Annotated in this window: 48 protein-coding genes (2 of these 48 cut by a window edge); 33 read left to right on the top strand and 15 right to left on the bottom strand. The window is 74.8% G+C overall.

Annotated elements, in window-relative coordinates:
- A protein-coding gene (gene leuS / locus B9L22_RS15920; RefSeq protein ID WP_369824857.1) for a leucine--tRNA ligase crosses the window boundary here: on the top strand, positions 1-2,537 show its 3' portion. The gene continues 463 nt to the left of window position 1, outside the view; 2,537 of the gene's 3,000 nt are visible here — the last part of the coding sequence; the start codon falls outside the window, past its left edge; its stop codon occupies positions 2,535-2,537.
- 133 nt (positions 2,538-2,670) lie between these two features.
- Here leuS and B9L22_RS15915 read toward each other — a convergent pair whose 3' ends face one another.
- A complete protein-coding gene (locus B9L22_RS15915; RefSeq protein WP_086151111.1) occupies positions 2,671-4,551 on the bottom strand; it encodes a helicase HerA-like domain-containing protein in 1,881 nt (626 codons plus the stop codon).
- Between the two features lie 84 nt (positions 4,552-4,635).
- On the opposite strand from B9L22_RS15915, the gene B9L22_RS15910 reads away from it, so the two are divergent.
- From B9L22_RS15910 to holA, 4 genes are all read left to right on the top strand, one after another.
- On the top strand, positions 4,636-5,517 hold the full coding sequence (locus B9L22_RS15910) for a DegV family protein (protein ID WP_086151110.1): 882 nt from the start codon (positions 4,636-4,638) through the stop codon (positions 5,515-5,517).
- A 643-nt stretch (positions 5,518-6,160) separates the two neighbouring features.
- The gene (locus B9L22_RS15905; RefSeq protein WP_233140188.1) at positions 6,161-6,979 is read left to right on the top strand and encodes a helix-hairpin-helix domain-containing protein; all 819 of its coding nucleotides are present in this window, start codon (positions 6,161-6,163) and stop codon (positions 6,977-6,979) included.
- Positions 6,976-9,666, top strand: coding sequence for a ComEC/Rec2 family competence protein (locus tag B9L22_RS15900; protein ID WP_198947318.1), 2,691 nt, complete (start codon positions 6,976-6,978; stop codon positions 9,664-9,666). Before B9L22_RS15905 ends, B9L22_RS15900 begins: the two co-directional genes overlap by 4 nt.
- 211 nt (positions 9,667-9,877) lie before the next feature.
- On the top strand, positions 9,878-10,888 hold the full coding sequence (holA, locus tag B9L22_RS15895) for a DNA polymerase III subunit delta (RefSeq protein WP_086151109.1): 1,011 nt from the start codon (positions 9,878-9,880) through the stop codon (positions 10,886-10,888).
- 233 nt (positions 10,889-11,121) lie between these two features.
- On the opposite strand, the gene rpsT is transcribed toward holA, so the two are convergent.
- From rpsT to B9L22_RS15880, 3 genes are all read right to left on the bottom strand, one after another.
- Entirely contained in the window at positions 11,122-11,382 is a 261-nt protein-coding gene (rpsT, locus tag B9L22_RS15890) for a 30S ribosomal protein S20 (protein WP_043659362.1), read from the bottom strand.
- A gap of 238 nt (positions 11,383-11,620) precedes the next feature.
- Complete coding sequence (locus B9L22_RS15885) at positions 11,621-12,307, bottom strand: type II toxin-antitoxin system PemK/MazF family toxin (protein WP_086151108.1); 687 nt, start codon at positions 12,305-12,307, stop codon at positions 11,621-11,623.
- A 54-nt stretch (positions 12,308-12,361) separates the two neighbouring features.
- A complete protein-coding gene (locus B9L22_RS15880) occupies positions 12,362-12,940 on the bottom strand; it encodes a type 1 glutamine amidotransferase domain-containing protein (RefSeq protein ID WP_085387698.1) in 579 nt (192 codons plus the stop codon).
- Positions 12,941-13,145: 205 nt separating this feature from the next.
- On the opposite strand from B9L22_RS15880, the gene lepA reads away from it, so the two are divergent.
- The 3 genes from lepA (at position 13,146) to B9L22_RS20085 (ending at position 17,626) form a co-directional block, all read left to right on the top strand.
- Positions 13,146-15,038, top strand: a complete 1,893-nt coding sequence (gene lepA / locus B9L22_RS15875) for a translation elongation factor 4 (protein ID WP_021479819.1) — start codon at positions 13,146-13,148, stop codon at positions 15,036-15,038.
- Positions 15,035-16,327 (top strand): radical SAM family heme chaperone HemW, encoded by a 1,293-nt coding sequence (gene hemW / locus B9L22_RS15870; RefSeq protein WP_086151107.1) that lies wholly within the window; start codon positions 15,035-15,037, stop codon positions 16,325-16,327. The genes lepA and hemW overlap by 4 nt, the downstream gene beginning before the upstream one ends.
- A gap of 192 nt (positions 16,328-16,519) precedes the next feature.
- Positions 16,520-17,626 (top strand): hypothetical protein, encoded by a 1,107-nt coding sequence (locus B9L22_RS20085; protein ID WP_086151106.1) that lies wholly within the window; start codon positions 16,520-16,522, stop codon positions 17,624-17,626.
- A 112-nt stretch (positions 17,627-17,738) separates the two neighbouring features.
- Here B9L22_RS20085 and B9L22_RS15860 read toward each other — a convergent pair whose 3' ends face one another.
- Positions 17,739-18,602, bottom strand: coding sequence for a DUF3097 domain-containing protein (locus tag B9L22_RS15860; RefSeq protein ID WP_076405563.1), 864 nt, complete (start codon positions 18,600-18,602; stop codon positions 17,739-17,741).
- Positions 18,603-18,757: 155 nt separating this feature from the next.
- Between B9L22_RS15860 and B9L22_RS15855 the strand changes: the two genes are divergently transcribed.
- From B9L22_RS15855 to B9L22_RS15765, 19 genes are all read left to right on the top strand, one after another.
- Positions 18,758-20,221 (top strand): MFS transporter, encoded by a 1,464-nt coding sequence (locus B9L22_RS15855; RefSeq protein WP_076405561.1) that lies wholly within the window; start codon positions 18,758-18,760, stop codon positions 20,219-20,221.
- Positions 20,222-20,300: 79 nt separating this feature from the next.
- Positions 20,301-21,317 (top strand): heat-inducible transcriptional repressor HrcA, encoded by a 1,017-nt coding sequence (gene hrcA / locus B9L22_RS15850; RefSeq protein ID WP_021482687.1) that lies wholly within the window; start codon positions 20,301-20,303, stop codon positions 21,315-21,317.
- Positions 21,318-21,423: 106 nt separating this feature from the next.
- Complete coding sequence (dnaJ, locus tag B9L22_RS15845) at positions 21,424-22,548, top strand: molecular chaperone DnaJ (protein WP_043651775.1); 1,125 nt, start codon at positions 21,424-21,426, stop codon at positions 22,546-22,548.
- A gap of 13 nt (positions 22,549-22,561) precedes the next feature.
- On the top strand, positions 22,562-23,374 hold the full coding sequence (locus B9L22_RS15840) for a 16S rRNA (uracil(1498)-N(3))-methyltransferase (protein WP_086151105.1): 813 nt from the start codon (positions 22,562-22,564) through the stop codon (positions 23,372-23,374).
- On the top strand, positions 23,371-23,733 hold the full coding sequence (locus B9L22_RS15835; RefSeq protein ID WP_021482946.1) for an HIT domain-containing protein: 363 nt from the start codon (positions 23,371-23,373) through the stop codon (positions 23,731-23,733). The genes B9L22_RS15840 and B9L22_RS15835 overlap by 4 nt, the downstream gene beginning before the upstream one ends.
- A 121-nt stretch (positions 23,734-23,854) precedes the next feature.
- On the top strand, positions 23,855-24,943 hold the full coding sequence (locus B9L22_RS15830; RefSeq protein ID WP_086151104.1) for a PhoH family protein: 1,089 nt from the start codon (positions 23,855-23,857) through the stop codon (positions 24,941-24,943).
- On the top strand, positions 24,940-25,392 hold the full coding sequence (gene ybeY / locus B9L22_RS15825) for an rRNA maturation RNase YbeY (RefSeq protein WP_021482948.1): 453 nt from the start codon (positions 24,940-24,942) through the stop codon (positions 25,390-25,392). Before B9L22_RS15830 ends, ybeY begins: the two co-directional genes overlap by 4 nt.
- Complete coding sequence (locus tag B9L22_RS15820) at positions 25,389-26,723, top strand: hemolysin family protein (protein ID WP_086151103.1); 1,335 nt, start codon at positions 25,389-25,391, stop codon at positions 26,721-26,723. Before ybeY ends, B9L22_RS15820 begins: the two co-directional genes overlap by 4 nt.
- Positions 26,720-27,670, top strand: a complete 951-nt coding sequence (era, locus tag B9L22_RS15815) for a GTPase Era (RefSeq protein WP_043651768.1) — start codon at positions 26,720-26,722, stop codon at positions 27,668-27,670. The genes B9L22_RS15820 and era overlap by 4 nt, the downstream gene beginning before the upstream one ends.
- 77 nt (positions 27,671-27,747) lie before the next feature.
- Entirely contained in the window at positions 27,748-29,346 is a 1,599-nt protein-coding gene (locus B9L22_RS15810; RefSeq protein ID WP_086151102.1) for an acyl-CoA thioester hydrolase/BAAT C-terminal domain-containing protein, read from the top strand.
- An 82-nt stretch (positions 29,347-29,428) separates the two neighbouring features.
- Complete coding sequence (locus tag B9L22_RS15805) at positions 29,429-31,081, top strand: PQQ-binding-like beta-propeller repeat protein (protein ID WP_086151101.1); 1,653 nt, start codon at positions 29,429-29,431, stop codon at positions 31,079-31,081.
- 170 nt (positions 31,082-31,251) lie between these two features.
- Positions 31,252-33,474, top strand: a complete 2,223-nt coding sequence (locus B9L22_RS20275) for a hypothetical protein (RefSeq protein ID WP_086151100.1) — start codon at positions 31,252-31,254, stop codon at positions 33,472-33,474.
- Positions 33,475-33,705: 231 nt separating this feature from the next.
- Complete coding sequence (gene leuA, locus B9L22_RS15795; RefSeq protein ID WP_043651760.1) at positions 33,706-35,487, top strand: 2-isopropylmalate synthase; 1,782 nt, start codon at positions 33,706-33,708, stop codon at positions 35,485-35,487.
- Positions 35,488-35,607: 120 nt separating this feature from the next.
- Positions 35,608-36,729, top strand: coding sequence for an ABC transporter permease (locus tag B9L22_RS15790; protein ID WP_086151099.1), 1,122 nt, complete (start codon positions 35,608-35,610; stop codon positions 36,727-36,729).
- Positions 36,726-37,436 (top strand): ABC transporter ATP-binding protein, encoded by a 711-nt coding sequence (locus B9L22_RS15785; RefSeq protein ID WP_086151098.1) that lies wholly within the window; start codon positions 36,726-36,728, stop codon positions 37,434-37,436. Before B9L22_RS15790 ends, B9L22_RS15785 begins: the two co-directional genes overlap by 4 nt.
- Positions 37,437-37,556: 120 nt before the next feature.
- Entirely contained in the window at positions 37,557-38,129 is a 573-nt protein-coding gene (locus B9L22_RS15780; RefSeq protein WP_086151097.1) for a TetR/AcrR family transcriptional regulator, read from the top strand.
- A 54-nt stretch (positions 38,130-38,183) separates the two neighbouring features.
- Positions 38,184-39,002: a DNA repair protein RecO gene (gene recO, locus B9L22_RS15775; protein WP_086151096.1), complete on the top strand. Its 819-nt coding sequence runs from the start codon at positions 38,184-38,186 to the stop codon at positions 39,000-39,002.
- Positions 39,002-39,805, top strand: a complete 804-nt coding sequence (locus B9L22_RS15770) for an isoprenyl transferase (RefSeq protein WP_086151095.1) — start codon at positions 39,002-39,004, stop codon at positions 39,803-39,805. Before recO ends, B9L22_RS15770 begins: the two co-directional genes overlap by 1 nt.
- Positions 39,806-39,874: 69 nt before the next feature.
- Entirely contained in the window at positions 39,875-40,249 is a 375-nt protein-coding gene (locus B9L22_RS15765) for a VOC family protein (protein ID WP_043651741.1), read from the top strand.
- Between the two features lie 29 nt (positions 40,250-40,278).
- Here B9L22_RS15765 and B9L22_RS15760 read toward each other — a convergent pair whose 3' ends face one another.
- From B9L22_RS15760 to B9L22_RS15735, 6 genes are read right to left on the bottom strand one after another with little or no spacing between them, the layout of a single operon-like run.
- The gene (locus tag B9L22_RS15760; protein WP_086151094.1) at positions 40,279-40,956 is read right to left on the bottom strand and encodes an alpha/beta fold hydrolase; all 678 of its coding nucleotides are present in this window, start codon (positions 40,954-40,956) and stop codon (positions 40,279-40,281) included.
- A 30-nt stretch (positions 40,957-40,986) separates the two neighbouring features.
- Positions 40,987-41,595 (bottom strand): DedA family protein, encoded by a 609-nt coding sequence (locus B9L22_RS15755; RefSeq protein ID WP_198947317.1) that lies wholly within the window; start codon positions 41,593-41,595, stop codon positions 40,987-40,989.
- Positions 41,596-41,598: 3 nt separating this feature from the next.
- Entirely contained in the window at positions 41,599-41,991 is a 393-nt protein-coding gene (locus tag B9L22_RS15750; protein WP_009864106.1) for a Fur family transcriptional regulator, read from the bottom strand.
- Entirely contained in the window at positions 41,988-42,956 is a 969-nt protein-coding gene (locus B9L22_RS15745) for a metal ABC transporter permease (RefSeq protein ID WP_086151093.1), read from the bottom strand. The genes B9L22_RS15750 and B9L22_RS15745 overlap by 4 nt, the downstream gene beginning before the upstream one ends.
- Complete coding sequence (locus B9L22_RS15740) at positions 42,953-43,783, bottom strand: metal ABC transporter ATP-binding protein (RefSeq protein WP_082774215.1); 831 nt, start codon at positions 43,781-43,783, stop codon at positions 42,953-42,955. The genes B9L22_RS15745 and B9L22_RS15740 overlap by 4 nt, the downstream gene beginning before the upstream one ends.
- Positions 43,780-44,784: a metal ABC transporter substrate-binding protein gene (locus B9L22_RS15735; RefSeq protein ID WP_086151239.1), complete on the bottom strand. Its 1,005-nt coding sequence runs from the start codon at positions 44,782-44,784 to the stop codon at positions 43,780-43,782. The genes B9L22_RS15740 and B9L22_RS15735 overlap by 4 nt, the downstream gene beginning before the upstream one ends.
- A gap of 161 nt (positions 44,785-44,945) precedes the next feature.
- Here B9L22_RS15735 and B9L22_RS15730 point away from each other — a divergent pair, with 161 nt between their 5' ends.
- Positions 44,946-46,343 (top strand): glycine--tRNA ligase, encoded by a 1,398-nt coding sequence (locus tag B9L22_RS15730; protein ID WP_233140187.1) that lies wholly within the window; start codon positions 44,946-44,948, stop codon positions 46,341-46,343.
- A 111-nt stretch (positions 46,344-46,454) separates the two neighbouring features.
- Here B9L22_RS15730 and B9L22_RS20270 read toward each other — a convergent pair whose 3' ends face one another.
- Positions 46,455-46,613: a hypothetical protein gene (locus B9L22_RS20270; RefSeq protein WP_021483859.1), complete on the bottom strand. Its 159-nt coding sequence runs from the start codon at positions 46,611-46,613 to the stop codon at positions 46,455-46,457.
- 117 nt (positions 46,614-46,730) lie between these two features.
- On the opposite strand from B9L22_RS20270, the gene dusB reads away from it, so the two are divergent.
- Positions 46,731-47,966 carry a tRNA dihydrouridine synthase DusB gene (gene dusB / locus B9L22_RS15725; protein ID WP_086151092.1) on the top strand — a complete coding sequence of 412 codons (1,236 nt, stop codon included), beginning with the start codon at positions 46,731-46,733 and terminating at the stop codon, positions 47,964-47,966.
- 114 nt (positions 47,967-48,080) lie between these two features.
- Here the strand turns inward: dusB and B9L22_RS15720 are convergent, their stop codons facing one another.
- Together B9L22_RS15720 and B9L22_RS15715 are read right to left on the bottom strand one after the other, a co-directional pair.
- Positions 48,081-49,934 (bottom strand): glycoside hydrolase family 13 protein, encoded by a 1,854-nt coding sequence (locus B9L22_RS15720; RefSeq protein WP_031316511.1) that lies wholly within the window; start codon positions 49,932-49,934, stop codon positions 48,081-48,083.
- A gap of 181 nt (positions 49,935-50,115) precedes the next feature.
- A complete protein-coding gene (locus tag B9L22_RS15715; protein ID WP_233140186.1) occupies positions 50,116-51,192 on the bottom strand; it encodes a LacI family DNA-binding transcriptional regulator in 1,077 nt (358 codons plus the stop codon).
- 264 nt (positions 51,193-51,456) lie between these two features.
- Between B9L22_RS15715 and B9L22_RS15710 the strand changes: the two genes are divergently transcribed.
- The 4 genes from B9L22_RS15710 (at position 51,457) to B9L22_RS15695 (ending at position 57,246) form a co-directional block, all read left to right on the top strand.
- Positions 51,457-52,689, top strand: coding sequence for an extracellular solute-binding protein (locus B9L22_RS15710; RefSeq protein ID WP_021482604.1), 1,233 nt, complete (start codon positions 51,457-51,459; stop codon positions 52,687-52,689).
- A 151-nt stretch (positions 52,690-52,840) separates the two neighbouring features.
- On the top strand, positions 52,841-54,487 hold the full coding sequence (locus B9L22_RS15705; protein ID WP_086151090.1) for an ABC transporter permease subunit: 1,647 nt from the start codon (positions 52,841-52,843) through the stop codon (positions 54,485-54,487).
- Position 54,488: 1 nt separating this feature from the next.
- Positions 54,489-55,400, top strand: coding sequence for a sugar ABC transporter permease (locus tag B9L22_RS15700; RefSeq protein ID WP_086151089.1), 912 nt, complete (start codon positions 54,489-54,491; stop codon positions 55,398-55,400).
- 4 nt (positions 55,401-55,404) lie between these two features.
- Positions 55,405-57,246, top strand: a complete 1,842-nt coding sequence (locus B9L22_RS15695; RefSeq protein ID WP_086151088.1) for a glycoside hydrolase family 13 protein — start codon at positions 55,405-55,407, stop codon at positions 57,244-57,246.
- Here the strand turns inward: B9L22_RS15695 and B9L22_RS15690 are convergent.
- Positions 57,243-57,671 carry the 3' portion of a hypothetical protein gene (locus B9L22_RS15690; RefSeq protein WP_086151087.1) on the bottom strand. The gene runs 3 nt beyond the window's last position, so the window shows 429 of its 432 coding nt (coding positions 4-432); its start codon lies beyond the right edge, outside the window; the stop codon is at positions 57,243-57,245. The two genes, B9L22_RS15695 and B9L22_RS15690, sit on opposite strands and share 4 nt — an antisense overlap.

Here is a 57,671-nt window from a genome sequence, read left to right as displayed (position 1 = left end):
ACGACTCGCGCCGCACGTTCGCGACGATCGACCCCGAGTACGTGCGCTGGACGCAGTGGATCTTCCTGCAGATCTTCGACTCCTGGTACGACCCCGAGGCCCTGCGCCCCGACGGCGGTCGTGGCCGCGCGCGCCGCATCGCCGAGCTCGAGGCCGAGCTCGCGTCGGGCGCGCGCCCCGTGCCGGGCGGCGTCGAGGGCGTCGAGGAGGGGGCCGACTGGGCGCGCCTCACGCCCCAGCAGCGCCGGGCCGTCGTCGACTCGCAGCGCCTCGCGTACGTGGACGAGTCGCCCGTGAACTGGGCCCCCGGCCTGGGCACGGTCCTGGCGAACGAGGAGGTCACCGCCGACGGCCGCTCGGAGCGCGGGAACTTCCCCGTGTTCCAGCGCAGCCTGCGCCAGTGGAAGATGCGCATCACCGCGTACGCCGACCGCCTCGCGGACGACCTGGACCTCATCGACTGGCCCGAGAAGGTCACGGCGATGCAGCGCAACTGGATCGGTCGCAGCGAGGGCGCGCTCGTGCGGTTCGCCGTGCTCGGCACGCCTGACGGGGCGAACGACGCCGCGGCGGAGTCCGGCGCGGAGGTCGAGGTCTTCACGACGCGCCCCGACACGCTGTTCGGCGCGACGTTCATGGTCGTCTCGCCCGAGCACCCGCTGCTCGACGAGGTCCCGGCGCACTGGCCGGACGGCACGTCGAGCGCGTGGACGGGCGGGCACCGCTCGCCGGTCGAGGCCGTCGCGGCGTACCGCCGCGAGGCCGCCGCGAAGACCGCCGTCGAGCGCCAGGCCGACGCCGGCAAGAAGACCGGCGTGTTCACGGGGCACCTCGCCGTGAACCCCGTGAATGGCCAGGCGATCCCGGTCTTCACCGCCGACTACGTGCTCATGGGCTACGGCACGGGCGCGATCATGGCCGTCCCGGGCGGCGACGAGCGCGACTTCGCGTTCGCCGAGGCGTTCGGGCTGCCGGTCGTGCGCACGGTCGAGCCCGCGGACGGGCTGCCGGAGGACTTCACGGGCCCGTACACGGGCGACGGCGTGGTCGTCGGCTCGGCCAACGACGAGATCTCGCTCGACGGGCTCGACGTGCCGGAGGCGAAGCGCCGCATCACCGAGTGGCTCGTGGGCAAGGGCATCGGCGAGGGCACGACGACGTACCGCCTGCGCGACTGGCTGTTCAGCCGTCAGCGCTACTGGGGCGAGCCGTTCCCCATCGTGTGGGACGAGAACGACCAGCCCGTCGCGATCCCGGACGCGCTCCTGCCCGTCGACCTGCCGGACGTCCCCGACTACGCGCCGCGCACGTTCGACGCGGACGACGCCGACTCGTCGCCCGAGGCGCCGCTGGGCCGCAACGACGAGTGGGTCAACGTCACGCTCGACCTCGGCGACGGGCCGAAGCAGTACCGCCGCGACACGAACACGATGCCCAACTGGGCCGGGTCGTGCTGGTACTACCTGCGCTACCTCGACCCGCAGTGGGACGGCGGCGACCAGGACACGGTCGTCGACCCCGAGCTCGAGCGCTACTGGATGGGCCCGGAGCACAACCCGAGCGCGGGCCGCGCCGGGGGCGTGGACCTGTACGTCGGGGGTGTCGAGCACGCCGTCCTGCACCTGCTCTACGCGCGGTTCTGGCACAAGGTCCTCTACGACCTGGGCCACGTGTCGAGCGTCGAGCCGTTCCACAAGCTGTTCAACCAGGGCTACGTCCAGGCGTACGCCTTCACCGACGCGCGCGGCCAGTACGTGCCCGCCACCGAGGTCACGGAGGAGCCCGCGCCCGACGGCTCGGGCGAGGTCGTGTACCGCTGGAACGGCGAGGTCGTGCAGCGCGAGTACGGGAAGATGGGCAAGTCGCTCAAGAACGTCGTCACGCCCGACGAGATGTACGCCGAGTACGGCGCCGACACGTTCCGCGTGTACGAGATGTCGATGGGCCCGCTGGACCTGTCGCGCCCGTGGGAGACGCGCGCCGTCGTCGGGTCGCAGCGGTTCCTGCAGCGTCTGTGGCGCAACGTCGTCTCCGAGGAGACGGGCGAGGTGACGGTCGTCGACGAGCCGGCGTCGCCCGAGACGCTGCGCGCCGTGCACCGGGCGATCGCGGACGTCCGCGTCGAGATGGAGCACATGCGCCCCAACACGGCCATCGCGAAGCTCATCATGCTGAACAACCACCTCACGTCGCTCGACCGCGTGCCGCGCGAGGCCGTCGAGCCGCTCGTGCTCATGACCGCGCCCGTCGCGCCGCACATCGCGGAGGAGCTGTGGGAGCGCCTGGGACACGAGCGCTCGCTCGCGCACGAGCCCTTCCCGACGGCGGACGAGCGCTACCTCGTCGAGGACACCGTGACGTGCATCGTGCAGGTCAAGGGCAAGGTCCGCGGGCGGATCGAGGTGCCGCCGTCGATCTCGGAGGAGGACCTCACGGCGGCCGCGCTCGCCGAGCCGAACGTCGTGCGCGCGATCGACGGCGCCGAGGTCCGTAAGGTGATCGTCCGCGCCCCGAAGCTGGTCAACATCGTCGTCTGACCTCGTTCGCTGAGTGCAGGAGATCGTCGCGTCCCAGGCAGCCGGACGCGACGATCTCCGGCACTCACGGGTCGAGACAGCCGCGCTGGACCGGTTCCGGCGCGACGGTCTCCCGCACCCACCGGGTGGGGGGTCAGCGGCGGCGGGTGCCGAAGATGGTGCGGGTGAGCTCGCGGCCGAGCTGGGTGCCCGCCGAGCGGAGGAACGAGTCGAGCGGGCTCGACGACCGCGACCGGGAGGACCCGGACGAGCGCGAGCGCCCCGTCGCGGCCTCGCGCTCGAGCTTTGCCCGCATCTTCTCCAGCTCGGCCTGCTCCTTCTTCGCCGCGCGCTCCGCCTCCTGGGCGGCCTCTTTCGCCGCCTTCTCCTGTGCGGCCGCCTCGGCCTCGGCCGCGTCGGCGGCGGCGCGTGCCGCCGCCTGCTCCTGGACGCGCACCTGGAGGAGCTCGAACGCGGACTCGGCGTCGACGGCGGTGCCGTACCGGGCCGTCGCGGGCGACGCCGCGACGATGCCGTCGAGCACGGACGCCGGCGCGGGATCCATCGACGACTGCGGCGCACGGACCCGTGTCCACGCCACCGGGGCGGGCGCGCCCTTCTCGGTGAGCACCGTGACGACGGCCTCGCCCGTCCCGAGCGACTGCAGCAGCCGTTCGAGGTCGTACGGCGACGTGGGGTAGGTGCGCACCGCGGCGCGCAGGGCCGCGGCGTCGTCGGGCGTGAAGGCGCGCAGCGCGTGCTGGACGCGGTTCCCGAGCTGCGCGAGCACGTCGGCGGGGACGTCCTTCGGGCTCTGCGTCACGAAGAACACGCCGACGCCCTTGGACCGCACGAGGCGCACCGTCTGCACCACCTGCTGGAGGAACTCCTTCGACGCGCCCGTGAACAGCAGGTGCGCCTCGTCGAAGAAGAACACGAGCCGCGGCTTCTCGACGTCGCCCACCTCGGGCAGCTCCTGGAACAGGTCGGCGAGCAGCCACATGAGGAAGGTGGAGAACAGCGCCGGACGGTCCTGCACCGCGGGGAGCTCGAGCGCGGAGACGACGCCCCGCCCGTCGGGCGTCGTGCGCAGCAGCTCCGACGTCGCGAACGCCGGCTCGCCGAAGAACACGTCGGCGCCCTGCGCCTGGAGCGCGACGATCTCGCGCAGGATCACGCCGGCCGTCGCGCCCGAGACGCCGCCGATGCCCCGGAGCTCGGCCTTGCCCTCGTCGGACGTCAGGTAGGCGATGGTGGCCTGGAGGTCCTTGAGGTCCAGCAGCGCGAGGCCCTGCGCGTCGGCCCAGTGGAAGATGAGCCCGAGGCTCGACTCCTGCGTCTCGTTGAGGCCGAGCACCTTGGCGAGCAGGAGCGGGCCGAAGTCCGCGACCGTCGTCCGGATCGGCACCCCGGCGCCGAGGCCGCCGAGCGAGTACACCTCGACGGGGTACGCCGTCGGGCTCCAGTCCTGGCCGATCGACGCCGCGCGCTCCACGATCTTCGCGGACGACGTGCCCGGCACGGCGAGCCCCGACAGGTCGCCCTTGACGTCGGCGAGGAACACGGGGACGCCCGCCGCCGACAGGCCCTCCGCCATGCCCTGGAGCGTCTTCGTCTTGCCGGTGCCCGTCGCGCCCGCCACGAGCCCGTGCCGGTTGAGCATCGAGAGCGCGAACCCGACCTGGACGTCGGCGCGGGGGGACGGGTCGCCGCCCTCCGTACCCTCCAGCAGCGCGCCGAGCGGGAGCGTGCCGCCCGCGTACGCGTAGCCCGTCGCCACCTGCGCGGCGTACTCGCCCGCGGGGGACGACGCGTCCGGGGCGGGGTCGGTCGGCTCCGGCAGGGGCGGTGCGTCCGTCGCCGCCGTGCCGGCCGGGGAGGTCTCGCCCGAGGGAGCCGCGGCGGCCGCCTCGGCGGCTTCGAGCGCCGCCCGGGCTGCTGCGGCGCGCGCCTCGGCCGCCTCTGCGGCGGCATGCGCGGCGGCGGCGCGCAGGGCGGCGAGCTCGGACGGGGACGGTGGGGCGTCGTCGGCCATGCTCGGATCGTAGGGTCGGGGCCGCGGGGGCGCAGCCGGGCCGGGATGCGCAGGGCGGCGAGCACGCCGTAAGGTGGCGCGGCCATGACCGACCACCGCGTCCACGTCGTCACCGACTCCACGGCCTCCCTGCCCGCCGGGCCCGACGAGCGGCTGCGAGCCGTCCCCCTGCACGTGATCGTCGACGACGAGTCGCACCTGGAGGGCGTCGGCCTCACCGCCGAGGACGTCGCGGCGCACCTCCAGGCCGGCCACCGGGTGACCACCTCGCAGCCGACGCCGCGTGCGTTCGGCGAGGCGTACGCCGCGGCGGCCGCGGCCGGCGCGCGCGAGATCGTCTCCGTCCACCTCTCGGGGCAGCTGTCGGGGACGGTGCACGCGGCGGCGCTCGCGGCCGCCGACGCCCCGGTCCCCGTGCGGGTCGTGGACTCGCGGACCGTCGCGATGGGGCTCGGCTTCGCCGCGCGCGAGGCGGCGGCGGCCGCGGCAGCCGGGGCGGGGTCAGACGTCGTCGCGCGGCGGGCGATCGAGGTCGCCGACGCGAGCCGTGCCGTCTTCCTCGTCGACTCGCTCGACCACCTGCGCCGCGGCGGCCGTCTCAGCGCGGCCTCGGCCGCGCTCGGGACGGTGCTCGGCGTCCGCCCGCTGCTGGCGGTGCGTGACGGCAGGATCGACGTCGTGCAGAAGGTCCGGACCCGGTCCGCCGCCGTCGAGCGGCTCACGACGGTCGCCGTGGAGTCCGCGGACCGACGCGTGCGGCCCGCGCTCGCGGTCCACCACGTCGGGGACGACGACGGTGCCGACCGGCTCGCGGTGACGCTCACCGAGCGCACCGGCCTGGACGTCGTCGTGACGCCGGTGAGCGCGGTGCTCGGGGCGCACGTCGGCCCGGGCGTGCTCGCCGTCGTGGTCGCGGACCTCGCCGACCGCGGCTCCGGGGCAGGGGACCTCTCGACGACGACCTGAGGTGCCGACCGCGCGGCCCCTAAGTGCGTGGCCGTGCACAAGCCGGGCGCCTCGTCGCCTCCTCCACAACCCGGCCCGAGGCGCCCGCAGGGCGCGGCACCCTCGCCCTAGCGTCCACGGCGTGAGCACACCTCGGCACGAGCCCCGTCAGCACGCCCGCCCCGGCCGCGACCCCGGGAGGGACGGCGCCGTCGTCCGGCAACGCCTGCGGGCGGTCGCCGGGTCCGGGCGCCCTGCCCTCGCGTGGCACCCGGCGACCGCCGCGCTGCCCCGGGTCGACCCGCCGGAGACGAGCCCGGTGCGAGGCGAGCGGTGGTCGTGGGAGCCGCACGAGGCGGTGGACGTCCCTGCGTCGGACATCCCTGCGCCGGACGTCCCTGCGTCGGACGCCGTCCCGTCCTGGCACCGGCGTCCTGGAGCGCCGGGCGACCCCGGGTCGTCCGGCGCCGACGGGTGGCTGCCGTCGCGGCCGGAGCCGGAGGAGCGTGCGCCGTCCGTGCCGTCTCTGCCGTCCCCGCCGTCCGAGGTGCCGGAGGCTGACGAGGCCGTCGGTCCCCCCGCCCCCCGGGAGACGGCGCGGTCCGACGACGAGGCGCCCGCCGCCACCGTGGACGGAGAGGCGGACGGAGAGGCGGACGGAGAGGTGGATCGCCTCCGACGGCGCGCGGCGCAGACGGCCGCGAGCGCGTACACGGCCGCGCACGGGCACCCGACGGCGCACTCCGGGTTCGGCGACCTCGCAGAGGAGGGCGGCAGGCGGTGGGCGCTGCGGCCGCGGACCGCAATCACCGCTCTGGTCGTGGTGCTGCTCGTCGCGGTCGGTGTCGCCGTGCTGCGGGCGCCGGCCGGGGGTGTCGAGCCCATGGCGCGCGTGGATGCCCCCGCCGCGGCAGCGGCAGCCGGTGACGGCGCCCAGGCCGGTTCGGACGCGTCGCCCGCCGCGGCGGGTGGTGCCGCCGCCGACGGCGAGGGGGAGGCCGCTCCCGGTCCTGGCACAGCAGCGGCGGGGACGCCGGACGGGGTGGTCGTGCACGTCGTCGGGCAGGTGGCAGCGCCGGGCCTGGTGACCGTCGCGACAGACGCCCGCGTCGCCGACGCGCTCGACGCGGCCGGGGGAGCGACCCCCGACGCCGACCTCGCCGCGCTCAACCTCGCGCGCGCGGTGACCGACGGCGAGCAGATCCACGTCCCCCGCCCCGGGGAGGTGTTCGCCGCACCGCCGCCCGCCTCCCCGGGGGCGCCCTCCACCGGTGGCGGGGGTGCGGGTGGCGCGGTCGTCGACCTCAACGCCGCCGACGCCGCCGCCCTCGACACGCTGCCCGGCATCGGTCCCGTGCTCGCCGAGCGCATCGTCGCGTGGCGCGACGAGAACGGACCGTTCACCGCCGTCGACGAACTCGGGGAGGTCAGCGGCATCGGCCCCGCCGTGCTCGAGGACGTGCGCGACCTCGTCCGCGTGTGACGGACCTCCGGCTCGTCCCCGCGGCGCTCGCGGCGTGGGCCACGGCGTTCGTCGCCGTCGGTGCGTCGGCAGCGGACGCGCTGCACGGGGCGCGTGCCACGACCGTCGCGCTGTGCTGCGTGCTCGTCGCCGGCCTCGTCGCGCTGCGTCGCGGCGCGACCTTCCCCGGGGTGTCCGACGCGGGTCTCGGCGGGGGCGTCGTCACCGTGCCCTCCGGCCCGGCGACCGGTGCGGGCCCCCGCCGGTCGGGCGGACCGCGGCTCGGCGCACCCGTCCGGCCACGGGCCGGGCGGCCGGTCGGGCCGCGGACCGGGTCATCGGTCGGCGTGCGCATGCTCGGGCAGGTGGCGCTCGTCCTCGCGTGCGTGGCCGCCGTCCTCCTCTCGGGCGGGGCCCAGCTCGCCGCGCGGGTCCCGCTCGACGCGCTGGCCGACGAGCGCGCGACGGCGACCCTCACCGGGACGGTGCGCTCCGCCGTCGAGCCGCGGACCGACCCGTGGTCGGGGTCGGCCGACCGGCACGAGGTGCGGGTGGCGGTCGACCAGGTCACCGCACGCGGCGCGACCGTCCCGGCGGCGGGGCCCGTCGTCGTGTCGGGGAGCGGCGACGGGTGGACCGACCTCGCCTACGGGGCGGCCGTCGTGGTCACCGGCCGGCTCGACGTGCAGGGGGACCGGACGTTCCTGCGCACGGACGGCGTGCCACGCATCGTCGACGACCCTGGGCGTTTCCTGCAGGGTGTGCACGCCATGCGGCAGAGCCTGCTCGACGCGACGGACGGGCTCAGCCCGCAGGCGCGCGGGCTCGTGCCGGGGGTGGCCGTGGGGGACACCTCGCGGCTGGACCCGGAGCTCGACGAGGCGATGCGCACCACGTCGCTGACGCACGTCACGGCCGTGTCCGGCGGCCACTTCGTCATCGTCGTCGCGTGCGTCGCGGCGCTGTGCGTCCTGCTGCGGGCGCCGCGAGCCGTCCGCGTCGTCGTCACGGGTGCGGCGATGGTGGGTTTCGTCGCGCTGGTCCACCCGGAACCGAGCGTGCTGAGAGCGGCGGCGATGGGGGTGGTCGGCGTCCTCGGCATCGCGCTCGGGCGCCCGTCGCGCGCGGTGGCGGCGCTCGGGGCCGCCGTGGTCGTGCTCCTGGTCGTCGACCCGTGGCTGGCGCGGTCGTACGGCTTCGTCCTCTCCGTCGCCGCGACCGCCGGGCTGGCCCTGCTCACGGCACCGATCGCCCGCCGGCTGGCACCGTGGTGCGGACGGACCGCCGCGCACGTCCTCGCCGTCCCGGTGGCAGCGCAGGCGGCGTGCGCCCCGATCGTCGTCCTGCTCGACCCGAGCGTGAGCACGTGGTCCGTCCCGGCGAACCTCCTGGCCGCACCGGCGCTCGGTCCGGCGACGGTGCTCGGCGTCCTCGCGACGCTCGTCGCGCCGTGGTGGTCCGGTGCCGCGACCGCGCTCGCCTGGACGGCGGGGCTCTTCACGGGCTGGATCGCGGGCGTCGCCCAGGTCTTCGCCGCCGCGCCCGGCGCGCGGGCGCCCTGGCCCGGAGGCCTCGGAGGAGCCGCGCTGCTCGCCGCGCTGACTGCCGTCGGGCTCGCCGTGGTCCTCCGCTCGCGCGCCCTGCAGGACGCGGGGGAGCGCCGCACGCTGCGTCGCGCGACGTCGCCGTCCCTGCGGGCGCGCCTCGCCGGGGAGCGGCGTCGCGCCACCCGGTCGTCACGCCCCGGCGCCGGGCCGTTCGGACGGGTCGACGGCGCGCGCCCCGCCCTCGCTCCTTCGGCGACGGCCCGGCCCCGTGCGCGTGTCGCGGCCGTGGTCGTCGCGCTCGTCGCGGTGCCCGTCCTGCTCGTCGTGGTGCTCCGGCCGCTCGGTGTGACCGCGGGACCGGTCCCCGCGGACTGGGCGGTCGTGGCGTGCGACGTCGGGCAGGGCGACGCGCTCGTCGTGCGCTCGGGCCCGCGCGCCGCGGTGGTCGTGGACGTCGGGCCCGCAGGCGCCGCAGCGGGGTCGTGCCTGGACGACCTCGGGGTCGAGCGGGTCGACCTGCTCGTCCTCAGCCACTTCCACGCGGACCACGTCGGCGGCCTGGAGGCGGTGCTCAGCGGCCGGGAGGTCGAGCGCGCGCTCGTGAGCCCCACGGCGGAGCCCGCGGGGCAGGCCGAGCGCGTGCTCGGTGACCTCGCGGACGCAGGCGTCCCGGTACAGGTCGCGCGGCCCGGGGAGACGGGCGCGACGGGCACGGCGGGCGCTGCGGGTGCCGGCGGATCCGGCGAGAGCGTCGACGACGGCGCCTCGTGGGAGGTGCTGCAGGCCGGACCGGGTGACGCGAACGACGCGAGCGTGGCGCTCCTCGTCCGGGTGGCGGGACTGGACGTCGTCGCGCTGGGCGATCTGGAGGACGCGGGGCAGGCGTCGCTCGCCCGGACCGTGGGCGAGCGGGGCACGGGACCGGTCGACGTCGTCAAGGTCGCGCACCACGGCTCGGCCACGCAGTCGGACCGGCTCGCGCAGGTCCTGGCACCGACGGTGGCGCTCGTCAGCTCGGGCGAGAACACCTACGGCCACCCCACCGACCGGGCGCTCGACCTCTACCGCGGGGTGGGCGCGACGGTGCTCCGGACCGACGCGTGCGGCACCGTGGCGCTCGTCGTGCGCGACGACGTCCTCTCCGCCGCGGGGTGCGGGTAGCCGCGCCCGGGCGCGCCCCCGCACGGGCACCCGGGCACCCGAGCGGCCGAGCATCCGGTGCCCCGGTGCCCCGGTGCCCGGTGGCAGGGCGCCCCCGACGCCCGGGCGCCGTCGGTGCGGCGCCGCCGGAATCCCTGCGAGAGTCGCAGACCGAGGCCCCGGGGTGCGTCGGCCGGCGCTGTCGGTGGGCGGCTCGTGGCAGGCTTGGGCCATGCCCGCGCCGACCCGCACCACCCGTCCGTCCGCCGGCCCGTCCCTCGCGTGGGACGACGTCCGGCTCGCGCCCGTGGTGCTCGTCCAGGGGCCCGAGTCGCTCCTCGCAGAGCGTGCCGTCGACGCGATCGTCGACCTGGCGCGCGAGCGCGACCCCGAGGTCGAGAAGGTGACGATCGAGGCCGCGACGTACCAGGCCGGGATGCTCACGGTGGCGGCGAGCCCGTCGCTGTTCGGCGAGGCGAAGGTGGTCGTCGTCGAGGGTGCCGAGTCCGCGACGGACGCGCTCGTCGCGGACGTCGTGGACTACGTGCCGGTCGCCGACCCGGCGACGACGGTCGTCGTCGTGCACGGGGGCGGCGTGCGCGGCAAGCGCATGCTCGACGCGATCAAGGGGAGCGGCGCCCCCGTCGTCGCGGTCGAGGCAATCAAGAAGGACTCCGACAAGGTGGCGTTCGTCAACGCCGAGTTCCGCAGGGCCCGTCGACGCATCGACGCGTCGGGCGTGCGGGCTCTCGTCGAGGCCCTCGGCAACGACCTGCGGGAGCTGGCGGCAGCCTGCAGCCAGCTCGTCACGGACACCGACGGCACCGTGAGCGAGGCCGTGGTGGACCGGTACTACGGCGGCCGGGTCGAGGCGACCGGGTTCCGGGTCGCGGACGCCGCGGTCGCCGGGAACGCGGGGGAGGCCGTGGCGCTCCTGCGGCACGCGCTCGCGACGGGCGCGGACCCGGTGCCGCTCGTCGCGGCCCTGGCGATGAAGCTCCGCGCCCTCGCGAAGGTCGGCGCGATGCGCGGCCGCGGCGGCGTGGCGGCCAAGGACCTGGGGCTCGCGCCCTGGCAGGTCGACCGCGCGCGCCGCGAGCTCGCGGGCTGGACCCCGGAAGGGCTCGCGACCGCGATCAGCGCCGTCGCGCAGGCCGACGCCGAGGTCAAGGGCGCGGGGCGTGACCCGGTGTTCGCCGTCGAGCGGGCCGTGCTGACGATCGCGCGGGCCCACGGCCGCTGACCGAGCAGCGAGCCCGCCCGGCTCCGGGCTCGGGGTCCCCGGCTCCGCACGGCGGCTCCGGCGGCGGGCTCCGACCGGGCACCCGGTCCCGCGCGGCGCCGACGGCCAGGACGAGGCGCCCGTCACCGGACGCACGAGGGGCGCCGACCCGTGCGGGTCGGCGCCCCTCGTGGGAAACCTGTGCGAGCGTCGCGACGATCAGCGTGTCACGACACCGCGGGCGAACCGTGCGCTCAGAGAGCGTTGACGGACTTCGCGATGGCCGACTTGCGGTTCGCGGCCTGGTTCGCGTGGATGACGCCCTTCGAGACGGCCTTGTCGAGCTTGCGGGACGCCGCCTGGAGCGCGGTGGTCGCCGCGTCCTTGTCGCCCGCGGCGACGGCCTCGCGCACGCGGCGCACGTACGTCTTGAGCTCGGACTTGACTGCCTTGTTGCGCAGACGAGCCTTCTCGTTCGTGCGGATGCGCTTGATCTGGGACTTGATGTTGGCCACGTGTGGACTTTCTGGTTCTGTTCGCCGGAGCGAGCGGATAGGTCGTAGAGGGCGACTCCAGCTCCGGGACTGGGGTGGGGAACCCGTGGAGAGGTGCTGGAGCTGTGCCCGCCGACCTGGGCGGACACGCAGCCATCAAGACTACCAGCGGTCCGGCCGTGACCCTAATCGCTCGTGCGGCCGCCGGAGCGGCGCCTCGCGCGGCCCCGAGGGTCGGGCGAGAGCCGGGACCACCGCCTCAGCGGTGCCGCGAGATCCCCTCGACCACGCGGTCGAAGACGTCGCGCCCGACGACGGCACCCTCGCGGCGCACCGCGGCCGGGTCGACGCGCACCACGCGGTCCAGCCGGACCTCGCTGTCGCGCCCCTTCGCGTCCCACGGGCCCGACCCGATGTCGAGCCAGTACCGGCCCCAGCGCGCCTCGTCCCGGACGTCGCGCGAGTGGTCCTTGCTCGTGAGCATCACGCCGAGGAGCCACGCGCCGTCCGACCCGACGAGCAGCACGGGCCGGTCCTTGCCCTGCGAGTGGTCCTCCTCGAACGGGACCCACGTCCAGACGATCTCGCCGGGGTCCGGGTCGCCGTCGGGCCGCGGCGCGTACCGCGCACGCACCGCGCCCTCGAAGTCGCCCGGGTACGCGCCCGTGGCAGCACCTCGACCGCCGGTCGTCCCGGCCGGGCCCGGCCGTCCGCCCGCCGCGGGGCGGGGTCGAGGACCTGCAGCACCGGGACGCGGGCCGGGCCGCGGCGACGGCGTGCGGTCGGCGGGGCCGCGGCCCGACGGCGTCCGCTCCCGCCCCGGCGCCCGCGTCGCCGCGGTGCCCTGGCTCGCGCCGCCCTGCCCCGCGCCCTGCGAGCGCGTGAGCCCGGAGACCACGGCGCGCGCCGCGTCGGTCAGAAGTCCCAGCCATCGGTTGCGTGCCACGCGCGCACCCTACCGGGCGGACGTGCGTCCGCCCGGCTGCCAGAACGGTGGACGTCACCCGGCCAGGACGGCGTCCACCTCGCGCAGGAAGTCGTCGAGGTCGCCGGGGTCGCGCGACGTGACGAGCGTGTACCCCTCGTCGTCGCGCACGACGGACCGGTCGACCCAGGCGCCGCCCGCGTTGAGCACGTCCGTCTCGAGCGACGCGTAGCTCGTGAGGGTCTTGCCCTCGACGGCGGCCGCCTCGACGAGCGCCCACGGGCCGTGGCAGATCGCCGCGACCGGCTTTCCGGCGGCCGTGAACGCGCGCACGAGGCTCACGGCGTCGTCCTGGAGGCGCAGCGCGTCGGCGTTGATCGTCCCGCCCGGCACGAGCAGCAGGTCGTACTCGGCGGGGTCGGCGTCGGAGTGCGTGAGGTTCGGGGTGACGGTGCGGCCGGGGTCCTTGTCGCCCACGAGGGTCTGCACGTCGTCGGCGGACGTGGCCGCGACGTCGACCTGCACCCCCTCGCCGCGCAGGTGCTCGAGCGGGACCACGAGCTCGTCCTGCTCGACGCCGTAGTTGGTCACGATCGCCAGCACGCGGCGCCCCTCGGGGCCGCCGGAGGTGCGGTGCTCGGTGTCCTGGGCCATGAGCGCTCCTCTCGTCGCCGGTCGGCCCGGTGCGGCCGGCCGGTCCTCCACGCTAGGTCGGCTCGCGGTGCCCCGCAGGGCGGGCGGGTGCCCGACGCCGGACGTGGGACAATGGTCGTTCCCGCCCGCCCGAGAGCGACCGTCGGCGCGCCGCCCCCGAGCGCGCGGCCCCGACCCGCACGCCACTCCCAGGAGCGCACCCGCGTTGTCCCCGATCCCCAGTGCCCAGCTGAGCACCCGCATCCAGCCCGCGGCCACGCCGCCCGAGCTGATCCGGAACTTCTGCATCATCGCGCACATCGACCACGGCAAGTCGACCCTGGCCGACCGCATGCTGCAGCTCACCGGTGTCGTCGAGCCGCGTGCCATGCGCGCGCAGTACCTCGACCGCATGGACATCGAGCGCGAGCGCGGCATCACGATCAAGTCGCAGGCGGTCCGCATGCCGTGGGCCGTCGTGGCGGACGGCGTTGAGACGCCGCACGCGCTCAACATGATCGACACCCCGGGGCACGTCGACTTCACGTACGAGGTCTCGCGGTCGCTCGCGGCGTGCGAGGGAGCGGTGCTGCTCGTCGACGCGGCGCAGGGCATCGAGGCGCAGACTCTCGCGAACCTGTACCTCGCGATGGAGAACGAGCTCGAGATCATCCCCGTGCTCAACAAGATCGACCTCCCGGCGGCCCAGCCCGAGAAGTACGCGGAGGAGCTCGCGAACCTCGTGGGCGGCGACCCGGACGACGTGCTCAAGGTCTCCGGCAAGACGGGCGCCGGCGTCGAGGCGCTGCTCGACCGCATCGTCGAGCGCGTGCCCGCGCCGGTCGGCGACGCCGACGCCCCGGCGCGCGCCATGATCTTCGACTCGGTCTACGACACCTACCGCGGCGTCGTGACGTACGTGCGCGTCGTCGACGGCAACCTCAACCCGCGCGAGCGCATCGTCATGATGTCGACCCGAGCGACGCACGAGCTGCTCGAGATCGGCGTCATCTCGCCGGAGCCGATCGTCACGAAGGGCCTCGGCGTCGGCGAGGTCGGCTACCTCATCACGGGCGTGAAGGACGTGCGCCAGTCGAAGGTCGGCGACACGGTGACGAACGCGGCGAAGCCCGCCGCCGACGCGCTCGGCGGCTACTCGGACCCGAAGCCCATGGTCTTCTCGGGCCTGTACCCGATCGACGGGACCGACTACCCGGTCCTGCGCGACGCGCTCGACAAGCTCAAGCTCAACGACGCCGCGCTCAACTACGAACCGGAGACGTCGGTCGCGCTCGGCTTCGGCTTCCGCGTCGGGTTCCTCGGCCTGCTGCACCTGGAGATCGTGCGCGAGCGCCTCGAGCGCGAGTTCGACCTCGACCTCATCTCGACCGCGCCGAACGTCGTCTACGACGTGACGCTCGAGGACGGGACGCTCGTCAACGTGACGAACCCGTCGGAGTTCCCCGGCGGCAAGATCAAGCAGGTCAGCGAGCCGGTCGTGCGCGCGACGATCCTCGCGCCGAGCGAGTTCGTGGGCACCGTGATGGGGCTGTGCAACGACCGTCGCGGCCAGATGCTCGGCATGGACTACCTGTCCGAGGACCGGGTCGAGCTGCGCTTCACGCTCCCGCTCGCCGAGATCGTGTTCGACTTCTTCGACCAGCTCAAGTCCCGCACGCGCGGCTACGCGTCGCTCGACTACGAGCCGTCGGGCGACCAGGTCGCCGACCTCGTCAAGGTCGACATCCTGCTCCAGGGCGAGCAGGTGGACGCGTTCAGCGCGATCGTGCACAAGGACAAGGCGTACGACTACGGCGTCATGATGACGGCGAAGCTCAAGGAGATCATCCCGCGCCAGCAGTTCGAGGTGCCGATCCAGGCGGCCGTCGGCGCGCGCGTCATCGCGCGCGAGACGGTGCGCGCCATGCGCAAGGACGTCCTCGCGAAGTGCTACGGCGGTGACATCAGCCGCAAGCGCAAGCTCCTCGAGAAGCAGAAGGAGGGCAAGAAGCGCATGAAGAACATCGGGTCCGTCGAGGTCCCGAAGGACGCCTTCATCGCCGCGCTCTCCTCCGACGCCGCGGGCGGCAAGGACGCCAAGGACAAGTCGAAGAAGTGAGCCCGGCGCTGCCCGAGGGCGAGCCGGTCCCGCCCGACGGCTCGCTGCCCTCCTGGGTCGCGGGAGGCGCGGGCGGCACCGCGCCCGCGACCCACGGGTTCGGGGTCTACCTGCACGTCCCGTTCTGCTCGGTGCGGTGCGGGTACTGCGACTTCAACACCTACACGGCGTCCGAGCTCGGCGGGGGCGCGAGCCAGGCGTCGTACGCGAGCACGGCGCTGCGCGAGATCGACCTCGCCGCGCGCGTGCTGCGCGACGCCGGGCTGCCCGAGCGGCCCGTCTCGACCGTCTTCGTCGGCGGGGGCACGCCCACGCTCCTGCCGGCCGGGGACCTCGTCCGCCTGCTCGGCGGCGTGCGCGACGCGTGGGGGCTCGCCCCGGACGCCGAGGTGACGACGGAGGCGAACCCGGACTCGGTGACGCCCGAGTCGCTCGCCGAGCTCGCGGCCGCCGGGTTCACGCGCGTGTCGTTCGGCATGCAGTCCGCCGTGCCGCACGTGCTCGCGACGCTCGAGCGCACGCACGACCCGCGCCGCATCCCGGACGTCGTGCGCTGGGCGCGCGACGCCGGCCTCCAGGTCTCGCTCGACCTCATCTACGGCACGCCGGGGGAGAGCCTCGACGACTGGCGGGCGAGCCTCGAGGCCGCGCTCGCGACCGGCGTCGACCACGTGTCCGCGTACGCGCTCGTCGTGGAGGCGGGGACGAAGATGGCCGCCCAGGTGCGGCGCGGGGAGGTCGCGCTCCCGAGCGAGGACGACCAGGCGACGAAGTACGAGCTCGCCGACGAGCTGCTCACGGCGGCGGGCCTCACCTGGTACGAGGTGAGCAACTGGGCCCGTACCGACGCGGACCGCTGCCGCCACAACCTCGCGTACTGGCGCGGCGACGACTGGTGGGGGATCGGGCCCGGCGCGCACTCCTACGTCGCGGCGGCTGGTGCCGAGCCCGCGGGGGCGTCGCCCGAGGACGCCCGCGTCGGCGTGCGGTGGTGGAACGTCAAGCACCCCCGCCGGTACGCGGCGCTGCTCGAGGCGGGCACGAGCCCCGCGGCGGGGCGCGAGCTCCTCACGCGCACGGAGGGCCGGCTCGAGCAGGCGATGCTCGGCGTGCGGCTGCGCGAGGGACTCGACCTCGCGGTCCTCTCCCCGGCGGGACGCCACGCCGTCGCCGGGCTCGTCGCGAACGGGCTGCTCGACGGCCGCGCAGCGGTCGCCGGTCGTGCCGTGCTCACCCTGCGGGGGCGGCTGCTCGCGGACACGGTCGTCCGGACGATCACGGACGAGTGACGTCGGCCCGGGTCCACCGCGACCCGGGCGCGCCCCGCGGGGACGAGGCCCGCGACGGCACCACCCTGCCCGCCGCCGTGCGACGGCCGCGGTGCTCGCCGCGCGGTCCGGGCCGTGAACCGCCAAGGTGGACCCAGCACGTCGACGGAGCGTGCAGCCCGCAGCACGTGACGACGAGGAACGAGGTGCACGATGACGGACCCCACCAACCCGGGCGGCGAGCCGCCCCGCGACGACGAGCACACCCCCGCCGACGGCGCGGGCGGCCCGCGACCGGACGCCACGCCACCGTCCGGTCCCGGACCCGACCGGCCCGACGCCGCCCCGTCCGGGGACGACGTCCCGCCCGCCTCGCCGTACGGCCCGGGCGGGGGAGCCCCGCACGACCCGGCCGCCCCGCCGTCGGGCACGCCCGCGTACGGGGCGCCGGGTGCCTACGGCGCCCCGGCCGGTGCGCCGGACGGCGCGGCCGGGGGACCGGGTACGCCCCCGCCGGGCGCGTACCCGCCCCCGTCCGGTGCGTACCCGCCGCCCGCCGGCGGATACCCGCCCCCCGCCGGGGGGTACCCGCCGCCGCCCGGGTCGTATCCGGGCTCCGCCGGAGGGTACGGGGGCCAGCCCGGCTACGCGGGCCCGGCGTTCGGCGTCGGCGACGCGATCTCCTACGGGTGGCGCCGCGTCACGTCGAACCTGGGGCCGTGGATCCTCGTCGCGCTGATCTTCCTCGCCGTCAACATCGCGTGGAGCTGGATCACGGGCGGGTTCGACCAGTTCCAGGACCAGTTCGACTACTCCGACACGAACTTCGCGGCCCTCGGCGGCCTCACCTTCACGAGCGTGCTGCTCGGGATCGTCGGCACCGCCATCGGCTACCTCATCACCGCGTTCTTCACGCGCGGCGCGCTCGACGAGGTGGACGGGCGTCGACCCGACGTCGCCGCGTTCTTCCGCATCGGCAACGTGCTCAACGTGCTGCTCGCGGCGCTCATCGTCGGCATCCTGTCCGGCATCGGGCTCGTCCTGTGCGTCCTGCCCGGGCTCGCGATGCTGCTGTTCTCGGCGTTCGTGTACTACGTCGCGCTCGACCAGGGCGTCGACGCGATCACGGCGATCCGCACGAGCTTCTCTCTCGTCGCGAAGAACTTCGGGCAGGTGTTCCTGCTCCTGCTCGCCCTCGTCGGGATCAACATCCTCGGCGCGATCCCGTGCGGGCTCGGGCTCTTCGTGACGATCCCGCTGAGCTACGTCGCCGTCGGCTACGCCTACCGCCGTCTCACGGGCGGCGTGCCCGCCGCCTGACATCCGGCTGCAGCCCTCGCCGCGCCCCGGTACCGCCCGTCGGTACCGGGGCGCGGTGCGTCACGAGCGCGGTGCGTCTCGAGCGCGGTGCGTCCCGGGCGCCCGCGACCGGTCAGGGCGCGGTGACGAAGTCGATGAGCTCCTCGACGCGCCCGAGCAGCGACGGCTCCAGGTCGGCGTAGGTGCGGACCGTGCCGAGGATGCGCTGCCACGCGCGGCCGACGTCCTCCGCGCTCTCCGCCGGCCAGCCGAGCTCGCGCAGGATCCCGCGCTTCCACTCCGTGCCGCGCTCGATCACGGGCCACCGTTCGAGGCCGATCCGGGCCGGCTTCACCGCCTGCCAGACGTCGACGTACGGGTGCCCGAGCACGAGCACCGTGCCCGCGGGCGAGCGCCGCAGCGCCTCGTCGGCGATCCGCCGCTCCTTGCTGCCGGGCACGAGGTGGTCCACGAGCACGCCCACGCGCCGCTGCGGCGTCGGGCCGAAGTCCGCGAGCGCCGCCGCGAGGTCGTCGACGCCGTGCAGCGGCTCGACGACGACCCCCTCCACGCGCAGGTCGTCGCCCCACACCTTCTCGACGAGCTCGGCGTCGTGCTTGCCCTCGACCCAGATGCGGCTCCCGCGCGCGACGCGCGCCCGCTGCCCGACGACGGCCCGCGAGCCCGAGGCCGTGCGCGTCGGCGCGGCGGGGGCGCGGGAGGTGACGGGCGGGGTGAGCTCGACGGGCGCGCCGTCGACCCAGAAGCCCGGCCCGAGCGGGAACGTGCGGGTCCGGCCCGCGCGGTCCTCGAGCACGACGACGTGCATCCCGCCCGACTTCTCGACCCGGACGACGGCCCCGACCCACCCGGTCTGCACCTCCTCGACGACGAGGCCGCGCTCCGCGGGCTGCGGGCGCGACACGGGCCGCGCGCGGTGGTGGGTGGGGGCGGGCGTGCCGCCGAGGACGTCGGAGCCGTAGCGGTCGAAGGACACGGCGTCACCCTAGGCCAGCGCCCGCCGCTCACCACCGAGATCGCCCCGTGCGTCGCGGGATCGGTCTCCCGCGGGAAGGTCCCGGGCGCCCGACCCGGCCGCGCACGGCGGCTCCCGGCGCGCGCGCCCCCGGGGCGGGGTGGTACCACGGACCGATGAGCCAGCAGCGCGCGGAGCCGGACCCGAACCGCTGGCGCGTGCTGCCGGTCTGCCTCGCGGTGGGCTTCATCACGACGCTCGACGTGTCGATCGTCAACGTGGCCCTGCCGTCGATCGAGTCGTCGCTCGACGCGGGACCGACCCAGCTCCAGCTCGTCGTCGCCGGCTACACGCTCGCGTTCGGGCTCGCGCTGGTGCCCGCCGGGCGGCTGGGCGACGCGGGTGCACGACGCCCGCTCTTCATCGCGGGCCTCCTGGGCTTCGCGCTCATGAGCCTCGCGTCCGGGCTCGCGCCGACCGACACGTGGCTCGGCGTCGCGCGCCTGCTCCAGGGCGTGAGCGCGGGCGTCCTCAACCCGCAGGTCGTCGGTCTCATCCAGCAGCAGTTCCGCGGGTACGAGCGCGGGCGCGCGTTCGGCATGTTCGGCGCGACCATCGGCGTCTCGACGGCGCTCGGGCCCCTGCTGGGCGGGCTCATCATCGCCGCGGCGGGCCCGGAGACGGGGTGGCGGTGGGTGTTCCTCGTGAACATCCCCGTCGTCGCCGTGCTCCTGCCCTTCGCGTGGCGCCTCGTGCCCGGGCCGCCGCGCACCGGGTCGGGCGCGGCGCGCGGGCCGCGCCGGCTCGACCTCGTCGGGCTGGGCCTGCTCGGCGCCGCGACCCTCGGCGTGATGATGCCGTTCGTCACGACGACCGGCCGCGGTGACGACGCGTCGCGCTGGTGGTGGCTCGTGCCGGCCGCGGCCGCCGTGGTGGCCGCCGTCGGGTGGGAGCGGCGCTACCAGCGGCGCACGGGCGAGGCCGTGCTCGACCCGCAGGTCGTGGGGCTCGGGTCCTTCCGCAACGGCGCGCTGCTCGGCCTCGCGTACTTCGCCGGGTTCACGGGCATCTTCCTCGTCGTCACGCTCTACCTCCAGGACGAGCTGGGGTACACGCCGCTCCAGGCGGGGCTCGTCGGCACGCCGTTCGCGGTCGCGTCGGGCGTGTCGGCGTGGTTCTCGGGCCGCTGGGTCGCGCGCTGGGGCCGCGAGCTCGTCGTCGGCGGCGTCGTCCTCGTGCTCGTCGGCGTGGTCGCGGCGGAGGTCGTCGTGCGCACGCTCGGGGACGACCCGGGCGCCGTCGGCCCGGCGCTCGCGGTCGCTCTGCTCGTCGCGGGCGCGGGCAGCGGGACGGTCATCGCGCCGAACCAGACGCTCACGCTGTCCGAGGTGCCGGTGAGCCGGGCCGGGGTGGCGGGCAGCATGCTGCAGCTCGGCCAGCGCATCGGGTCGGCCGTCGGGATCTCCGTGGTCCTGTCCGTCTACTACGGCGGGCTCGCGAGCGGCGACTCGGCCGCGGACGCGACCGGGCGCGCGCTCCTGGTGACGATCGGCCTCGTCGCGGTCGCGCTCGTCGTCGGCCTCCTCGACCTGCGTTCGCGACGAGCGGAGGACCGCCGGACGGGCCGCGCGGACGCGTAGGATTGGCACTCGGAGGTCGAGAGTGCCGACGCCCGCACGCCCGCCCGGGCGGCGACGGTGCGGCACGCGGGAGGTGGACGTGAGCGAGGAGCGCCGGCTCGAGGTGCTGCGGGCCATCGTCGAGGACTACGTCCTGACGCGCGAGCCCGTGGGGTCGCGCGTGCTCACCGAGCGCCACAGCCTCGGCGTCTCGCCCGCCACGATCCGCAACGACATGGCGGCCCTCGAGGACGCCGGGTACATCGCGCAGCCGCACACGTCCGCGGGCCGGATCCCGACGGACAAGGGCTACCGGCTCTTCGTGGACCGCCTCTCGGGCGTCAAGCCGCTGTCCGCGCCGGAGAAGCGCGCCATCGAGACCTTCCTGTCCGAAGGCGTGGACCTCGACGACGTCATCGCGCGCGCCGGGCGCCTGCTCGCCCAGCTCACCGGCCAGGTCGCCGTCGTGCAGTACCCGTCGCTGAGCCGGTCGGGGCTGCGCCACCTCGAGCTGGTGCCCGTCGGCGAGTCGCGGCTCCTGGTCGTCATCATCACGGACACCGGTCGCGTGGAGCAGCGCACTCTCGAGGTCGCGAGCCTGCCGGACGAGGGCACGCTCGTCGAGGTGCGCGCGCGGCTCAACGCCGCGGCCGCGGGCAAGCGCCTCACGGACCTCGCGCCCGGTCTCGCCGCCGTGACCGAGAGCTTCCACCCCGACGACGCCCCGCTCGTCCGCGCGGTGGGCGACCTCGTCGCCCAGACGCTCGCGGAGGAGAGCGAGGAGCGCCTCGTCCTCGCGGGCACGGCGAACCTCGCGCGCGCGGGCATGCGGTTCGAGCACGCGCTGCGCCCCGTCCTCGAGGCGCTCGAGGAGCAGGTCGTCCTGCTCGGGCTGCTCACCGAGATGGCCGCCGAGTCGGGCGTGAGCGTCCGGATCGGTCGCGAGACCCAGCTCGAGGGCCTCGCGGAGACCTCCGTCGTGACGACCGGTTACGGTAACGACGGTGACACGGTCGCGCTCGTCGGCTCGATCGGGCCGACCCGCATGGACTACCCCGGCACCATCGCGGCGGTGCGCGCGGTCGCGCGCTACCTGTCACGGGTGCTCGGCACGTGAGCCCCGCGGTCTCCCCGCCCGCGGCGGGCCCGCTCGACGACCACCCCCGACCCCTCCCGACCGGCCCCGCGCCGGCCTCACGACCCGCACCAGCAGAGAGTGACGTGTGAGCGACTACTACGAGATCCTCGGCGTGGCCCGTGACGCCAGCCAGGACCAGATCAAGAAGGCGTACCGCAAGCTCGCGCGCGAGCTGCACCCGGACGTCGCGGGCGAGGAGGCGGGCGACCGCTTCAAGGACGTCGCGCGCGCCTACGAGGTGCTGTCCAACCCGGAGAAGCGCCAGCAGTACGACCTCGGCGTCGACCCCAGCGCCCCCGGCGGCGGGGGCGGCGGCCCGATGGGCGGCGGGTTCGGCTTCCAGGACATCTTCGAGACGTTCTTCGGCGGCGCCCAGGCGCAGCAGGGCCCGATCCCGCGCGCCCGCCGCGGCCAGGACGCGCTCGTGCGGCTCGACATCGACCTCTCCGAGGCGACGTTCGGCGCGCAGCGCGAGCTCCAGGTCGACACTGCGGTCGTGTGCGGCACGTGCGGCGGCACCTGCTGCCGCCCGGGCACCTCGCCCCGCACGTGCGAGGTGTGCCACGGCCGCGGCACGGTCCAGCGCGTCGCGCGCTCGTTCCTCGGCCAGGTCATGACGAGCGCGCCGTGCGCCGCGTGCCAGGGCTTCGGCACCGTCATCCCCGAGCCGTGCGCGGAGTGCTCGGGCGAGGGCCGCGTGCGCAGCCGCCGCAGCATCACGGTCAACGTCCCGGCGGGCGTCGACACGGGCACGCGCATCAAGCTCACCGCGCAGGGCGAGGTCGGCCCGGCCGGCGGCCCCGCGGGCGACCTGTACGTCGAGATCCGCGAGCGCAACCACGACACGTTCGTGCGCCGCGGCGACGACCTGCACTGCACCCTCCAGGTGCCCATGACGGCGGCCGCCCTCGGCACCGTGCTCGAGCTGGAGACGCTCGACGGGCTCCAGGAGATCGACCTGCGCCCCGGCACGCAGCCGAACCAGATCGTCACGCTGAAGAACCTCGGCGTCGGGCACCTGCACGGCAGCGGGCGTGGCGACCTCAACGTCCACATCGAGGTCCAGGTGCCCACGGCCCTCGACCCCGAGCAGGAGCAGCTCCTGCGCTCGCTCGCCGCCCTGCGCGGCGAGGAGCGGCCCGAGCCCCGGCTCGCCGCCGCGCACCCGGGCGTGTTCTCGCGCCTGCGCGACAAGCTCTCCGGCCGCTGAGCGGGGCGCGCGCATGAGTGCTCCGGTGTTCCTCGCCGAGACGGGGACCGACGGCGTCGCGCCCGGCGACCGGTACGTGCTCGACGGCGCGGAGGGCCGGCACGCGGGCGTCGTGCAGCGGCGCGGCGCGGGGGAGCGCGTCGACGTCGTCGACGGTGACGGGCTCCGGCTGCGGTGCGTCGTCGAGCACGCCGAGTCGGGCCGCGTGACGCTCCTCGTGCAGGAGGTGGACCGCGAGCCGGCGCCGGACGTCGTCGTGACGCTCGTCCAGGCGCTCGCCAAGGGCGACCGCGACGAGATGGCGATCGAGGCCGCGACCGAGATCGGCGTCGACGCGGTCGTGCCGTGGCAGGCGGAGCGGTCCGTCGTCGTGTGGCGCGGCGAGCGCGCGGCGAAGTCCCGCGCGCGGTGGCTCGCGACCGTCCGCACGGCGACCAAGCAGGCCCGGCGCGCGCGCCTGCCCCGCGTCGAGGTCGCGCTCGACTCGCGCGGCCTCGCGGCGCGGGTCGTCGACGTCGTCGCGGCGGGCGGTCGGGCGATCGTCCTGCACGAGGAGGCGACGACCCCGCTCGCCGACGTCCGGCTGCCCGCCGGCCCGGCCACGGACGGCGCGCCCGCGCCCGAGGTGCTCGTCGTCGTCGGGCCGGAGGGCGGGATCTCCGACCGCGAGCTCGCCGACCTCACGGCGGCCGGCGCGGTCGCGGCGCGGCTCGGCCCCCACGTGCTGCGCACGTCGACCGCCGGCCCGGTGGCGGTGGCGCTGCTCGCGGAGCGGCTCGGCCGCTGGGGCGTGGCCGGGACGCGTGGTCTAGCCTCGGGGTCATGACGAGCACCGACCTGCGCACCGACCCGGACTGCCTCTTCTGCCGCATCGTCGCGGGGGAGGTGCCGGCCGACGTCGTGGCGACCAGCGAGCGCTCGATCGCGTTCCGCGACATCGACCCGCAGGCGCCCGTGCACGTGCTCGTGGTGCCGCGCGACCACCACGGCGACATCGCCCAGCTCGCGGCGGCGGACCCGGAGCTGCTCGGCGACGTCGTCGCGCTGGCGGACGAGGTGGCGGGCGACCTGGCCGACGGCCAGTTCCGGCTCATCTTCAACTCGGGGCCGCGCGCCGGCCAGAGCGTGTTCCACGTGCACGGCCACGTCATCGCGGGCGCGGAGCTCGGCTGGTCGCCCGCCTGAGCCCTGCGCGAAAGCGCGTGTGACGCCCGGCCGCGCTCGGTACGATGGAAGCGATCTGCGGGGCGGTGGCCGTCCCGGACCCACTGCCCGACCGAAGGAGCGCAGCGGCGCAAGCCGGCTCATGACCTCTCTGTCCCGAGAACCCGACCCCTCGTCGCACCGGGTCGAGCACCGCATCGTCATCCCGAACCACGTGCCGATGGTGGCGCTCCTCGGTAGCCGCGACTCCGTGCTCCGGGCCGTCGAGGAGGGGTTCCCCGCCGTCGACGTGCACGTGCGGGGCAACGAGATCGCGGTCTCCGGCCCTCCGGGGGAGGTCGCGCTCGCCGCGCGCCTGCTCGACGAGCTCGTCGAGGTCGTCGAGGCCGGCACCCAGCTCACGGCCGACGTCGTGACGCGGTCCATCGCGATGCTCACCGCCGCGACGGCGTCGCGCCCGGCCGAGGTGCTGACGCTCAACATCCTGTCGAGCCGCGGCCGCACGATCCGGCCCAAGACCGTGGGGCAGAAGCGCTACGTCGAGGCGATCGACGCGAACACCATCACGTTCGGGATCGGCCCCGCGGGCACCGGCAAGACGTACGTCGCGATGGCGAAGGCCGTGCAGGCGCTGCAGTCGAAGCAGGTCAACCGCATCATCCTCACGCGGCCGGCCGTCGAGGCGGGGGAGCGGCTCGGGTTCCTGCCCGGCTCGCTAACGGAGAAGATCGACCCGTATCTGCGCCCGCTGTACGACGCGCTGCACGACATGATCGACCCGGACTCGATCCCCAAGCTCATCGAGGCCGGGACGATCGAGGTCGCGCCGCTCGCGTTCATGCGCGGGCGCAGCCTCAACGACTCGTTCATCATCCTCGACGAGGCGCAGAACACGACCACCGAGCAGATGAAGATGTTCCTCACGCGCCTGGGCTTCGGGTCGCGCATGGTCATCACGGGCGACGCGACGCAGGTCGACCTGCCGGGCGGCACCCAGTCCGGCCTGCGCGTCATCGAGGACGTCCTCACCGGCGTGGACGACGTCGAGTTCTGCCGGCTCACGTCGTCCGACGTGGTGCGGCACCGGCTGGTGAGCGACATCATCGACGCGTACGCGCGGTGGGACCTGGCGAGCGGCGGGGGCTCGGGGAGCTCCGGGTCGCGCCGCCGCGACGACGACCGCCGCGGGCGCCCCGCGGCACGAGAACGACGGACGAGGGACGACGCGTGAGCATCGAGGTCAACAACGAGACCGAGGCCGAGGTCGACGAGGCCGAGTTCGCGGCGCTGGCACGGTACGTGCTCGACGCGATGCGCGTGCACCCGCAGAGCGAGCTGTCGATCCTCTTCGTCGACACGGACGTGATGAGCGAGCTGCACGTGCGCTGGATGGACGAGCCCGGCCCGACGGACGTGCTGTCGTTCCCCATGGACGAGCTGCGGCCCGGGCGCGACGGCGAGGTCGCCGGCCCCGGCCAGCTCGGCGACGTCGTGCTGTGCCCGGAGGTCGCCGCCCAGCAGGCGGTGACGGCGGGCCACTCGACGGCGGAGGAGATGCTGCTGCTCACGACGCACGGCATCCTGCACCTGCTCGGCTACGACCACGCCGAGCCGGAGGAGGAGAAGGAGATGTTCGCGCTGCAGCGCAAGCTGCTCCTGACCTTCCTCGCAGGCCGGTGAGCGGCGAACCCGTCGCGCTCCTGGCGGCCCTGACCGTCCTGACGGTCGTGCTCGCGGCCGCGCTGAGCGCGGGCGAGGCCGCGGTGCTGCGCGTGACGCGGGCGGCCGTCACGGAGGCCGCCCTGGGCGACGACCCGGCCGTGCCCGCCCGCCCGGAGGGGCGCCGGGCGCTGGCGCTGCTCGCGGACCCGGCGGCGACCGTGCGCTCCGTCGGCTTCGTGCGCGTCGTCGCGGAGGTCGCGGCGGTCGCCTGCCTCACGCTGCTCGTCGCGGCGTGGCTGGAGCCGTGGTGGCAGGTCCTGCTCGTCGCGCTCGCGGTGAGCGTCGTCGTCGGGCTCCTCGTGGTGCGCGTGAGCCCGCGGTCCCTCGGCCGTCGCCACGCGGTGCGCGTCCTGCTGAGCCTGTCGCGCCTGCTCACGATCGTCGTCGGGGCCACGCGCTGGCTCACGCGCCTCGCCCCGGCGCCCGACGAGGGGGCCCACCAGCGCGAGCTCCAGGACATGGTGGACCGCGTCAACGAGTCCGAGGTCATCGAGGAGGAGGAGCGCGAGCTCATCCGCTCCGTGTTCGAGCTCGGCAGCACCCTCACGCGCGAGGTCATGGTGCCCCGCACGGACATGGTGACGACGTCGCGCGACACGCCCCTGCGCAAGACCCTCTCGCTCTTCCTGCGCTCCGGCTTCTCCCGCATCCCGGTCACGGGCACGTCCGCGGACGACCTCGTGGGCGTCGCCTACTTCAAGGACGTCGTGCGCGTCCTGCAGGGCGGTCCCGGGACCGACGCGCGGCCCGTGGGCGAGGTCGCGCGCCCCGCGATCTTCGTGCCCGAGTCCAAGCCCGTGGACGACCTGCTGCGCGAGATGCAGGCGTCGTCCTCGCACATCGCGATGGTCGTCGACGAGTACGGCGGCGTCGCGGGACTGGTGACGATCGAGGACGCGCTCGAGGAGATCGTGGGCGAGCTCACGGACGAGCACGACCGGCCGGAGCCCGAGGTCGAGGACCTGGGCGAGGGCGTCCTGCGCGTGCCCGCCCGCCTCGGCGTCGACGAGCTCGGCGAGCTCTTCGGCCTCGGCCTGGACGACGACGACGTGGACACCGTGGGCGGCCTGCTCGCCAAGGCGCTCGGCAAGGTCCCGCTGCCCGGCTCCGTGGCCGAGGTCCACGGGCTGCGCCTCGAGGCCGACCGCGTCCAGGGCCGCCGCAAGCAGCTCGCGACCGTCCTCGTCTCCACGGCGACCTCGCCCGACGCTCCGGTCCCCGCGCCGGACGAGCCCGACCCCGCGGCCGACACCCGTCAGCCCCTCCCCACCGTGAAGGACACCCCGTGAGCACGACCACCCCCGAGCACCGCTCCGGCTTCGCCTGCCTCGTCGGGCGGCCCAACGCGGGCAAGTCGACCCTGACGAACGCGCTGGTCGGCCAGAAGGTGGCGATCACCTCCGGGCGCCCCCAGACGACGCGCCACACGATCCGCGGGATCGTGCACCGCCCCGACGCGCAGCTCGTCCTCGTCGACACCCCGGGGCTGCACCGCCCCCGCACGCTGCTCGGCGAGCGTCTCAACGACCTCGTGCGCGAGACCCTCACCGAGGTCGACGTCATCGCGTTCTGCCTGCCCGCCGACCAGAAGATCGGCCCGGGCGACCGCTTCATCGCGAACGAGCTCGCGGAGCTCATGCGCGGGCGCCGCGGCACGCCCGTGGTCGCCGTCGTGACGAAGGCCGACCTCGTGGACCGCGGCACCCTCGCCGCGCACCTGCTCGCGGTCGACCGCCTGGGGGAGACGGCGGGCGGCTGGGCCGACATCGTCCCCGTCTCGGCCCAGGACGGCTACCAGGTCGACGTGCTCACCGACGTCCTCGTCTCCCACCTGCCCGAGGGCCCCGAGCTGTACCCCGGCGGCGAGCTCACGGACGAGCCGGAGGCCGTCATGGTCGCCGAGCTCGTGCGCGAGGCGGCGCTGGAGGGCGTGCGCGACGAGCTCCCGCACTCGCTCGCGGTCCAGGTCGAGGAGATCGTGCCCCGCGAGGGCAGCGGCGACGAGGCCACGGGCCGGCCGCCGCTGCTCGACGTGCGCGTCAACCTCTTCGTCGAGCGCGACTCGCAGAAGGCGATCGTCATCGGCCGCGGCGGCTCGCGCCTGCGCGAGGTCGGGACGCGCGCGCGGCACGGCATCGAGGCGCTCCTCGGCGCGCGCGTCTACCTCGACCTGCACGTGAAGGTCGCCAAGGACTGGCAGCGCGACCCCAAGCAGCTCCACCGGCTCGGGTTCTGACCCGGGGGGACGTCCCCCGTGCCGCCGTCGGGAGGGCACCAGGGACCGGCCGGCGGCCCGCGGCGTACGATTCCTCGGTGATCTTCCGGACCGCCGCGACGACGGCAGCCCTCGCGATCGTCCTCGCGATCGTCGGTGCGGTCACCGGGCCGCAGTGGGACCCGGTGCCCGTGACCGAGCACCTCGTCCCCGAGACGCCCGACACGACCGTCGGCGGGCAGCCGCCCGGCGGGGCCGCCCCGGTCGGCACCTACGACGTGCGCGAGACCGACGTGACGGTCCGGCTCGACGGCGCGACCGTCGGGGGCGTGCTGCGCGAGCCCGTCGACGCGGGCGACGACCTGCCGGGCATGGTGTTCGTGCACGGCGCGGGGACCGGCCTGGCGTCCGAGGCGTTCGTGGACGTCGCGACCGACCTCGCGAGCGCGGGCGTCGTGACCCTCGTCCCGGACAAGCGCCTGGACACCTACACCACGCGGCACCGCGACTACGAGGCGATGGCGCGCGACTACGCGCACTCCGTCGCCCTCCTGCGGGCGCGTCCCGGCGTCGACCCGGAGCGCGTGGGGCTGTACGGGGAGTCCGAGGGCACGTGGATCGTGCCCGTGATGGCGGCCGACGACCCGACGATCGCGTTCACCGTCCTCGTGTCCGCCCCGGTCGTGCCGCCGCGCCAGCAGGCCGCGTTCGCGGTCGACAGCTACCTGCGCAACACCGACGTGCCCCACGGGGTGTTCCGGGCCATCCCGCGCGCCGTGGGGATGGCGATCCCCGGCGGCGGCTTCGAGTACGCCGACTTCGACGTGGAGCCGTTCCTCGAGCGGCTCACCCAGCCGGTGCTCGTCGTGTACGGCACCGCGGACCCGTCGATGCCCGTCGAGCAGGGCGCGTGGCAGATCCTCGACGCCACGGGGCCGTCGTCGCAGGTGCCGGGCGGCGCCGACGTCACCGTGCGGTACTACGCGGACGCGAACCACGGGATCAAGATCGACGACGTGCTCGTGCCCGACTTCCCGCGCGACGTGAGCGCGTGGGTGACGTCCCTGCCCGCGAGCGCGACCGCGCTGCCGCAGGTCGCGGGCGCCGAGCCCACGCAGCAGTACCTCGCCGGGCCGGTCCCGTCGCCGCGCTGGCTGGGCAACGGCGACCTGTTCGTCGCCCTCGTCCTCGCCGCCGTCGGGCTGCTCGTGCTCGGCCCGCTCGTCGGCCTCGTCGGGGGCCTCGTGCGCCGGCTGCGACGGGTCGCGGGCCGGCCCGGAGCGCCCGCCGGTCTCGCGCCCGGCTTCCGCGTGCCGCTGGTGGGGCTCGGGGTCGGCGCGTTCGCGACGACGGTCGCGCTCGTCGTCTACCTCGTGGCCACCGCGCGGCTCGCGCTCGACTACGAGAAGGACGCGTGGGTCGTGCAGGGCGGCTGGATCGGGGTGCGGCTCGTCGGGCTCGCGACGCTCGTCGCGGGAGCCCTGCTGGTCAACCGGGCCGCCGAGGTCCGCTCCGCGCGCCGTGCGCACGACGAGCGCCGGGGCACCGGCGAGGTGGTCGCCGCGGACGAGGGCGGGAGCGTGCTGCAGGTCGCGCGGGGCGTGACCCCCCGCGTCATGCTGTGGTGCGTGATCGCGGGGTCCACCGTCCTGCTCGTCATCCTCGCGTACTGGGGCGTCTACCAGCTCGGCATCTGACCCTGCCGGTGCGCCGTCGTCCGGGCGTGGCGGTCCCGCCGCTCGCCCGGCGCGGCCCGACGGGCGTGCGTATCGTGGACGGGTGAGGCGCCGTCGGCTCGCGCAGGACCGGGCGGCTCGTGCCGGGCACGTCACCCACGAGCCGACGACGGACGGTGCCGGGACGGCGGTCGGCGGCTTCGAGCTCCTGCCGCCCGAGCTGCGGTCCGACGACCGGTTCGACGCCGCCCTGGATGCCGCGCTCGCGAGCCCCGCCGAGGCGCCCGCCCACCGTCCGCCCGACGGGCCGCGACCCCGGGACGAGGACGGCTCGCCCGCCGTCCGGGGCGGGCACCACGACCGGGCGGCCCGCGACGTGCTGCCCCTGTCGCGCCCGCAGGACGAGCGCCCGCCCACGGCCCACGACACGCCCGGCCTCGCGCGGTCCGGCGCGCCCCGGCCGTCCCGGTCCGCCGGGGGCGGCGAGTCCCCGCAGGTGCGTGCGGCCCGGCGCCGCTGGTTCCTGCACCCCGTCCCGTGGGTGGCGCTCGCGGTCGCCGTCGCGTTCGCCGGCTCCGTCGCCTTCACCGCGTCGATGGAGGACGCGCGGCCCGTGGACGTCACCGCGCTCGCCGGCGGTCTGCGGCCGCTCGAGGACCCGCCCGAGCCGCGCTGGTCGGTCCCCGTCGAGCCCGGCACCGAGGTCGTCCCCGCGGTCGGCGCCGTCGTGACCGTCGACGGGTCGCTCACGGCGTACTCCGTCGCGGACGGCTCGGTCCTCTGGCGGTCCGAGCGTCTCGGCGACCGTGCCACGTGCCTGCCGGCCTCGGGCGAGCCCGCGCGCGAGGTGGTGGTGTGCGCGGTGCCGACGGGGTGGCGCGAGCAGGCGGCCCGGCTCACCACCGTGCGCGCGACGACCGGGGAGGTCGTGGGGGAGCGCACGGCCCCGACGGCGGGGCGGCTGTCCGTCGTGCCGGTCGGCGCGACGGACGTCGTGCGGGCGTGGTGGCGCGGCGACGAGGTCGCGGTGGTGCGCGAGGACGCCGCGACCGGCGAGGTGCGGTGGGAGCGCACGCTCACGCACGACGGCCTCGGGAGCGGTGGCGACGTCGTGCTCGACGTGCGCCGCGGCGTCGTGGACGTCCTCGCGCCGGGCGTCGCGGCGGCGCTCACGGAGGACGGTCTGTCGCTCGTCGAGGACGACGTGTGGACCATCGTCCGGCTCCAGGACGGGCGCTACGTCGGCAACGAGTACGGCCGCGGCACCGCCACGGTGTTCACCGCCGCGGGCGAGCCCGCGTTCCGGATATCCGGCCGCGTGCTCGAGGCGCCCCTGTCGGACGGGTCCGCGCCGGGCGTCATCGTCACGAACACCTTCGGCAGCATCGTGGGCGTGGACGCCGCGACCGGGTCGGAGCTGTGGTCGTTGCCGGGCACGGGCATGCGCGCCGTCGCGCGCGTCGACGGCCGCGTCGTCGTCCAGACGGACTCGGCCTACCGCAGCGTCGACGCCCGCACGGGCGAGGAGGCGTGGGCCGTCACGCTCGAGGACGGCGGCCCCGGGCCGGTGCTCACCGACGGCCGGTCGCTGTTCGTCACCGAGCGGCAGCGCCGCCAGCCGGGGCTCGTGTCGATCGCGCTCGACGACGGGGCGGTCGAGTGGCGCTGGACGCTGCCGGAGGGCACCTACGACGTGCTCGCGGTCGAGGGCCGGCTCTTCCTCCTCGGGACGGGCGGGCTGACGGCGGTCTCGTGAGGTGCCGGGCGGGCGCGACGCCCTCCGGCGTCGCCGCCGGCACCGTCCGGATGGTGGCCCCGGGCCGCGTGGGCGCTTGAGCCGCACGTGATGAACCGGTAGAAACGGTCGGGGCCCCTCGGCCCGGCGTGCGTGCGACCGGCACCGCGCGACAGCGTAGGGAGTGCACGATGACCAACCAGACAGAGCCGGCCGAGGACCCGCAGCCCGGTGCTGCGGGCACCGGGCCGACCCCGGCGCCCCAGGGCGTCACGGCGGGTGACGGGGACTCCACGGCCGAGCGCGCACCGGACGGTGCGACGGGCTCGGCAGGGTCGGACCCGGACGCGGCGGGAGCCGCGCGGGCCGCGGACACGGAGAAGGGCACGGACTCCGCCCGCGAGACCGGCGGGACCGCGACGGCGACCGCCACCGCGTCGCCCTTCGCCGGGATCCCGGTGAGCGACTACGTGCGCGACGGCGTCGCCGCGCTGCTGCTCCTCGTCTCGCTGGCGCTGCCGTGGGACGTGTCGAGCCGCGCGTCGGACAAGATCGAGGTCGTCCTGCTGACGATCCTCTCGCTGCTGACGCTCGCGCTGCCGTACCTCGCGCGCACGGGCGTGCTCCCGACGACCTGGACCGTGCACACCACGCGCAAGGTCCGTCTGCTGGCCAACGCGCCCTACGTGCTGCTCGTGCTCGTCTACCTCGTGGTCGACGTCGTGGGGGGCGGCGACCTCGCCGACGGGTGGGGCGGGGTCGGCTCCGCCGCCGCGCTCGGCCTCGCGGGCGCGCTCCTCGCGGCGCAGCCGCGCGAGAGCGAGCTCGGGCCGCAGGACCAGGACCGCGCGGTCACCGACCGGTGGCTCCAGGCGCTCCTCGCGCTCGCGGCGCTCCTCGCTCTCACCGTGCTGCTCACGGTGATCCTCACCGCCACCGGCACGCGCCTCGGCGGCGCCCTGTTCGTGCTGCTGGTGATCGTGGCCGCGGTGTTCGTCCTCGCGCTCGCCGGGCTGCCGACGTACGGCACGTGGCGCCGGTCCGAGGCCGCGCGCCTCACGCTCGTCGGGCTGGGCGTCATGCTCGCCGTCGGGTTCGTCCTCGGCTCGGGCAACAACGGGCTCGTGACGATCGAGAGCACGCACGGCGGCCGGTTCGGGCTCGTGCTCGTCCCGGCGCTCGCGGCCGTCGCCGCGGCGCCCGCCGTGCACCGCGCGATGGCCGCCGCGGACCCGGTGACCACCTGGGTGCGCGTGGCCGTCAACGCCCTCGACCTCGTGCTCGTCGTCGCGGGCTACGTCGCCGTGAGCGCCGTGCTCACCCTGGCCGACGGCGCACGCGGCGTCCCGGTCGTCCTCGCGGTGATCGTCGGTGTCCTCGCGGCCGCCGTCGCGTTCGTCGCGCGCCGCTCGCTCGCTCGCGACGCCGCCACCGGGCGCCCGCTCGCGCTCGGTGGCGCCGGGGTCGTGGCGCTGCTCGGCATCGTGCTGCTCGTCGTGACGTCGAACCGCGTCGTGCTCGGCGGCGGCGTGGAGCACGTGCTGCTCGCCTTCGGCCTCCCGCTGCTCGTCGTCGGGGCGCTCACCGTGCCGCGCGAGGTGCGCGCCTACTTCGCCGAGCACCGCCCCGTGCCCGCGGCCACCGGGGCGGAGGCGGCACGCGCGTACGTGTGGCAGCCGCCCGCGCCGAAGCAGCCCAAGCCGGCCCGGCCCGCGCCCGCCCCGGCGGGCCCGCCGACCGGCGCGCACCCGACGACCGGGCACACGGGCGCCTACCCGGGCTCGGGTGCCTACCCGGCCACCGGACCGACGGGCGCCTACCCGCCCGCCGGGCACACCGGCCCCGTCCCGACGCAGCAGGCGCCGGACCGGCGGTTCGCCGCCGGGTCCGACGCGACCGAGGTGCTCCCGGTCCAGCCGGCAGAGCCGGAGCGCAGCGGGTACGCCGCGCGTCCCGGCCTCACGCCCGACGAGGGCCCGTCGACGGCGGTCCTGCCCGCCTACCAGGAGGAGCAGCCGGGCACCGGCCCGCAGCCGACCGCCCAGCAGCCCGGCCAGGGGTACCCCCAGCAGGGCTACGGCCAGCAGCAGGGCTACGCGCCCTCCGGGACGGGGCAGCAGGGCTACGCGCCGCAAGGGTACGACCAGCAGGGCTACGGCCAGCAGGGGTACGCCCAGCAGCCCGCGGCGCAGCAGCCGTCGTACGCCCCGCCGGCCCAGCCGGCGGGCTTCACCGCGGCCCAGGCGCTCGACCCGGGCACGCCGCTCGAGGTCCTGGCGCAGATCGTCCAGGACGCCCCGCACCTGCGGCCCCAGGTCGCGGCGAACCCGTCGACGTACCCCGCGCTGCTCGAGTGGCTCGGCAACCTCGGCGACCCCGCGGTCGACGCGGCGCTGCGCTCGCGACGCGGCTGACGCACCCCGGCGCCCGGTCGGCCCTCCGCGCGAGGGCCGGCCGGGCGCACCCACGCCGTGCCCGAGGAGCGGACGTCCCGGGCGCGCGGACGGCGGAGGAGTACAGTGGCGTCGTGCACCTGATGCGGCAGCTCCTCCTTCGTTGCCGCGGCGAGGCCCTGTAGCCGGTTCCTCGTCGCGGTGGTTGGTGTGCCGGCTGACACCGATCAGGACGACCCCGAAGGACCGACGATGAACGCCTCCGCCCCCACCTCGACGCCCACCGCCGCGGACCCGAACCCGCAGCAGCCGTCGGGCATGCCGATCCACAAGTACCTGCCGTTCCACCGGCAGATCGACGTCTCCCTGCCCGACCGCACGTGGCCGGACAAGCGCATCGAGACCGCGCCCCGCTGGTGCGCCGTCGACCTGCGCGACGGGAACCAGGCCCTCATCGAGCCCATGAACGCGGAGCGCAAGCTGCGCATGTTCGAGCTGCTCGTCGCGATGGGCTACAAGGAGATCGAGGTCGGCTTCCCCTCGGCCTCGCAGACCGACTTCGACTTCGTGCGGATGCTCATCGAGGAGGACCGCATCCCGGACGACGTCGTCATCCAGGTCCTCACGCAGTCCCGCGAGCACCTCATCGCGCGCACGTACGAGGCGATCAAGGGCGCGAAGCAGGCGATCGTGCACCTCTACAACTCGACGTCCGTCCTGCAGCGCGAGGTCGTGTTCCGCTCGGACGAGGACGGCATCATCGCGATCGCCGTCGACGGCGCGCGGCTGTGCAAGAAGTTCGAGGAGACCGTCCCGGAGACGACGGTCTACTACGAGTACTCGCCCGAGTCGTACACCGGCACGGAGCTCGAGTTCGCGGCCCGCATCTGCAACGAGGTGCTGGAGGTCTTCGAGCCCCGCCCCGACCGCAAGGTCATCATCAACCTGCCCGCCACGGTCGAGATGGCCACGCCGAACGTCTACGCCGACTCGATCGAGTGGATGAACCGGCACCTGCACCACCGCGAGAACGTCGTGCTGTCGCTGCACCCGCACAACGACCGCGGCACGGCGGTCGCGGCCGCCGAGCTCGGCTACCAGGCGGGCGCGGACCGCATCGAGGGCTGCCTGTTCGGCAACGGCGAGCGCACCGGCAACGTCTGCCTCGTCACGCTGGGCATGAACCTGTTCAGCCAGGGCGTGGACCCGCAGATCGACTTCTCCGACATCGACCACGTGCGCCGCACGGTGGAGTACTGCAACCAGCTCGGCGTCCCCGAGCGGCACCCCTACGCGGGCGACCTGGTCTTCACGGCGTTCTCCGGCTCGCACCAGGACGCCATCAAGAAGGGCTTCGACGCGATGGCCGTCCGTGCGGAGGCGGAGGGTGCCACGGTGGACGACATCACGTGGGCCGTCCCGTACCTGCCGATCGACCCCAAGGACGTCGGCCGCTCGTACGAGGCCGTGATCCGCGTCAACTCGCAGTCCGGCAAGGGCGGCATCTCCTACCTGCTGAAGTCGGAGCGCCACCTCGACCTGCCGCGCCGCCTGCAGATCGAGTTCTCGCAGTCCGTGCAGCAGCACACCGACGCGCACGGCACGGAGGTCACGGGCGAGGACATCTGGCGCCTCTTCTCGGACGAGTACCTGCCCGTCGAGCCCGGCTCCGGCCTGGAGCCGTGGGGCCGGCTCAAGCTGCGCTCCACGCGCGCGTCGTCGAGCGAGGACGGCCCCGACACCCTGAGCGTCGACGTCCTCGACCGCGGCGAGGAGCTGACGCTCGAGGGCACGGGCAACGGCCCGGTCGCGGCGTTCGTCGACGCGATCGCGCAGGTGGGGGTCGACGTCCGCGTCCTGGACTACGCGGAGCACGCGCTCTCGGAGGGCGGGGACGCCACGGCCGCGGCGTACGTGGAGTGCCAGGTGGGCGACGACGTCCTGTGGGGCGTGGGGATCGACCCGTCGATCACGACCGCCTCGCTCAAGGCCATCGTGTCCGCCGTGAACCGCGCGGAGCGTGCCCAGGGCTGACCGCCCTCCCGCCGATCTCACCGACGGCCCGGACGACCTCGTCGTCCGGGCCGTCGGCGTTTTGTCGACACCATGTTGGTAAGATGCCGACGCACTGTCGACAACATTGGAAGGCTCCTCATGTTCCTCGCGTTGCGCGAGCTCGTCTTCGCGCGCACCCGCTTCCTGCTCATGGGCGGTGTCGTCGCGCTGGTCGCGGTCCTCGTCGTCCTCCTCTCCGGGCTGTCCGCCGGCCTCGTCAACGACGGCGTCTCCGGCCTCAAGCGCACACCCGTCACCGACTTCGCCTTCGCCGAGGGCACCGGGACGGACGCCGCGTTCACGCGCTCCGTCATCGAGACGGACCAGGTCGGCACCATGGCCGAGCAGCCGGGCGTGCTCGAGGCCGCCCCGTACGGCCTGCTGCTGGCCAACGCGCACCAGGAGGACGGCTCGCCCGTCGACCTCACCCTCGTGGGCGTCGAGCCCGGCTCGTTCGTGGCCCCGGCCGCGATCGCGGAGGGCGTCGCCGTCGGGGCGGCGGACGGCATCGTCGTCTCGGCGACCGCCGCCGAGGACGGCCTCGCCGTCGGCGACACCGTGGCCCTCGCCCGCCCGGAGCGCACGCTCACCGTCGTGGGCGTCCTCGAGGACCAGCACACGTTCGGGCACGTCGACATCGCCTACCTCCCGCTCGGCACGTGGCAGGAGCTCCTCGCCGGGGCCGAGCAGCCGGGAGCCGACGTGCCGGACGTCGCGACCGCCGTCGCGCTGCGCACCGACCCCGGGTCGTTCGACCGCGAGGCCGCCGACGCGGCGTCGGGCACGGTGACGCGCACGCTCACCGAGTCCTTCGACGCCTCGCCCGGGTACACGGCCGAGACCGCGACCCTCCTGCTCATCCAGGTGTTCCTCTACGCCATCTCGGCGCTCGTCGTCGGGGCGTTCTTCACCGTGTGGGTCATCCAGCGCCGGCACGAGATCGCCGTCCTGCGCGCCATGGGGGCGCGACGCCGCTTCCTGCTCGCCGACTCCCTCGGCCAGGCCGCCGTGCTCCTGCTCGCCTCGATCGGCGTGGGCTTCGCCCTCGGCGTCGCGGCGGGCGCGGGCCTCGGCGCGTCGCCGATGCCGTTCGCGCTCCAGGCGCCCGACCTCGTGCTGGCCGGCGTCCTGCTCTTCGTCCTCGGCATGGCCGGAGCGGCCGTCGCCGTCGCGCGCATCACCTCCGTCGACCCCCTGACCGCCCTGGGAGGGCAGCGATGAGCACCACCACCCCCGCCACGCCCGTGCTCGAGATCGACCGGGTCACCGTCCGCCACGGCGACGGCGACACCACGGTCGTCGCGCTCGACGAGGTGAGCCTGAGCGTCGCCGCGGGCGAGCTCGTCGGTGTCGTCGGTCCCTCGGGCTCCGGCAAGTCGAGCCTGCTCGCCGTCGCCGGCGCGCTCACGGCGCCGGAGTCCGGGACCGTCCGCCTCGAAGGGGTCGACCTCGGCGCGACGAACGACCGCGAGCGGGCCCGGCTGCGGCGCGAGCGCATCGGCTTCGTCTTCCAGTCCGGCAACCTCCTCCCGGCGCTCACGAGCGTCGACCAGCTCCGGCTCGCGCTGCGGGTCGCGGGGATCGACGAGCGCGACCCCCGCGCCCGCGACCCCCGCGAGCTGCTGGGCTCGGTGTCCATGAGCCACCGCGCCGACCGCCGTCCGGACCAGCTCTCCGGCGGCGAGCGGCAGCGCGTGGGGATCGCCCGCGCGCTCGTCGCGAGCCCCGCGCTGCTCCTCGTCGACGAGCCGACGGCGGCGCTCGACCGGGCGCGCAGCCACGAGGTCGTGAGCCTGCTGGCCCGCGAGGTCGAGGCCTACGGCGCCGCGGCGCTCATGGTCACGCACGACCACGACGTCCTCGAGCACTGCCACCGGGTCGTCGAGATGGTCGACGGGCGGCTCGGGCTGTCCGCGGTGGCCGGCTGACGTCGGCGGGCGGCCCCGGAGGGCCGCTCCACCGCCCCCGGTCGGGCATGATGGTCCGGCCGGGGGCCGTCGCGCTCCCGGGGGAGCGCTCCGCTGAGCGCTCCGGGAAGGAGGACCTTCGTGCCCAAGATCGCCGCCCCGACGGTGGCCGAGCACCGCGCGGCGCAGCTCCGGACCCTGCTCGACGCCGCCCGCGACCTCATCCGCGAGGACGGCAGCGGGCTCACGCTCGCGGCGGTCGCGGCGCGGGCCGGGCTCGCCCGGTCGAGCGTCTACCAGTACTTCCGGTCGAGGGAGGAGCTGCTCGACGCGGTCGTCGCCGACGTCGTGCCGCGCTGGTCCGCGCGCATCACCGCCGCGGTGGCCACCGCGGCGTCGCCGGAGGACGCGATCGTCGCCTACGCGCGCGAGAACCTGCTCCTCGTGGCCGAGGGCGAGCACGCCGTCGTCGCCGCGCTGCGCGCCGAGGCGGGCCGCGAGGCGCTCGCCCAGCAGAGCGCCGCGATGCACGCGACGATCCTCGTGCCGCTCGTCGAGGCCCTGGAGCAGCTCGGCGTCCCGGACGCCGCGCGCTCCGCGGAGCTCGTCAACGCCGTGGTGCTCGCCGCGGCCCGCCAGGTCGAGGCCGGCGAGGACGCGGGCACGACGCTGGCCCGCGTCCGCGCGGTCCTCGGGTGCCTCGCGCCCGCGTGACCGCCGTCGGCGGGTGGTGCGCGCCGTGTCGGCGGCGTGACGGACAATAGGGGCGTGGTGCTGTACCGAGACGACGCGATCGTGCTGCGCGCCCAGAAGCTGGGCGAGGCGGACCGCATCGTCACCCTCCTGACGCGCGAGCACGGGAAGGTGCGCGCCGTCGGCAAGGGCGTGCGCCGCACGTCGTCCCGGTTCGGCGCGCGGCTCGAGCCGTTCATGCTCGTGGACGTCCAGCTCTACGCGGGCCGGTCGCTGGACACGGTGACGCAGGCGGAGACGATCGGCCCGTACGCGCGCCGGATCTGCGAGGACTACGGCCTGTACACGGCGGGCGCCGCGATGCTCGAGACCGCGGAGCGCCTCGTCGCCGACGAGCGCGAGCCCGCGGTGCAGCAGTACTGGCTGCTCGCGGGCGCGCTGCGGGCGCTCTCGGAGCACGCGCACGCGCCGGGGCTCGTGCTCGACTCCTACCTCCTGCGCGCGCTCGCCGTCGCGGGCTGGGCGCCGTCGTTCGTCGACTGCGCGCGGTGCGGCGAGCCGGGCCCGCACCACGCGTTCGCCGTCGCGCAGGGCGGGGCCGTGTGCTCGCGCTGCCGCCCGCCGGGCTCGACGGCGCCGGCCCCCAAGACCTTCGCCCTGCTCGCCGCGCTGCTCGCGGGGGAGTGGGACGCGGCCGACGCGTCGGACGCCCGGCACCGCAAGGAAGCGAGCGGCCTCGTGGCCGCGTACAGCCAATACCACCTGGAGAGAACGTTGCGATCACTGCGCATGGTGGAGCGGGACGCCCCCGCCCCGCACGTCCCCGCCGTCCCGCACGCCGACGAGGCCGCCGCCTCCGCGGACCCGCGCGCCGGCGCCGGGGCGGACGCCTGATGGCGCGGCGCACGTACCGGCCGCCGTTCCCGCACCCCAGCGGTGCGCGGCCCCCGGCGATCCCGGCGCAGTTCGTGCCGAACCACGTGGCCGTCGTCATGGACGGCAACGGCCGCTGGGCCAACGCGCGCGGGCTGCCGCGCACCGCGGGCCACGAGGCCGGCGAGGCGGCGCTGCTCGACGTCGTCGCGGGCGCCATCGAGATCGGCGTCAAGCACGTGTCGGCGTACGCGTTCTCGACCGAGAACTGGAAGCGCTCGCCCGACGAGGTCCGCTTCCTCATGGGCTTCAACCGCGACGTGATCCGGCGTCGCCGCGACGAGATGGACTCGTGGGGCGTGCGCGTGCGGTGGGCGGGGCGTCGTCCGCGGCTCTGGGCGTCGGTGATCAAGGAGCTCGAGGTCGCGGAGGAGCAGACGAAGCAGAACGACGTCTGCACGCTGACGATGTGCGTCAACTACGGGGGTCGCGCCGAGATCGCCGACGCCGCGGCCGCCATCGCGCGCGAGGTCGCCGCCGGGCGGCTCGACCCGCGCAAGGTCACGGAGCGGACCGTCCAGCAGCACCTCGACGAGCCCGACCTGCCGGACGTCGACCTGTTCCTGCGCAGCTCGGGCGAGCAGCGCACGTCGAACTTCATGCTGTGGCAGGCCGCGTACGCGGAGCTCGTGTTCCTCCCGGAGCCCTGGCCCGACGTGGACCGCCGCTCGCTGTGGCGCGCCGTCGAGGAGTACGCGCGCCGCGACCGCCGCTACGGCGGCGCGGTCGACGCGGTGGGCGGGACGGCGGACGGCACGGCCTGACGTCGTGCGCGGGGCGGCGCGCGCCCTGTCGCCGGGACGCCGTGGGAGGCGGCCGGTAGCGTGCGCGGCATGACTCTGAGCATCGGCATGGTGACCGTCGACTCCACCGACCCGCGGCCGCTCGCCCAGTGGTGGGCGCGCCGCCTCGGCGGGCGGCTCGTCGACGAGGCGGACGGGTGGTTCCTCGAGGTCGTGCCCGCCGAGGGGGTGACGGCTCCGGTCCTCGGGTTCCAGCGCGTCGAGGACCCGACGCCCGGCAAGAACCGGCTGCACCTGGACCTCGGCACGTCCGACCGCGAGGCCGACGTCGCGGCGCTCGTGGCGGACGGCGCGACGCTCGTCGGGGAGCACACCATCCCCGGGTACCGCTGGGCGGTGCTGGCCGACCCGCAGGGCAACCAGTTCTGCGTGGGCGCGCCCGAGGAACCGACGAGCGTCGGCTGAGGGGGCGGTCGTCCCGTCGGGGCGGACCGTCAGCGGGCCAGCGCGTCGAGCCGGGCGGCGAGCTCGGCCGGGCGGCTGAGCGCCACGAGGTGGCCGCCCGGCATCGTCTCGACCTCGGCACCGAGCCGCTCGCGCGCGACGGCGCGCTGGAAGGGCGGCGGGAAGAGCCGGTCGTCGTCGCCCTGCAGCACGACCGTGGGCACGGCGGGCCAGGCGCGGGCCGGCCACGGCTCGGCGAAGGACCGCTCGGACGGCTGCCGGTCGCTGCGCTGCACGACGGCTGCGACCGGCTCCGGCACGTCGTGGAAGAAGTCGTCCACGGGGTCGAACGGGCCCAGGCCCGTGGCGGCACGACGCGCGGCGTGGTCCGTCGCGCGCCACCAGTCGCCCCCGCTCTCGCCCGGTCGCGGGATCATCGGGTTGAGCAGCACGAGCAGGCGGACCGCCTCGCGCTCGCACACGAGCGGCCCGACGTACGCGCCCATGGACTGGGCGACGACGACGAGGTCGTCCCGCTCGGCGGCGGCCGTCGCCCGGTGCAGCGTCGTCACCGCGACGTCGGTGAGGTCCGCCCAGCCGTGGCCCTCGTCGTGCTGGGGGAGGTCGACGGCGACCGGCCGGTGGCCGAGCCGGTCGAGCTCCGGGACGAGCAGGTCCCAGTACGCGGGGTCGCCGCCGGCGCCGGGCAGCAGGAGGAACGTCGTCATGGGGGTTCGGACGGTCCGGGACCCGTCATCTCATCGGTCGGTGCGCGGCGCGTCCTCGTCGCGGGGGAGCGTCGCCTGCCCGTCCAGCGCGGGGACGTCGCCGGCGGTCGTGCCGGCCGGCACGACCGCGGCGTCGGCGCCCGCCCGGGCGGCCCGACGGCGGACCATGAGGACCACCGCCACGGCGGCCGCGACGATGATCGCGACGAGCACCGCGACACCCGTGGGGGAGCCCGTCGCGGCGGCGAACGCGGCGGTCCACATCGCCCACCCGACGGTCGCGTAGATCGTCGCGTGCACCGCGCACCCGAGGACCATGGCCGCGAGGTAGCGCCCGAACGGCATGCGCACGACGCCCGCGGCGGCGTTGATCACGGTCTTCGTCCCGGTCGCGAGGAACGACGCGGGCACCGCGAGCACGCCCCACCGCCGCACGGTCTCGATCCCGCGTGCGGCCGACCGCCCGGACAGCCAGGCGTGGACGCGCGCGACCCACGGCTTGACGGGGCGCGTGCGGTCGAGCGTCCACGTCGTGACGAGGCGCGCGATCCAGTAGGTCGCCTGCGTCCGCACGAACGCGATCGCGAAGAAGAAGGCGAAGAGCGCGGCGAACGGGGCGCCGTCCAGCGCGTCGGGCACCGCTCAGTCCTGGACGGCGGTGGCCCGCGCGCAGCCCGCGCACGTGCCGAACAGCTCGATGGTGTGCTGGATGTCGACGAACCCGTGCGAGGTGCCGACCTGGTTGGCCCAGGCCTCGACCGTCGGGCCGTCGATCTCGACGGTCCGGCCGCACGCCCGGCACACGAGGTGGTGGTGGTGCTCGCGGCGCTCGCACCGGCGGTAGAGGTTCTCGCCCTCCTCGGTGCGCAGCACGTCCACGTCGCCGCCGTCCGCGAGGCTCTGCAGCGTGCGGTAGACGGTCGCGAGCCCCACGTTGTCGCCGCGCGTGCGCAGGATCTCGTGGAGCTGCTGGGCGCTGCGGAAGTCCTCCAGGTCCTCCAGCGCGTCCGAGACGGCGGCGCGCTGGCGGGTCATGCGCTGCACGGGTCACCTCCGGTGGTGCGGTGGGTCGACCCCGAGGGTACGAGGTCGAGCTCGACGTCGTCGGGGATGTCCGGGTGCGGGTCCCGCGCGACGCGCGGCCGCCGGCGGACCCACAGGGGTCGCAGCGCGGCGACGACGAGGTACGTCGCGATCGCGAGGACCACGATCGTCGCACCCGGCGAGACGTTGTTCCAGTACGTGAAGGACAGCCCGACGACGCACACGACCACCCCGACGACCGACGCGACGAGCATCGTGCGGCGGAACGAGCGCGTGACGAGCTGGGCGACCGCGACGGGCACGATCATGAGGGCGCTGACGAGCAGCAGCCCGACGACCCGCATCGACACGGTCACGGTGAGCGCGGCGACGACGGCGACGGCGATGTTCAGCGTGCGCACGGGCAGGCCGGACGCGCGCGCGAACTCCTCGTCGTGGCTCACCGAGAACAGCGCGGCCCGCAGGCCGACGCCGACGAGCAGGATCACCGCGCTGAGGACGACCGTGAGGACGAGGTCCGACGACGTCACCGTCGAGATCGAGCCGAATAGGTACTGCATGAGGCTGCCGGACGAACCGCCCGCGAGGCTGATGAGCAGGACACCGCCCGCGATGCCGCCGTAGAACAGGAGCGCGAGCGCGAGGTCACCGCTCGTGCGGCCGCGCTCGCGCACGACCTCGATCGCGACCGCACCGAGCACCGCCGCGACGACCGCGCCGGGGATCGCGAGCGCGTCGTTCGGCACGACGCCCATCGCCGCGCCGACGAGCCACCCGAGCGCGACGCCCGTGAGCGCGACGTGCCCGATGCCGTCGCCGAGCAGCGAGAGCTTGCGCTGCACGAGGTACGTGCCGACGACGGGGGCGCTGACGCCGACGAGCAGCGCCGCGAGGAGGGCGCGCTGCATGAGCGGGTCGGTGAGCAGCAGGGAGATCTCGGAGAACAGGGTGGTCATGAGGCCGTCCTGGGTGCGTGGCCTGCGGAGAGGTCGGGGTTCAGGGTGTCGGTGAGGCCCGTCTCCGGGCCCGCGGGGCGGTTGTCGCCGTCCACGGGCTCGTGCGGGTGCAGGTGCTGGTGCGTCGCCCCCGCGTGCGTGGACGACGCGCGGGGCGGGGCGCCGTCGTGCACGACCCGCCCGTGGCGCAGGACGACCGCACGCTCGACGAGCGGGGCGAGCGCCCCGAGCTCGTGGAGCACCACGAGGACCGTGAGGCCGTCGCCCACGAGCCGCGTCATCGTCGCGGCGAACGCCTCCTGGCTCGGCTTGTCGACGCCCGCCACGGGCTCGTCGAGCACGAGCAGGTCGGGCCGGCGCACGAGGGCGCGCGCGATGAGCACGCGCTGCTGCTGCCCGCCCGAGAGCTCGGCCGTCGAGTCGTCGGCGCGGTCCGCGAGGCCCACGAGCTCGAGCGCCTCGACCGTGCGATCGCGCCACCCGCGCGGGAGCCGGAGGCGGCCCCCGCCGAGGAGCCCGGACGCGACGACCTCCGACGCGGTGGACGGCATGCCCGAGGGCGCGCTCACGCGTTGCGGCACGTAGCCGAGCCGCCGCCACGGCAGCCGCGGGCCGAGGGGCGCGCCGAACAGGTCGACGGAGCCGCGGGAGAGCGGCACGATCCCGACGAGCGCGCGGACCAGCGTCGACTTGCCCGAGCCGTTCGCGCCGAGGAGCGAGACCACCTCGCCCGCGCGGACCGAGAGGTCGATGCCGCGCAGGATCTCGCTCCCGCCGAGGGTCACGTGGACGTCGCGCGCGGCGATTAGCTCCGGTGCATCCGTCATGCGCACGCGAGGCCGGACGTGAGCGCCTCGAGGTTGGACTCCATGACCTCACGGTAGTCCGTCGCGCCCTCCGCGAGGCTCTCGAGGGGATCGAGCAGCGCAGTCCGGACGCCGAGGTCGTCGGCGAGCGTCTGGGTCACCTTGGGGCTGACGAGCGTCTCGAAGAAGAGCGTGGTCACGCCGTTCTCCCGGACGACCTCGCCCACCTCGCGCAGGCGCGCGGGGGAGGGCTCCGCCTCGGGGTCGATCCCGGAGATCCCGACCTGGTGCAGGTCGTAGCGCTCGGCGAGGTAGCCGAAGGCCTCGTGGGAGGTAACGAGCGTCGCGCCCGCGCACGGGGCGAGCGCCTCGGCGAACTCGGCGTCCAGGTCGTCGAGGTCCGCGGTGAGGGCGGCGGCACCGGCCGCGTAGTCGTCGGCGTGGTCGGGGTCGAGCGCGGAGAGCTCGTCGGCGACGGCGTCGCCCACCGCGGCCAGACGGGTCGGGTCGAGCCAGAAGTGCGGGTCCGTGGGGCCGTGGTCGTGACCGTCGCCGGACTCGTCCGCGTGCTCGGCGTGCTCCTCCGCGGTCTCGTCGGCGTGCTCGCCCTCGCCGCCGGGGTGCTCCTCGAGCCCGGCCGACGCCGCGGCGTCGACCACGTGCTCGGGGGCGCGCTGCTCGATGCCCTCGTCGACCGCGGGCTGGAACCCCGAGAGGTAGACGACGAGGTCGGCGTCGCCGATCGAGCGGACCTGCGCGGGCGCGAGCTCGAGGTCGTGCGGCTCGGCCGCGGGCGGCGTGAGGTTCGCGACGTCGACGTGCTCCCCGCCGACCTGCTCGACGACGTACTGGAGCGGGTAGAACGACGCGAGCACCTGGAGCCGGCCGTCGTCGCCGCCTCCTCCTCCCGAGCCGCCGTCCCCGGGGGAGTCGCCGAGGGAGCAAGACGCGACGAGCGCGGCCGTGGCGAGGGCGGCGGTGGTGGCGAGGGCGCGGCGGCGCCGGGAGGGGGAGCGGTGCATGACCACCAGTCTCCGCCTTCTTGAGAATGAATGTCAAAACCGTTCCCGGTGAGCCGGGTCACGGCCGGGTACGCTGGTCGGTCGGCGCCCGTGCGGGCGTCGCCCACCCGTCCAGCCCCCACGAGCCACGTGCGGGGCCGTGAGCACCAGGAGTGATGTCCGTGGCCGCAGCGCCCTCGCCCACCGCCCGTCTCGACGCCGTCGTCTCCCTCGCCAAGCGGCGCGGGTTCGTCTTCCCCTCGGGCGAGATCTACGGCGGCACCCGCTCCGCGTGGGACTACGGGCCCCTGGGCACCGAGCTCAAGGAGAACATCAAGAAGCAGTGGTGGCGCGCGATGGTCACGAGCCGTGACGACGTCGTGGGCCTCGACTCGTCCGTGATCCTGCCGCGCCAGGTGTGGGTCGCGTCGGGCCACGTGGGCGTCTTCACCGACCCGCTGACGGAGTGCCTGCACTGCCACAAGCGGTTCCGCGAGGACCAGATGATCGAGGAGTTCGAGGAGAAGAAGGGCCGTGCGCCCGAGGGCGGCCTCGCCGAGATCGTCTGCCCGAACTGCGGCACGCGCGGGCAGTGGACCGAGCCGCGCGACTTCAACATGATGCTCAAGACGCACCTCGGCCCCGTCGAGGACGAGTCGGGCCTGCACTACCTGCGCCCCGAGACGGCGCAGGGCATCTTCGTGAACTTCGCCAACGTCATGGGGGCGAGCCGCAAGAAGCCGCCGTTCGGCATCGGCCAGATCGGCAAGTCGTTCCGCAACGAGATCACGCCCGGCAACTTCATCTTCCGCACGCGCGAGTTCGAGCAGATGGAGATGGAGTTCTTCGTCGAGCCCGGCACGGACGCCGAGTGGCACCAGTACTGGATCGACACGCGCACCGACTGGTACGTGGACCTCGGCATCCAACGCGACAACCTGCGCCTGTACGAGCACCCGCAGGAGAAGCTCTCGCACTACTCGACCCGCACGGTCGACATCGAGTACCGCTTCGGCTTCTCCGGCTCGGAGTGGGGCGAGCTCGAGGGCATCGCGAACCGCACCGACTTCGACCTCAAGACGCACGCCGAGCACTCCGGCAAGGACCTGTCGTACTTCGACCAGACGAAGAACGAGCGCTGGGTGCCCTACGTCATCGAGCCGGCCGCGGGTCTCACGCGCTCGCTCATGGCGTTCCTCGTCGAGGCGTACACCGAGGACGAGGCGCCGAACGCGAAGGGCGGCGTGGACACGCGCACGGTCCTGCGCCTCGACCACCGCCTCGCGCCGGTCAAGGCCGCCGTGCTCCCGCTGAGCCGCAACGAGCAGCTCTCGCCCAAGGCGAAGGACCTCGCGACCGAGCTCCGCAAGTACTGGAACGTCGACTTCGACGACGCCGGCGCCATCGGCCGCCGGTACCGCCGCCAGGACGAGATCGGCACGCCGTTCTGCATCACGGTCGACTTCGACACGCTCGACGACCAGGCCGTGACGATCCGCCACCGCGACTCGATGAGCCAGGAGCGCGTCGCGCTCGACAAGGTCACCGAGTACCTCGCCGGGCACCTGCTCGGCGCCTGACGCGTCAGCGGCCCGGCGCACCGGCGCCGGGCACGCAGGAGGGGCGAGACCGTACGGTCCCGCCCCTCCTGTCGCGTCTCGTCGGGACGCGTCGCCCCCAGCGGCCTCGCGCTAGCGGGCCGCCCCCTTAGCCCTGTTGAGCAGGCCGATCACCAGGCTCACGACGAGCACGATGATGCCGATCCAGATGAGGATCTTCGCGGCCTCGATGGCGACGCCGAGGATGAGGAGCACGGCGCCGACGATGACCAGGATGAGCCAGAGAGGCATGTCGTCCCTTTCGTCCGTGTCCGGCCTGGATTGCCGGACCTCCTCAACACTGCCACGACCGTGCGCTGCTCGCTCGTCGAAACGGGGCTCGTCGTGCAGCGGGAGCCGGGTGGGACAATGGAGCGCGTGACTGCACCCGCTCCTGCCCTCAGCACGACGACCGACCGCCCCGACCCGGGGACCGGTCCGCTCGTGGCGCCGCTGCGGATCGGCCCGATCGTCGTCCGGACGCCGGTGGTCCTCGCCCCGATGGCCGGTGTCACGAACCGCGCGTTCCGCACGCTGTGCCGCGAGGCCGGCGCGTCCGGCGGCGACGACCCCGGCCTGTACGTCGCCGAGATGGTCACCAGCCGCGCGCTCGTCGAGCGCAACCCCGAGGCGCTGCGCATCGTGACGTTCGGCGCGGACGAGACGCCGCGGTCCGCGCAGGTGTACGGCGTGGACCCCGCGACCGTCCGCGAGGCCGTGCGCATCATCGTCGCCGAGGACCGCGCCGACCACGTCGACCTGAACTTCGGCTGCCCGGTGCCCAAGGTCACGCGCAAGGGCGGGGGAGCGGCGCTGCCGTGGAAGCGCGACCTGTTCACCGCGATCGTGCAGGGCGCGGTCGAGGCCGCCCGCCCGTACGGGGTCCCCGTGACCGTGAAGATGCGCAAGGGCATCGACGACGACCACCTCACGTACCTCGAGGCGGGCCGCATCGCGGAGGGCCTGGGCGCCGCCGCCGTCGCGCTGCACGCGCGCACCGCCGCCGAGCACTACTCCGGCACGGCCGACTGGTCCGCGATCGCGCGTCTCAAGGAGACTGTGACGAGCGTGCCGGTGCTCGGCAACGGCGACATCTGGTCGGCCGAGGACGCCGTGCGCATGGTGCGCGAGACCGACTGCGACGGCGTCGTCGTCGGGCGCGGCTGCCAGGGCCGGCCGTGGCTGTTCGCCGACCTCGCCGCGGCGTTCGCGGGCCGCCCCGAGCGCGTGCGCCCCGGGCTGCGCGAGGTGGCGGGCACGATCTACCGCCACGGCGAGCTCATGATCGAGTACTTCGACGGCGACGAGGGCAAGGGCATGCGCGACCTGCGCAAGCACATGGCCTGGTACCTCAAGGGCTACGCGGTGGGCGGCGACGCGCGCCGCGCGCTCGCGATGGTCTCGACGCTCGCCGAGCTGCGCGCGCTGCTCGACGAGCTCGACCAGGACGCGCCCTACCCCGGCGAGGCCGCCGAGGGTCAGCGCGGCCGGGCCGGGTCGCCCAAGACGCCGCACCTGCCGTACGGCTGGCTCGACTCGCGCGAGCTCGACGCCGAGCACGAGGAGCGCCTGCGCGAGGCCGAGCTGAGCGTCTCCGGCGGCTGAGCGCCGCCTCCTCGCCGACCGCCCCAGCGCGGCCCTGCGCCGACGGGACGAGAAGCACGACGGCCGGGACCCCCGTGGGGGTCCCGGCCGTCGTGCACGACGCGGCGGCGTCGGTCAGTGCGCGCGCAGCCAGACGGTCGTGTCCGACGGGACGCGGACCTGCGGGTCCGCGGAGCGGTCGGTCAGGACCGGGCCGGAGGCCACGAGGACCTCCGCGCCGTGCGGCAGGACCACGGGCTCGGCGCCCAGGTTGGCGAGCACGACGACGTCGCGGTTGCGGAAGGCGACGACGTCCGCCGAGCCGGCGAACTCCTCGACCCACGCGAGCGTGCCCGCGCCCAGACGCTCCGCGCGACGCGTGGCGAGGGCCGTGCGGTACGTCTCGTAGGTCGAGCCCTCGACGCCGCGCTGGACGTCCGCGGCGTAGCGGCCGTACGACTCCGGCTGGGGGAGCCAGGTCTTGCCGGACGGCCCGAACCCGAAGCCCTCGGCGTCGGCGCGCCAGGGGAGGGGGATGCGGCAGCCGTCGCGGCCCGCCTCGGCGCCCTGGGTGCGGAAGAACGCCGGGTCCTCACGGACGTCGTCGGGCAGGGCGGTGTGCTCGGGGAGGCCGAGCTCCTCGCCCTGGTAGAGGTACGACGACCCGGGCAGGCCGAGCATGAGCAGCGACGCGGCGCGCGCACGGCGCAGGCCGAGCTCCTCGTCGGGCTGCGGGTCGTGGGCGAAGATGCCGTTGGGGCGCAGGCCCGGGTCGGCCAGGCCGAGGCGCGACGCGTGGCGCACGACGTCGTGGTTCGACAGGACCCACGTCGTGGGCGCGCCGACCTCGTCGTTCGCGTGCAGCGACGCCGCGATCACGGTGCGCAGCGGCGCGGCGTCCCAGCCGGTGGTGAGGAACGAGAAGTTGAACGCCTGGTGCATCTCGTCCGGGCGCACGTAGCGCGCGAGGCGCGAGAGCGGCTCGACCCACGCCTCGGCGACGAGCGCACGGTCGCCGTCGTACTCGGCGAGGACGCGGTGCCACGCGCGGTAGATCTCGTGGACGCCGTCCTGGTCGAACATCGGGCCGGAGTTCCCGGCGCCCGTCGAGCCGTCCTCGGGGGCGCCCGGGTCGGTGCCCTCCTCGCCGTCGGCGGCCTCGGTGCCCTCGACCATCGAGACGGTGCCGTCCCAGTCGGGCAGGCCGTCGGCCTTGATCATGCCGTGCGCGACGTCGACGCGGAACCCGTCCACGCCCTTGTCGAGCCAGAAGCGCAGGACCTGCTCGAACTCCTCGCGGACCTCCGGGTTGTCCCACGCGAGGTCGGGCTGGGTCGAGTCGAAGAGGTGCAGGTACCACTGCCCGGGCGTCTCGCCCTCGGCGCCGGTCACGGGGCGGGCGTTCGCACCGGCCGTCACGCGGGTCCACGCGGGGCCGCCGAAGATCGACTGCCAGTTGTTCGGGGGGAGCTCGCCGTGCTCGCCCTCGCCCTCGCGGAAGATGTAGCGTGCGCGCTCCGGCGAGCCCTCGGGCGACGCGAGCGCCGCCTGGAACCAGGCGTGCTGGTCCGACGTGTGGTTCGGGACGAGGTCGACGATGATCCGGATGCCGCGCGCGTGCGCCTGGGCGAGGAGCTCGTCGAAGTCCGCGAGCGTGCCGAACAGCGGGTCCACGTCGCGGTAGTCCGCGACGTCGTAGCCCGCGTCCTTCTGGGGCGAGCGGTAGAACGGGCTCAGCCAGACGGCGTCGACCCCGAGCTCGGCGAGGTGGTCGAGCTTCGAGGTGATGCCGGGCAGGTCGCCGACGCCGTCCCCGTCGCCGTCCGCGAAGGAGCGCGGGTACACCTGGTAGATGACGGCGTCGCGCCACCACTCGGGGGCCTCGCCCGGCCCGGTGTGCACGAGCGCCCCCGTGCTGAAGGGCGCCGGGGCGGTGGCCAGCCCGGTGCTGGTCGCGGCGGCGGTCGGCGTCGAATCGATACGAGTCATCGAGCTGTCGGTCCTCACGTACGTGGTGCTGGGGTTTTCAGGGGATCTTCCGGTGGTGGTCACTCGGCTGGCGGAGCGGGGTGTCGCCGACCCTCCGTCGAGTGTAAGCGCTTGCGGTGCGGTGCCGACGAGGGGTCGGCGGACGCCCGCAGCGAGGTGCGTGGACTTCCGGGCGCCGGTCTCAGGCGGTCGGGGAGCCCGCCGCGGCGACCGTGCTCGCGTCCGGGGCGGACGCCGCGCGGGCCGGGGCGGCCCCGGTCGAGTCGCGGACGATGAGCTCCGGCTGGAAGAGGAGCTCGGTCCGCGGTGCCCGCTCGCCCGCGATCTCCGTGAGGAGCGCGCTCACGGCGGCGTGCGCCATGGCGCTCACGGGCTGGCGCACCGTGGTGAGCGGCGGGTCGGTGAAGGCGATGAGGGGCGAGTCGTCGTAGCCGAGCACCGAGACGTCCTGCGGCACGCGCAGCCCGCGCGAGCGCGCCGCGCGGATGGCGCCGAGCGCCATGAGGTCGGAGCCGCAGACGATCGCGGTGTGGCCCGAGTCGATGAGCTCGCCGCCCGCGGCCTGGCCGCCCTCGACGGTGTAGAGCGTCACGACGACGTGCTGGGCAACCTCCGCCTCGTCGGCGACGAGACCGTGCCGCACGAGCGACTCGGCGAAGCTCGCGAGCTTGCGCTGCGCGGGGACGAAGCGGTCGGGGCCGATCGCGAGGCCGACGCTGCGGTGCCCGAGCGAGACGAGGTGTCGCACCGAGAGCTCGACGCTCGCGACGTCGTCGGGCGAGACGAACGGGGCGTCGATGCCCTCGGCGAAGCCGTTGACCAGGACGATCGGGATGCCCCGGCTGCGCAGCCGCTCGTAGCGCTCGTGGCTCGCCTGGGTGTCCGCGTGCAGGCCGGAGACGAAGACGATGCCGTCGACCGCGTGGTCCATGAGCATGTCGACGTAGTCGTCCTCCGTGGTCCCGCCCGGCGACTGCGTGCACAGCAGCGGCGTGTACCCGTGCTCGGACAGGAGCGACTCGATCGTCTGGGCGAACGCGGGGAAGACGGGGTTCGTCAGCTCCGGGACGACGAGGCCGACGAGGCCGGCGGAGCGGGTGCGCAGCGTCGACGGTCGCTCGTAGCCCAGCACGTCGAGCGCGGCGAGCACCGCCTGGCGGGTCTCGCTCGCGACGCCGGGCTTCCCGTTGAGGACGCGCGAGACCGTCGCCGTGGAGACGCCTGCCTGGGCGGCGAGATCACTGAGACGGGTACGCACATGGGGCAGCGTAGGGGACACCGGACCTCCTCGTCCTGGTCGTCCGGTCGGCGAGCCGCGATCCCCTGTGCGGAGGCGCGCGGACCCGTCGACCGGAGGAGGCGGGTGGGCGCCGGTCGACGCCCTGCAAAGCGTTGCATGAAAGTTACCGCAACGACTTGCACCTGTGCCACCTCCCGCTCTACCGTCGTGCCCATCAGGGTCCGGCGCCGGTGCCAACGCCGGAGCGGGCCGCCCATCACGACACGCTTGGAGTGACCACTGATGCGACGGAGCATCCTTCTTGCCGCCGCGCTGACCACGACGCTGGCGCTGACCGCCTGCTCGTCCGGCGGCTCGGGCGACGAGACCACCGACGAGCCGAGCGCCGAGGGTTCGTCCGCCGGTGGCTCGCTGACCGTCTGGGTCGACGAGACCCGTCAGGACGCCGTGACCGCGGCGGCCGAGTCGTTCGAGACCGAGACGGGCACGACGGTCGACGTCGTGCTCAAGAACTTCGAGGACATCCGGGCGGACTTCCTCGCCCAGGTCCCGACGGGAGAGGGTCCCGACATCACCGTCGGCGCCCACGACTGGCTGGGCGAGCTCACCACGAACGGCGTCGTGGCGCCGCTCGAGCTGGGCGACAAGGCGGCCGAGTTCGAGGACGTCTCCATCGAGGCGTTCACGCAGGACGGCCAGGTCTACGGCCTGCCCTACGCGATCGAGAACATCGCCCTCATCCGCAACACCGCGCTCGCGCCGACCGCCCCCGCCACGTGGGACGAGGCCGTGGCCGCGGGCCAGGCCGCCGGGACGCAGTTCCCGATCCTGGTCCAGTCGGACGGCGACAAGGGTGACCCGTACACCCACTACCCGTTCCAGACGTCGTTCGGTGCCCCCGTCTTCGCGCAGAACGAGGACGGCAGCTACTCGTCCGAGCTCGCGATGGGCGGCCCCGAGGGCCAGGCGTTCGCGCAGTGGCTCGGCGCCCAGGGTGCGGCCGGCGTGCTCAGCCAGGACACGACCTACGACATCGCCGTCGAGGCGTTCAAGAACGGCCAGTCGCCGTTCATCGTCGGCGGCCCGTGGATGATCGACTCGTTCGAGGGGCTCGACCTGTCGATCGACCCGATCCCCACCGCGGGCGGCCAGCCCGCGCAGCCGTTCGTCGGCGTCCAGGGCTTCTATCTGAGCGCGGAGAGCGACAACGCGATCGTCGCGAACGACTTCCTCGTGAACTTCCTGTCCACCGAGGACGCGCAGCTCGCGCTGTACGAGGCGGGCAACCGTCCGCCGGCGCTGACCGCCGCCGCCGACACCGCCGCCGCGGACGACCCGATCGTCGCGGGCTTCCGCGCCGTGGGTGCCGAGGCCGTGCCGATGCCGTCGATCCCCGAGATGGCTTCCGTGTGGAGCTTCTGGGGCGTCACCGAGGCGGCGATCGTCGCCGGTGCCGACCCGGTCTCGAGCTGGGACAAGATGATCGCCGACATCCAGGGCGCGATCGACTCCTGATCCGGGTGCAGCCCGCCGTCGCGGTGCGCAGGGCTCCTGCGCACCGCGACGGCGCGTCCCGACCTCCGGCCCGGAACGGGCCGCGACGCAGCACGACGACACTCCAGAAGACGCAGCACCCCGCGCGTCCGACGACCTCGGAGGCACCACGATGTCCGCCCCTCAGACCACGGCCGGCGACGAGCGCGTCGGCACCTCCGGAGCCGACGGCCCGCCGCCGCGCGGCGAGCGCCGCCTGCGGCCGCGCGACGCCTCGCACGCGCGCGACTACGGGCCCGGGTTCTTCGTCAAGCTCGCCCTCATGGCGGTCGTGGACGCGCTCGGCGTGTACGTGGTCTGGTCGGCGTGGACGGCGGGCTCGTACGGCATCCTCGCCGCGACGCTCGCGATGCTCCTCGCGGCCAACTGGGTGTACTTCTCGAAGCGGTCCCTGCCGCTCAAGTACATCCTGCCCGGCCTGATCTTCCTGCTCGTCTACCAGATCTTCGTCGTCGGGTACACGGGCTACGTGGCGTTCACCAACTACGGCACGGGCCACAACTCGACGAAGGAGCAGGCGGTCTCCGCGCTGCTCATCCAGAACGAGCGCCGGGTCGAGGGCTCGGCGTCGTCCGCGCTGACCGTCGTCGAGGACGGCGACGCGCTCGGGTTCGCGGTCGTCACCGACGACGGCGAGGTCGAGGCCGGCACGGCCGAGCGGCCGCTGTCGGTCGTCGACGGCGCGACCGTCGAGGACGGCCGCGCGACCGAGGTCCCCGGGTACACGGTCCTGCCGCGCGACCAGGTGCTGCAGCGCCAGGCCGAGGTGACCGAGCTGCGCGTCCCCGTATCGGACGACCCCGAGGACGGCTCGATCCGCACCACCGACGCCCGCACCGGGTACGTATACACGTCCGCCCTCGAGTGGGACGCGGCGGCCGACACGATGACCGACACGACGACGGGCACGGTCTACACGCCGAACGACGAGGGCCAGTTCCAGGCGCCCGACGGCTCGACCCTCGCGGTCGGGTGGCGCGTCCCGGTCGGGTTCGACAACTTCGTCACCGCGTTCTCGGACGCCCGCTACGCCCAGCCGTTCGTCAAGATCCTGCTGTGGACGTTCGTGTTCGCGATCGGCTCGGTCGCCACGACGTTCCTGCTCGGCCTGTTCCTCGCGATCGTCTTCAACGACACCCGGATGCGCGGGCGCAAGGTCTACCGGACGCTCATGATCCTGCCGTACGCGATCCCGGGCTTCCTCGCGGCGCTGCTGTGGTCCGGGCTGCTCAACACCCGGTTCGGGTTCATCAACGAGGTGATCCTGGGCGGCGCACACATCCCGTGGCTCACCGACCCCTGGCTCGCGAAGCTGTCCGTGCTGGGCGTGAACCTGTGGCTGGGCTTCCCCTACATGTTCCTCATCTGCACGGGCGCGCTGCAGTCCCTGCCCTCCGACGTCATGGAGGCCGCGAAGATCGACGGCGCGGGCCGCTGGACCACGTGGCGCGCGATCACGCTGCCGCTGCTGCTCATCTCGACCGCGCCGCTGCTCATCTCGTCGTTCGCCTTCAACTTCAACAACTTCACCCTGATCTACATGCTCACCGGCGGCGGGCCACGCTTCGCCGACGCGTCCGTGCCGCTCGGCCACACGGACATCCTCATCTCGATGGTGTACTCGATCTCCGGCGTCGACGGCTCGGCGCAGAAGGACTTCGGGCTCGCGAGCGCCCTGTCGATCGTCATCTTCGTCATCGTGGGGACGATCTCGGCCATCGCCTTCCGCAGCACGCGCAAGTTCGAGGAGATCAGCTGACATGGCGACCACCCAGGCACCCCCCGTCGTCGGCGGCACCGCCGTCCCGGTGTCCCGGAACCGCATGCGCCCGGGGCGCTGGTTCTCCGAGCTGGGCTGGCGGCACGTCGTCGGCGTGATCGCCGTCGTCTACGCCGCGTTCCCGCTCGTGTACGTCCTGTCGGCGTCGCTGTCGGAGAACGGGACGCTCACCGGCTCCAACTCGTTGTTCTCCGACGTGAGCACCGCGAACTACGCCCAGCTCGGCACCACGATGTTCTGGACGTGGATGGGCAACACGCTCGTCATCGCGGTCGCGACGTCGGTCGGCACCGTGCTCATGGGCGCGGCGGCGGCGTACGCGTTCTCCCGGTTCCGCTTCAGCGGCCGGCGCGCCGGCCTCACGTCCCTGCTGATCATCCAGATGTTCCCGCAGATGCTCGCGTTCGTCGCGATCTTCCTGCTGCTCATCGGGCTCGGGAACGTCGTGCCGGTCCTCGGCCTCAACAGCAAGATCGCGCTCGTCGCGGTGTACCTCGGCGGAGCCCTGGGCGTGAACACGTTCCTCATGTACGGGTTCTTCAACACCGTGCCGCGCGAGCTCGACGAGGCCGCGAAGATCGACGGCGCGACCCACACGCAGATCTACTGGACGATCATCCTGCGCCTCGTCGCGCCGATCCTCGCCGTGGTCGCGCTGCTGTCGTTCATCAGCACGTTCGGCGAGTTCATCATCGCGCGCATCGTCCTGTCGTCCGAGAGCAACTGGACACTCGCCGTCGGCTTGTACGGGTGGGTGTCGTCGCTCAAGGAGGCCAACTGGGGCCTCTTCACGGCCGGTGCCGTCATCTCGGCGCTGCCCGTGCTCGCCCTGTTCCTCTACCTGCAGAAGTACATCGTGGGCGGCCTCACGGCCGGCTCCGTGAAGGGCTGACCGCGTGCACGACGTCGCCACCCCCGTCCCGCACCACGACGGCTCGGCGCTGTACGTCCCCGAGGGCGTCCCCGCCCTCGGGGACACGGTCCCCGTCCGCGTGCGCGTGCCCCGGTCGGCCGGCGTGCGCGACGTGTGGCTGCGCACCGTGCGCGACGGCGAGCCGCGCCTCGCCCCGGCGCGCCTCGACCGCTCGGACGAGCACGAGGACTGGTACGTCGCCGAGGTGCTCGTGCACAACCCGGTGACCGGGTACCGGTTCTTCCTCGACGAGGGCGAGCGCGGCTACCGCTGGCTCAACGGCCGCGGGGTCTGGGACCGCGACGTGCCCGACGCCGCGGACTTCCGCCTCACCGTCCACGAGGGCGCGCCCGCGTGGATGCGCGACGGCGTCGTGTACCAGGTCTTCCCCGACCGGTTCGCGCGCTCGGCCGGGGCCGACGGGCGTCCGCTCCCGGAGTGGGCCGTCCCCGCGGCCTGGGACGACGAGCCGCACGGCGCGGGGCCCGACGTCGGCACGCAGTACTACGGGGGCGACCTCGCCGGGGTGGAGGAGCGGCTCGACCACCTCGTGGCGCTCGGCGTCACGACGCTCTACACGACGCCCGTCTTCCCGGGGCGCTCCAACCACCGCTACGACGCGAGCACGTTCGACCACGTCGACCCGCTGCTCGGCGGCGACGCGGCGTACGCGTCGCTGATCCGCGCCGCGCACGCGCGCGGGCTGCGCGTCATGGGCGACCTCACGACGAACCACACGGGCGCCGGGCACGAGTGGTTCGCGCGGGCGCTCGCGGACCCCGGCGCGCCGGAGCGCGACTTCTACTACTGGACCGACGGCGAGCCCGGGTACGTGGGCTGGCTCGAGCACGCGTCGCTGCCGAAGCTGTCGTACGGCTCGGCCGAGCTCGGGGCGCGCATGATCGACGGGCCCGGGTCCGTCGTCGGGCGCTACGTGCGCGAGCCGTTCGGCCTCGACGGGTGGCGCATCGACGTCGCCAACATGACGGGCCGCTTCGGCGCCGAGGACCGCACGCTCGACGTCGCGCGGCGCCTGCGCACGACGATGCGGGGCGTGAACCCGGAGGCCGCCCTCGTCGCCGAGCACTTCCACGACGCCTCCGGCGACCTCGCGGGCGACGGCTGGCACGCGAACATGAACTACTCGGCGTTCACGCGCCCGGCGTGGACCTGGCTGTCTCCCGCGCACTCGCCCGTGCCCTACCTCGGGCTGCCCGTACGCACGCCGCGCCGGGCCGGGCCGGCGGTGGTCGAGACGATGCGCGAGTTCGACGCCGTGCTGCCGTGGCGCGTGACGGCGTCGCAGTGGAACATGCTCGGCTCGCACGACACCCCGCGGCTGCGCTCGATCGTCGGCTCGCGCGAGATGGTCGAGGTCGCGGCGACGCTCCTGCTTACCTACCCGGGCACGCCCGTCGTCTTCGCGGGCGACGAGGTGGGGCTCACGGGCCTCAACGGCGAGCACGCGCGCGCGACCATGCCGTGGGACGACGCGGGCTCGGCCCACGGGCGCTGGGACGGCGCGACGTTCGACCTGTACCGGGCGCTGATCGCGGTGCGCCGCGGCTCGGACGCGCTGCGCCACGGCGGCCTGCGCTGGGTGCACGTCGCCGACGACGCCCTCGTCTACCTCCGCGAGACGCCCGACGAGCGCGTGCTCGTCGCGCTCTCCCGCGCGCCGTGGGGCGGCGTCACGCTGCACCCCGCGCTCGTGGGGCGCGGGGAGCCCGAGCGGCTGCACGGCGCGCTGACCCTCGCCCCGCACGACGGCGGCGCCCGGCTCGCGGGCGACGGTCCGGCCGTCGGGGTGTGGCGCCTGCCCTAGCCGAACAGGTGCGCGACCGCGCGCACCGCGCCGTCGTACTGCGCACGGTCGAACGTGAACGGCCCGAGCGCGGAGTAGTCCCACTCGGGACGGAACGGCTGCGTGAGGTCGCGCCACGTGACGGTCGTCGCGTCGGCGTCGACCGCCACCTCGAACGGCCAGCACCCCGCCTCGTGGCAGTCGCACGCGAGCACCCACGCCCGCCCGCCCGCGGGCACGCGGCCCCTCCCGTACCACTGGTGCGCGGCGTCGCCGTAGCGGAAGAACGCGGGGACAAGCCCGCCGTACGCGCCCGCGGGGGAGTACCCGCGCGCCGACTCGAACCGTCCGACGACGTCCACGAGCGACCGGCCGTCCACGTACGGGACGACCTCGACCAGGCCGTCGACGGTGACGGCCCGCAGCTCGAGCGCACGCGCTGCACC

This window comes from Cellulosimicrobium sp. KWT-B, from assembly GCF_002127155.1.
Classification (GTDB): Bacteria; Actinomycetota; Actinomycetes; order Actinomycetales; family Cellulomonadaceae; genus Cellulosimicrobium; species Cellulosimicrobium funkei.
Note: the sequence above shows the minus strand (reverse complement) of the source record. Positions and strands in the feature narration are given on the sequence as shown.

Excerpts from the sequence above, each read along its gene's own strand:
- B9L22_RS20085 (WP_086151106.1), top strand. The coding sequence starts at position 16,520 with ATGACGGACCCCACCAACCCGGGCGGCGAGCCGCCCCGCGACGACGAG.
- B9L22_RS15740 (WP_082774215.1), bottom strand. The coding sequence starts at position 43,783 with ATGACGGATGCACCGGAGCTAATCGCCGCGCGCGACGTCCACGTGACC.
- B9L22_RS15745 (WP_086151093.1), bottom strand. The coding sequence starts at position 42,956 with ATGACCACCCTGTTCTCCGAGATCTCCCTGCTGCTCACCGACCCGCTC.
- B9L22_RS15720 (WP_031316511.1), bottom strand. The coding sequence starts at position 49,934 with ATGACTCGTATCGATTCGACGCCGACCGCCGCCGCGACCAGCACCGGG.
- B9L22_RS15700 (WP_086151089.1), top strand. The coding sequence starts at position 54,489 with ATGGCGACCACCCAGGCACCCCCCGTCGTCGGCGGCACCGCCGTCCCG.
- B9L22_RS15880 (WP_085387698.1), bottom strand. The coding sequence starts at position 12,940 with ATGGCCCAGGACACCGAGCACCGCACCTCCGGCGGCCCCGAGGGGCGC.
- B9L22_RS15830 (WP_086151104.1), top strand. The coding sequence starts at position 23,855 with ATGACCTCTCTGTCCCGAGAACCCGACCCCTCGTCGCACCGGGTCGAG.
- B9L22_RS15735 (WP_086151239.1), bottom strand. The coding sequence starts at position 44,784 with ATGCACCGCTCCCCCTCCCGGCGCCGCCGCGCCCTCGCCACCACCGCC.
- B9L22_RS20275 (WP_086151100.1), top strand. The coding sequence starts at position 31,252 with ATGACCAACCAGACAGAGCCGGCCGAGGACCCGCAGCCCGGTGCTGCG.
- B9L22_RS15910 (WP_086151110.1), top strand. The coding sequence starts at position 4,636 with ATGACCGACCACCGCGTCCACGTCGTCACCGACTCCACGGCCTCCCTG.
- B9L22_RS20270 (WP_021483859.1), bottom strand. The coding sequence starts at position 46,613 with ATGCCTCTCTGGCTCATCCTGGTCATCGTCGGCGCCGTGCTCCTCATC.
- leuA (WP_043651760.1), top strand. The coding sequence starts at position 33,706 with ATGAACGCCTCCGCCCCCACCTCGACGCCCACCGCCGCGGACCCGAAC.
- B9L22_RS15765 (WP_043651741.1), top strand. The coding sequence starts at position 39,875 with ATGACTCTGAGCATCGGCATGGTGACCGTCGACTCCACCGACCCGCGG.
- B9L22_RS15750 (WP_009864106.1), bottom strand. The coding sequence starts at position 41,991 with ATGACCCGCCAGCGCGCCGCCGTCTCGGACGCGCTGGAGGACCTGGAG.
- B9L22_RS15790 (WP_086151099.1), top strand. The coding sequence starts at position 35,608 with ATGTTCCTCGCGTTGCGCGAGCTCGTCTTCGCGCGCACCCGCTTCCTG.
- B9L22_RS15760 (WP_086151094.1), bottom strand. The coding sequence starts at position 40,956 with ATGACGACGTTCCTCCTGCTGCCCGGCGCCGGCGGCGACCCCGCGTAC.
- B9L22_RS15840 (WP_086151105.1), top strand. The coding sequence starts at position 22,562 with ATGAGTGCTCCGGTGTTCCTCGCCGAGACGGGGACCGACGGCGTCGCG.
- B9L22_RS15855 (WP_076405561.1), top strand. The coding sequence starts at position 18,758 with ATGAGCCAGCAGCGCGCGGAGCCGGACCCGAACCGCTGGCGCGTGCTG.
- B9L22_RS15835 (WP_021482946.1), top strand. The coding sequence starts at position 23,371 with ATGACGAGCACCGACCTGCGCACCGACCCGGACTGCCTCTTCTGCCGC.
- B9L22_RS15705 (WP_086151090.1), top strand. The coding sequence starts at position 52,841 with ATGTCCGCCCCTCAGACCACGGCCGGCGACGAGCGCGTCGGCACCTCC.
- B9L22_RS15770 (WP_086151095.1), top strand. The coding sequence starts at position 39,002 with ATGGCGCGGCGCACGTACCGGCCGCCGTTCCCGCACCCCAGCGGTGCG.
- B9L22_RS15785 (WP_086151098.1), top strand. The coding sequence starts at position 36,726 with ATGAGCACCACCACCCCCGCCACGCCCGTGCTCGAGATCGACCGGGTC.
- holA (WP_086151109.1), top strand. The coding sequence starts at position 9,878 with ATGCCCGCGCCGACCCGCACCACCCGTCCGTCCGCCGGCCCGTCCCTC.
- B9L22_RS15915 (WP_086151111.1), bottom strand. The coding sequence starts at position 4,551 with ATGGCCGACGACGCCCCACCGTCCCCGTCCGAGCTCGCCGCCCTGCGC.
- dusB (WP_086151092.1), top strand. The coding sequence starts at position 46,731 with ATGGAGCGCGTGACTGCACCCGCTCCTGCCCTCAGCACGACGACCGAC.
- B9L22_RS15710 (WP_021482604.1), top strand. The coding sequence starts at position 51,457 with ATGCGACGGAGCATCCTTCTTGCCGCCGCGCTGACCACGACGCTGGCG.